Source organism: Catenulispora sp. GP43, from assembly GCF_041260665.1.
Taxonomy (GTDB): domain Bacteria; phylum Actinomycetota; class Actinomycetes; order Streptomycetales; family Catenulisporaceae; genus Catenulispora.
Genome location: NZ_JBGCCT010000033.1, coordinates 56471 through 113708 on the forward strand (window position 1 = coordinate 56471; position 57238 = coordinate 113708).

The window sequence follows — 57238 nt, forward strand, 5'->3', positions numbered from 1 at the left end:
CCTCCAGGGTTGGGACGTCGCCGGCGCAGGCCAGCACCACATCGGGTTCGGTGGCGAAGTCGTCCTCGGTGCCGGCCCAGTCCCAGATGCCCAGGCCGCGCTCGCAGTGCAGGACGGCCTCGTCCGGTGACAGCCAGTCCGGGCCCGGATTCTTCCCGGCGAAGATCACGTTGACCAGATTCCGGCTGCGCAGACAGTGCTCTGCGACGGAAAGCAGGGTATTGGCGTCAGGCGGTAGGTAGATGCGCACGACGTCGGCGGTCTTGTTCGCCACGTGTCCCAAGAATCCGGGGTCCTGGCGCCGCACACGGGAGGTCAGCAGGTAGTTCAGCGAAGGCACCGGAGCCCGCCACCGCGAGGCGGCCGCGGTCTTCAGCCACCTGACGTGTTCGTTCAGCATCGAGTCGATGACGTGGATGAACGCCTCGTCGCAGGTGAACATCCCGTGGCGTCCGGTGAGCAGGTAGCCCTCCAACCAGCCCTGGCACAGGTGCTCGCTCCGGACCTCCATGACCCGGCCGTCGGGGGCCAGGCGGTCCTCGCCGGGCTGGGTCGTCAGCGTCCAGACCCGGTCGGTGACCTCGAAGACGGCGTCCAGGTGGTTCGAGGCGGTCTGGTCGGGGCCGAACAGCCGAAAGGCGCGGCGGCCGGCATCGGCTTCGATCACGTCGCGCAGCCAGGTGCCGAGTATCCGGGTCGGCTCGTGCAGGGTGCCGCCGGGCTTGTCGACGTCGACCGCGTGGGCGCCGAGCGGCGGCAGGTCCAGGGACCGGGTCAGCAGGCCGCCGTCGGCGTGCCGGTTGGCGCCGACGCGCCGCTCGCCTTCCGGCAGACAGGACAGCACCTCCGGCTTGGGCCGGCCGAAGTGGTCGAACAGCTCCTTAGGCCGGTAGGAATTCATCCAGTCCGTCAGCACGCGGCGGTGCTTCGCGTCCTCGCGCACCCCGGCCGGCGGTGCATGGTGCCGACGCCATGTGCGTTCGTCGCCGACACCGTCGTCGATGTGCGGTCCGGTCCAGTCCTTCGGAGTGCGCAGGACGATCATCGGCCAGGGCGGGATCGCGGCGCTCGCGCTCTTGGGGAATCGCTTCGCGGTCTGGATGAGCCGGATGGTGGCCAGGGCGCCGTTGAGGGCTTCGGCCATCGCGTGGTGCATGCTGTGCGGGTCGTCGCCGACCACCCAGCGCGGGTCGTAGCCATAGGCCGCGAGGAGGTTGTCGAGCTGCTCGCGCGGGATGCGGTCCAGCACGGTCGGGTTGGCGGTCTTGTAGCCGTTCAGGTGCAGGATCGGCAGGACCGCGCCGTCGCGGGTCGGATTCAGGTACCTGATCGATTGCCAGGAGGTGGCCAGCGGGCCGGTCTCGGTCTCGCCGTCGCCGACGACGCAGGCCACGATCAAATCCGGGTTGTCGAAGGCGGCGCCGAAGGCGTGGGCCAGGCTGTAGCCGAGCTCGCCGCCCTCGTGGATGGAGCCGGGGACGTTGGCCGCGATGTGGCTGGGCACGCCGCCGGGCGTGGAGAACGCCGCGAACAGCTTGCGCATCCCGGCCACGTCGCGGGTGACGTCGGGGTAGTGGTCGGTGTAGGTGCCGTCCAGCCAGGAACAGGCCAGGGCCGCGGGGCCGCCGTGTCCGGGGCCCAGGACCGTGATCAGGTCCAGGTCGTGTTCTTTGATCAGGCGGTTGAGATGCGCGTGGACGAAGTTCAGCCCGGGGCTGGTACCCCAGTGGCCCAGCGGCCGCGACTTGATGTCGGAGGGCTTCAGCTCGTGGTGGAGCAGGGCGTTGTCCCGCAGGTAGAGCTGTCCGACGGACAGATAGTTCGCGGCACGCCAGTAGTGGTCCACGGCATGAAGGTCGGTGCGGTCGGTGCGGTGCGGGTGAAGGGCATGGACGGTCAAGGCAACAGGACCTTCTCTCCGGGACCCGGGTGGGGACGGACGTCGGCTGTCCATCGCAGAGTTCGGTGAAGCGCTCGCCTCAGCGGTCGGAGCCGCCGAGTACCGGGTCCAGGGAGGACAGGACGGCGACGACGTCGGCGAGCATGCCGCCCTCGACCATGGCCGGCACGGCTTGCAGGTTGGTGAAGGACGGGTCACGCATGTGTGCTCGATAGGGACGCGTGCCGCCGTCGCTGACGAGGTGGAGGCCGAGCTCTCCACGGGGTGATTCCACCGCCTGGTACACCGATCCGGCGGGGACCGAGAAGCCTTCGGTGACCAGTTTGAAGTGGATGATGAGGGCTTCCATGGATTCGGCCATGATCTCGCGGACGTAGCCGGCGGAGTTGCCCAGGCCGTCGCCGCCGAGTGCGAGCTGCGCAGGCCAGGCGATTTTGGGGTCGCCGACCATGACCGGCCCCGGGGGCATCCGGTCCATGCACTGTTCGATGATCGTCAGTGATTCCTTCATCTCTGCGACGCGGATCAGGTAGCGGCTGTAGACGTCGGCTCCGGCCCGGGTCGGTACTTCGAAGTCGTAGTCCTCATAGCCGCAGTAGGGCTCGGATTTGCGCAGGTCATGGGGAAGGCCGGCGGAGCGCAGCACGGGTCCGGTCACGCCCAGCGCCAGGCACCCGGCCAGGTCGAGATGGCCGACCGATGCGGTCCTGGCCAGGAACACCGGATTGTGGTCCAGCAGCCGCTGAAGATCCCGCAGGCGGCTGGGAAGGACGCGCAGCAGCTCGCGGATCGAGGCGGGGGCTTCGGGCGGCAGGTCCTGCGCGACGCCGCCGGGACGCACGAAGGCGTGGTTCATGCGCTGCCCGGTGACGGCTTCCATGACGTCCAGGACCAGCTCGCGTTCCCGGAAGCAGTTGGTCATCACGGTGAGCGCGCCGAGTTCCAGCCCTCCGGTGGCCAGGGCCACCAGGTGGGAGGATATCCGGTTCAGCTCCATCAGCAGGACCCTGATGGCCGTGGCGCGCGGCGGCAGCTGCTCGGTGACGCCCAGGAGCCGCTCGACGGCCAGGCAGTACGCCGCCTCGTTGAAGACCGGCGCCAGGTAGTCGGCGCGGGTGACGAAGGTGACGCCCTGGGTCCAGTTGCGGTACTCCAGATTCTTCTCGATACCGGTGTGCAGGTATCCGATGCCGCACCGGGCCTGCACGACGCTCTCACCGTCGAGCTCCAGGATGAGCCGCAGGACGCCATGGGTCGAGGGGTGCTGCGGCCCCATGTTCACGATGACGTGGTCGTCGGCGCCCTCGGCGACGCCGCGCAGCACCTCGTCCCAGTCGCCTCCGCCGACGGTGAAGCTCGCCGGCTCCTCGGTGTCGGGGCCCGGGCTCGACAATGCGCTTGGGTCGGATCTCAGTATCGTCATGCCGTCCCAGTCTTCAGGTGGGTCGCAGGGATCGAGGTCGCGCGTCGGGATCGTGTGGTCAGCGGTACATCCTCGATGTCCACCTGGTGCGCCAGCAGGGTCGGTGGTGCCGCAAGCTTCGGAGCCGGTTCTGCAACTGGTCGCTTCTCAACATCCGACCACTGGTCTCCGATGTCGAACAGGGCCGAAGGACCCACCGCATCCCGGCCGAACGACCGTGGCGCGCCCAGGGCGCCAATCGGGGCCGCAGCGAAGATCCGGACGTCTACCAGATGTGGACGTTTCGTACGGCGAAGGCGAGCTCAAAATGCGCCGCCACGGCGAACTCCTGCGCGCGATGTTCGCAGACCAAGTCGCGTAAATGCCATGACCGTGGCCACAAGCGCCGGGTCGCCGAGGAGAACGGTATCGAGTCGTTGCGGCCGCGAGCTGACAGGCGGCTATAAGGCTTTCTCCACCCAGACGCATGGGCTTCGACAGGGTCCTGCTGAAGAAGTGGTATTCCAGATTGGTCTCGGACAGAGAGCTGCGCTTTCCCTCGGTGGGCTGGGGCGGCGAGTAACTCGGCCGGGTGGTCCCGTTTACCAAAGCCGCTCGGTGGTTCGCTCCTGAGGGCTGGAGCTGCCGTGTCTTCGATTCGCCGGGTTGGGAAACAGCGACTACCGTCTCGTTACGGGGTTCGTCGTAATTCTGAGGAGGCCGAGTTGGATTCCGGTGCCGCTTCAGACACGGCCGCGCCGTCTTCAGACGTACCGGGGGTGTCAGGCGAGCACGAGCACCGGGACGTGTCCGGTGGTTGGCTGCGGGCCGCGGTTTTCGGCGCCACTGACGGGCTCGTCACCAACTCCAGCCTCATCGCGGGTGTGGGCGGTGGTGGCGGAGCCCACCACATCATTGTCTTGACCGGCATGGCCGGGCTGGTCGCAGGTGCGTTCTCCATGGCCACCGGCGAGTACATCTCCGTCACCACCCAGAATGAAGCGATCCACGCCGAGGTCGCCAACGAGAAAACCGCCCTCGCGCAGGACCCGGTGGGCGAGATCGCCGAACTCGCCGACGCCTACATCGCCCGAGGTGTCAGCCCGGCTACCGCGAAGGCCTTCGCCACTGAACTGGCCGCGTCCCCCAAGGACGCCCTGCATGTCCACGTCCAGGAGGAACTCGGTGTCGACGCCCAGAAGTTGCCCGGGGCCTGGACCGCGGCGATCAGCAGTTTCCTCAGCTTCTCGCTGGGGGCACTCCTGCCCCTGTTGCCGTATCTGTTCGGCCTGAGCTCCCTACCCGTGGCTCTGGCGGTCAGCGCGATCGCTCTCATGGCGGCTGGAGCTCTGGCCGCGCTCCTGACCGGCCGCTCGCCGGTCCGAAGCGGCCTGCGCCAGCTGCTCCTGGGTGCCCTGGCAGTGGGGGCGACCTATCTCATCGGCCATCTGCTGGGCGCCCACGTCTGACCGCCTCACCACCGCAGTGGCGCGAATGCCCCTGTGGCCAGGGGCTTCTGGGAGTATGCGGGGCCCTGCCCGGCGGTAGCTCCTCGTCGGCCCGGAGGGCTTCTTCCAGTTGGTCTACCAGGATGATGACGCGGCAGGCGGTGTCGATGGGGGTTCCGGCGTCGACGAGTTCAGCTCCTCAAGCCGCATGGAGCGGCGCCGACCTGAGATTGCGCTTCCTTGTTGATTGGCCTGGTCGGGCCTCCCGCCCGGATGCGATCGGGCGAGAGGATCCTTGGGCTTCAGGTGCAGTCCTGGCAGATCGACTCGCCACGCTTGCGCCTGGCCAGGCGGCTTCGGTGTTGGACGAGGAAGCAGCTCGAGCAGGTGAATTCGTCGGCTTGGCGCGGCAGCACGTTGACCGTCAACTCCTCACCGGACAGGTCCGCACCCGGCAGTTCGATCGGTCCATGGTCGCCCTCGTCCAGGTCGACCAGACCGCCGGTCGGCTCCCGGCGCCGGGTCTTCAGCTCCTCGATGTTGTCCAATCCGGGGTCGTCGTCGGTCTTGCGTGGGCTGTCGTAGTCCGTGGCCATCATTCCTCCTGGTCGTCCCGGCCCGTCGGGTCAACGGACGGGCGCCGGCGAGCCCTGTGCGCGAACGTGTCCTCGATGCCCGGTCGCCCTCAGGCCGCCGCGTCCGCGTACTGCGCTGCGACGGTGTGCTCGCAGGCCACGGCGCGACGGGAATCGACCCGGTCCGGTCTGTTCGGGACCGGCAGCGCAACGGAGGCCGGTGGGGTGGGTTCACGGATCGTGTTGACGAGCTCCAGGAAGCGGACCACGACCGGCGACATCCGGATCAGTCTGAAGCTGGCGCCGTTGGCGCTGACGCGGGTGTGGACGGCGGTCAGAGTACGAAGCCCGGCAGAGTTGATGTACGTGACACCGGACAGGTCCAAACCGAGGCGGAGATCATCGGCGCTGGCCAGATCGATGTCGCCGGTGACGGTGATGATGGAGCGGCCCTGGTCGTGCCCGCTGGGGAAGACGTCCATGGGTGAGTCCTGCGCTTTCGTCAGACGGGGAAAGGCACAAGGCGTGGACCGTGGCGGCGTTGACAATTCCGGGTCGCCTGGACCACATGGTGTGCGCCGGGGACTTCACGGCGCCAGGGACCAGAGCGTCACGAAACAGCACCACGATAGCGCGTTCCGGGAGGCATAGCTGATCTCGGGCGGCGCTCGTCGTGCGGCCGGCTTGCCTGCGTAGGCGCGACGGTCGGGAACAACCTTGCTTTCCGGGGGCCCACTCGGTTTACGACAACCGGCGAGCGGCGGCGCCGCCCGCTCCGGGCTGTGTCACGGAGCGGTTCGAGGTCGTTTCTCAGGCGCACCACCATCGGCACGCACGCGCCACCACCTGCACCCAGCACGACATCGACGATTGGCTTCCCAGCGACCAGTTCTCCCGCTCCCACGGATTCGTCACCTGGGCCGTCCAGCGGCGCCACGTGACCGACATCGAGATCCCGCGGTTCGCCTACTAGCCGGTCCGCGAAGTGCTGCCCGAGCACGACCAGCGCTGGGACCTGGCTCGTCGGCTCCTGAACGATGACTCGATCCCCGTTGCCGACCGCGTCGCAGGGCTGCTCCCGGCACTGGGGCCCGGGACCGTCATGCGGTGTGGCCGGGAGTGTGCAGGAGTTCGTCGGCGGTGGCCGCGCCGGTGGCGACATCGCGGGCGACGTCGGACAGGTGCAGGTTGTGGCGGCGGGCGTGGTCGCGCAGCAGTTTGAAGGCCTCATCGATGCTGATCCGGCGGCGCTCGGCCAGCACGCCCTTGGCTTGCTCGATGACGATGCGGCTGGTCAGCGCGTTCTGGAGCTGGGCGGCCAGCAGCTCAGCCTGGGCGATGGTGCGCTGGGACAGGATGCCCATCGTCGCGACGTCCGCCAGGGCCTGGCCGGTACGCACGTCGTCGTCGGTGAGGATCCGGCTGCCGGCGCAGAACAGGTTCAGCGCTCCGATGACCGTCTCGCGCAGCCGTAGCGGCAGGGCGTGGACCGCGACGAACCCGGAAGCCTGGGCGGCCTCGGCGAACCGCGGCCAGCGGACGGTATTCGAGGGGAGGTCGGCGTTCACCACCGGCAGGCCGGTTCGGCAGCAGTCCACGCAGGGGCCGGCGTCGGTCTGCATCTCGAACAGCTCCAGCAGCCGGGCGTTCTCCGTGGAGGACGCCGCGGCGTGCAGGTTGCCGCGCTGGTTGATGAGCATGATGCCGGCGGCGTCGACGTCCAGCAGCTGCACGCTGCGCTTGGCCAGGGTGTGCAGGAAGTCGATGACGTCGAAGTCCGCGACCAGGGTGTCCGCCAGATCGACGAACGTCTCCACGAGCTGTCGTTCACGGGTCACGCTCATACCTTTCAAAGAAGACCCGGCAGGCATCTCGCAGGCATAAAGCCGCGTAGTCCTGACGGTGTCTCGGATGTCACAGGTTCGTCTCGCCGAAGCGCAGACGCGGGCCACCACGTCGGCGGCGACGTCGGCGAGCAGCCGATCCCCGGCCCAAGCATGCGTGCGCGGCCGCACCAGCGCCTCGGCCAGGGGAACCCCGAGCTGGACGCTGATCACCCCGATCCGCAGCGGGAACGCGAACACCGCGCGGACCCCGAGGTTCATCGCGGCCGGAGCGAACGCGGGCCGACGGCGTTGCGCGGCGTGAAGGTCCGTGATCAGCACCGGCACCCCGGCCGCGACGGCGTCCAGGCCGGGGCCTTCAGCCGCGGCCAGGTTGGACAGGCCGTCCGTGCCGTTCGCCCCAGTCTCATCCAGCAGCGCCACCACTGCCGCCATCCGGTCACTGACCATTGTCCGCCTTCCTTGTGTTGCGTGCGGACAAACGGCCGTCTTCCGGCGAGCTCACGGCCCGGCGACTGCCGCCCGGCCTCGGACAGGCACATGACCGGGGTCAGTGCCGTGCGTTGCGGCGCGGGCTGGACCCGGCGCTGCCTCGGCCAGTGACCAGCTTGACGGCGCCCAGCAGGACGACGGCCCCCATGATCGCGGTGATCCAGGTGGAGATGTTGAAGAACCCCTGGATGTTGGTGACGTGGAAGACCTTGCTCGCCACCCACCCGCCCAGCAGGGCCCCGGCGATGCCGATGACGGTGGTGGCGATGATGCCGTCGGGTCCGGGACGGCAGGCTCAGAGTACCCGCCGCGACACATCCCAACCAGCACCGATCCCACGCCTGGGAAGACCATGCCGATGCCGAACATCGAGCCGAGACGACCGAATCTTAAGGAGCTGACTCATCGGTTGACGACACCTTCAAAGGCCAGCTCGACGTGGAGTTCCATGGCGGCCGGACTAGATGATTGAGTCCAAGGGCTCAGTGGTCGTGACCAGTCGGCGGTGGACCGGGGCGTCGGTGTGGTCGTTGTGCCAGATCGCGGCGGTGAGCGCGAGAATCCGCTGCAGGACCCGGACCGTGACGCCGGGCACGGTGCGTCCGCCGTGGCGTTCCAGGTCCAGCTGTCCCTTGAATGTCTGGTTGATCGACTCGATGACCTGGCGCAGCGGTTTGAACAGGGCTGCGCCAGGTCGCGGCTGTTCGCCCTTGCGGGCTTGGCGCAGCAGCACCGCTCCAGCGTCGGCCAGCCAGCAGCACGGGTTCCACCGCCAGGATGTCCAGCAGGGTCTGCTGCTCGTTGGCTTTGGCGCCGGTCAGCGCGAATGCGATCGGCAGTCCGCCAAGGGTGCACACCAGGTGCAGCCGCAGGCCCCAGAAGAAGCGGCTGTGGCTGGCGCAATAGCCGTACTCGGCCCATCCGGCCAGCTCCGAGCGCTTGGCGGTCTCCCGGGACCGGCCGCATTCCACCGGGGTCGAATCCACGACCCACACGTCGTCGGTCCACCCCGTGGTGTCGATCGCCAGCGCCCGGACGCAGCTGCGGATCAGGCCGGCGGCCCGGCGCAGCCGCTTGTTGTACCCAGACTGGCCGGGCAGGTGCGGGAACAGGTGCCGCAGCTGGGAGCCTGCGTACCGTAGCCACCGGGCCTCGGAGACGAACCCGAGCAGCGCCTGCATCACCGCCAATGGACTCCCTCGCCTCATGTCCGCAGGTATCCCTTGGACTCAATCATCTAGTGTCCGCTCCTGTCCGGTGTCGCGGGATGGGTGAGCTTGATCCGGTCCCGGACTCCATTGGTCGGCGGCACTGGTCGCCGGAAGGAGTCTGTGATGCCAAGCCTCATCCGGGTGTATCCAGGTACGCCCCGCCGAGTCGACCGGGCAGACCATGCTGTTGTGGGGCGGCTCCACGAGCGTGGGCAGCAATGCCGTCCACTTCGCCGCAGCCGCCGGGTACGAGGTCATCGCCAACTCCTCACCGCGCAACTGCCAATACGTCACGTCGCTGGGCGCCGTGCGCGTCGTCGACCACAACAGCCCGAGCGTCGTGGCCGACATCGGCACCGCCTTCGCCGGCCGGACGCTGGTCGGTGCGATCGCCTTCGGCGCCACCGGAGCCGCGGCGGGGGTGCGGATCGCCGGGGCGTGCATGGGCGCGAAGTTCGTTCGATCGCCACCCCGCCGGTTTCGTTCGCCTCGGCCGACAACCAGGACTGACCGGGGCGGATGAGCTGACCGGTGGATCCTCGCCGACTTCGAGGTGCCGGGAGGGCTTGCTATCGGCTCTCGTAGTCGCCCGGGGTGTGCTAGCGTCCTTTGCGGACGTACGAAAGTCACGGTCCGGTAGGTAGTCCGGATGGCGTGTCCGCGCTCGTACAGTGCCCTTGTCGGCACACCCTGTGCGTCCCTTTTCGTTCATCATCGAGAAGGGACACAGTCGTGTCGGATCTGCGTGTCGTCATCATCGGGGGCGGGCTGGGTGGTTTGGCCCTGGCCCAGGGCCTCCACCAGGGGGGCGTCAGGGTCGCCGTCTACGAGAAGGACCCCACCCCGGATTTCCGGAATCAGGGCTACCGCATCCGCATCAACCCAGACGGGATCATCGCGCTCCAGGCCGTGCTGACTCCGCAGGCGTTCGAGGTGTTCGCGGCCACCGCCGGAAACCCCGGTTCCCGGATGGATGTCTTCGACCATCACCTCAACCTGGTCCACGCGCAAGAGCTCCCGCAGGCCGCCGGCTTGCCCGGCGGCGGGAACCTGGCGGTCAACCGCAGGACGCTGCGACAGATCCTGCTGTCGGGGCTGGAGCGGTGCGTGTACTACGGTGCCGAGTTCACTGGTTACACCACCGAGGCGTCCGGCGCGGTGACCGCGCATTTCGCGGACGGCACCAGCGCCACCGGCGACATCCTGGTCGGCGCCGACGGCGTCAACTCCGCGACCCGCCGACAGTACCTGCCGCAGGCGCAGGTCGTGGACGCCCGACTGCGGCTGATCTACGGAAAGCTCCCGCTCGCCGGCGACGAGATCGGCGCCAGGATCCCCCCAGAGCTGCTTGGGCTGTGGACCACTGTCCTGGGCCCGGACAAGCGTTTCGTCGGACTGGCCCCCGTGCGGTTCCGCGCGCCGATGGCCCAGGCGACCGCCCGGCTGGCCCCCGACATGCAGCTCGGTGACGAATCCGACTACCTCGCGTGCGTCTTCGGCGCGCGGCGGGAGTTGTTCCCCTGCACGGACTCCGAGCTGTTCGCCATGAAAGGTGGAGACCTGCGGGCGCTGACGTTGTCGCTCGTTCAGGGTTGGGATCCGCGCCTGGTCGAGATGGTCGCCGACCAGGATCCTGCTTCCATCTTCCCGGTCTCGGTGCGAACCAGCGTGCCGATGCCGCGGTGGGAGACCACCGCGGTGACCCTGCTGGGCGACGCCATCCACGTGATGAGCCCGGCCATCGGCGTCGGCGCGAACACCGCGCTGCGCGACGCGCAGGTGCTGGCCGGCCGACTCACCGAGGCTGCCGGCGGCCGGCCGCTGGCCCAAGCACTGCACGCCTATGAGGAAGAGATGCTCGGCTACGGCTTCGACGCGGTTCGTGAATCAGCCGCCCGCGGCCACCGGCTGGTAGGCCAGGACCTGCTGCCCTCCATCAAGGGCTAGATGTACTGACCGGTGAGGTTGGTGGCAAAAGGCTGGCGTGGTGTGGTCAGTGGCCGTCGGCGATCAGTGATCGTTTCTGGTCTGCGCCGGCGGCCCAGTTGTGCCGGATCGCGGGGGCGGTCTCGTCGGGGTGGGTCGGGCGGATCAGGACCAGGTCGCGCCCACCCAGTTCGCGCTCGAAGGCCCGGCTGCGCAGGCCCTTGTCGGACACGATCGGGGTATCCGGCGGCGGGGTGTTGGCCGGCAGCTCCAGCAGCATCGTCGTCGCCGCCACCTCGCCGAACATCTTCGGATTGACCAGGATGAATCCGGTGACCTGGCGGCCAGGCAGACCAGTTCGGCGTCGGTGACCGCCGGCGGGCCTCCTGGCGAATCCGGGCGAACCTTTGCGCGAAGGGATGATGCGATCGGTGAGCGCGCCATACAGTGCAGTCAGGAGCGTGTCCAAAACGGTGTTTTGATGATTCCCGCCCAAAGGGTTCTTCTCAACACCGATTTGGACACGCCCCCAGCTGTCGTCAGCCAATCCGGCTACACGCCAGCCCCACGCCGCCAACCCGCATCAGTCATCTAGGGGCAGAGGCCGAAGAACCATCGCTGAACAGCAACAGACTGCTACAAAAGGGCCGTGACCTGGGTCGGCGCGCCGAATAGAGAGCGGGCGTATACCTCTCGGCTCAGGCCATAAGAGATCAACTGGTGGCGGGACGCGACCTCGATGTTGCGCCAAATCTGCTGGACGGGCTGGTCGAGGGTGAAGCTGCTCGAACCGCCCGCGTCGAGGAGCAGGCCGACCGCGTCGCGGACGTTCTTGGACACGGTACCCACGTCCATGCGGATGCGGGCTCGCTCTTCGGGTGGCATCGCGGATCCTTCCGCCACGTTGCGTGCGACGTCCTGCACTGCTCGTGCGGCGTGCAGCTTCGCCGTTTCGATGGAGGCGGCGGCGTCGCTCACGCTCAACTGGACGGTGGGTGAATCCTCTGCCCGGGTGTAGATCGTCCCACTCATGGGCTTGCCAGCCTTCAATCGGGCCAGCGTGCCGGCAAGTGCCGCCTCCGCCATTCCGATCAGAGGCCACGGCATCGTGACGGCAGTAAAGGGAATGGGCGGAGCGGTATAGATGCTGCGATGCGGATACCGAGCGGAGTATTCGCCTCCCAGGAGTTTGCTCAACGACAAAATGCGGTGGTCCGGGACGACAGCTGAGTCGATGACGACAGTGTTGCTGCCGGTGCCCTGCATGCCGGCCACCTGCCAGGTCCGCTCCACGGTCGCGACGGCCATCGGCACCAGCGCCATTCCCCGGTCCACGACGGTGCCCTCGGCGTCCACCACCGGCACGCCGACGAGAGCCCATTGAGCGTGGTCTGCCCCGGTCAGCGGCTGCCAGCGTCCGCTGATCTGTAGTCCTTCGGCGACTCGCACGGCCTTTTGCGCCATGCCGAATCCTCCGCAGACGACCGCGTGCGCGTCGCTCCCCCAGATCTCCTGCCGCGCGCGGTCGCCTAATAGCGCGGCGAGGTAGGAACCACCGGACAGCAGCATCGCGACCCACGCGCTCGATCCGCATCCGTGCGCTAGGTAACGGAATATCTCCGAAGCCGTCGTGATGTCGGCTTCGCGCCCTCCGAACTCGGCCGGCGCAAAGAGGGACAGGAACCCTGCCTCCCGCAACGCGCCAGCGCTGCGATCGGACAGTCTGCCTGCTGCCTCGGTCCGGACAGACTCTTCGGCCAGTAGTCCAACAAGATCCCGCGCATTCTGCACCAACTCACCGGCCGAGGGGCGCTCTCGTATCTGTCTCAGGGCTGGCTGCGTCGTGGCACTCATCATCGTCCCGTCTTGTCTGAATCGTCGCTGGAAAAGACAGGGCCGGCCGGGGTGCGGGCCGGGCCCTGTAGGTGGTACGGCGCGCCCTCAAGCTTTGGCTAGGGCCGCCTTTATCAGGGCGACAGCGCGTTCGGGCTGAGCGATGAAGGCGGTGTGGGAGCCGTCGACCTCTTCGACGGTGGCGTTCATGCGTGCGGCCATGAAGCGTTGGGCTTCGGGGTTGATGGCGTTGTCGCGCCGGGCGATCTGGTACCAGGCCGGGATTGTCTTCCAGCCGGCGGCGGTGGCGTTCTCGGTGAACGCGGCGGCGGCCAGGTGGCGCTGGGTGGCGGCCATGATCCGGGCGAGGTCTTCGGGGAGGTCGGCGCAGAAGGTCTGGTGGAAGCGGTCGGGGTCGATGTACAGGTCTGGGCCGCCGGCGGCGCCGACGGCGTCGTAGGGGGTGGGTCGGACGGTCTGGGCGAGCAGGGTCTCCGCGAACGGGTCCTGGACGCTCGCGCAGCTCTCCCCGGCGTCGGGGGCGAAGGCGGCCAGGTAGACCAGTGCGGTGACGTTGGCGAGGCCTGCGGAGGCCTGGGTGATGACGGCGCCGCCGTAGGAGTGGCCGACCAGGACGACGGGCCCGTCGATGGCGGCGACGGCGGCACGGACGGTGGCGGCGTCGACGGCCAGGCCGCGCAGCGGGTTCGATGGTGCGGCCACGCGGTGCCCGGCGGCCGCCAGGCCGGTGATGACGCCGGCGAAGCCCGAGGCATCGGCGAAGGCGCCGTGCACGAGAACGACGGTGGGTGCGTTCAGATCTGACATTCCTTGCTCCTCGTTTCCTTTTCGGCCGACCGCGACCGGTGTTACCGGACAGCGGGATGTCCGTACGCCGTCGGGTCTGCGGGTGGGGTCCGGCCCCCGGCCGGTGGTGCCGGTGCCGGGGGCCGAGATCGGTCCTTCGTAGGGCGTGGATCAGCCGGTGGTGGCCTTGGCTGCCTTCTCGATGAGGGTGGTGACCGCGCCGGGGTCGGTGACCATGATCAGGTGGGGGCCGTTGACCTCCACCGTGTGCGCGTGGGCGCGGGCGGCCATGAATCGCTCCAGGTTCGGGGCGATCGCGTCGTCCTGCTTGGCGACCATGTACCAGGACGGGGTCGTCTGCCACGCCGGCGTTCCGGAGGGTTGGGTGGCCGAGTCCAGGCTCAGTGGCCGCTGCTCGACCGCGAGGGCCTGTTCCTGTGCTCGGGGCAGCAGGTTGTTCAAGAAGACCGTCGGGTACTTCGCCGGGTCGATCGTCAGTTCGGTGCCGGTGGTGCCGTCCGGCTTGGGGAAGCTGGACGGGATGGCGGGCACCGGCTGGATCTGGGAGGCCTGTGGCATAGCGTTCAGGCTGGCCAGGGAGTCCCCCTGGGCAGGGGCGAAGGCCGCGATGTACACCAGGGCCTTGACGTTCGCGTCGCCCATGACGGCGTTGGTGATGACGGCGCCGCCGTAGGAGTGGCCGACCAGGATGATCGGGCCCTTGATCTGCTTGAGGACGCTGTTGATGTATGCGGCGTCCGTGCTCAGGCCGCGCAGCGGGTTCGGCGGGGCGATGACCGGGTACCCGGCGGCCTGCAGGCGCTCCACCACCGGCGTCCAGCCGGCCGCGTCCGCCCACGCACCGTGGACCAGGACCACTGTGGGCTTGACGCCCTCGGTGTGGTTGACGGCCTCGGCTGCCGCGGTCACCTTGTCCGCCCCGGCATGCGTGGGGCTGGCCTGCGCGCTGCCGGTCAGCGCGATCGCCGACAGCCCCGCGGCTGCCACCGCCCCGCCGACCACCATTGCGACGTGCTTTCGGTGTTGCATCATTGCTCTCCTCTTATGCGTGATGGTGATATTGCGAAACCACCGTCGATCGGGCGATGACCGACGGTCACGGCGCCGCGGGCGATAGGGACCTGCGACGCCACGTCTTGGGCCGGGCGGTGCGTTAGCGCGTGGCCGGTATCCGTGGGGGCGGTCAGAACTCGCAGAGCGCGCTCTTGATGAACTGGGTGGCGCGTGCGGGCTGAGCGATGAAGGCGGCGTGGGAGCCGTCGATCTCCTCGGTGGTCGCGCCCATACGCGAGGCCATGAATCGCTGGGCGTCCGGCGGGATGGCGTTGTCGCGCCGGGCGATCTGGTACCAGGACGGGATGGTCTTCCAGCCGGCGGCGGTGGCCTGCTCGGTGAACGCGGCGGCTGCGAGGGGCCTTTGGGTGACGCTCATGACGTAGGCCTGCTCGGCGGGAAGGTCGGCGCAGAACGTCTGCTGGAACCAGCCGGGATCGATGTACCCGTCTGGGCCGCCGGTGGCGGCGGGTGCCTCGTACGAGGTCGGCCGAATCGTGTCGGCCAGCATCGGGGGCGGGAAGGCGGCCTGGACCGTGGCGCAACTCTCGCCCTCGTCGAGGCTGAAGGCGGCCAGGTAGATCAGGGCCTTGACGTTGTCGAGTCCGCAGGACGCCTGCGTGATCACGGCCCCGCCGTAGGAGTGACCGACGAGTACGACCGGCCCGTCGATCGTGTCGGCCACCGAGCGGACCGCTGCCGCATCGCCAGCCAGGCCGCGAAGTGGGTTGGGGGGCGCGATCAGGTTGTATCCGCAGGTCGTCAATTCGCGGATCACACCGCTGAACCCGGAGGCGTCAGCGAACGCTCCGTGGACCAGGACGACGGTGAGTTTGGTCGGATCGGGCATTGGAAGTCTCCTTCCCGATGTGAAGGTTCGTTGATTCGTCGGGAAAAGTTCGCGGAAACCGAGAATGGAAACGCGATTGCCGTCGCAGAAATCTACGAAGCCCCTTTTCCAGGACCGCCGATGGAATGATCGTCGCAGCGGACGAGCCCGGGAAGTATCAGTCGGATGACTGGACTGGAGGGCCGGAGCGCGGTCAGCGATCACGGGTGCAGCCGTCGATCCGAGCGAGACGGAGATCGAGTTACTCTGCCTGGCATGTCGCTGTGGGAATCCGTGGGTGCCCGTCCCGTGAACCTGGTCGGCCGGGTTGCGGAGCGTCGGGTACTTCAGCAGCTTGTCGAGGCTGTGCAAGGCGGCGAGAGCCGGGTCTTGGTCATATCTGGTGCGCCCGGCACGGGAAAGTCGGTTCTGCTGGAGGACATGGCCGAGCGGGCGGCAGGCTGTCGTGTCGTGCGCGCTTCCGGTGTGCAGTCGGAGATGGAGTTGGCGTTCGCCGCGCTGCATCAGTTGTGCGCGCCGTTCTTGGGCCTGTTGGAGGCTGTGCCGGAGCCGCAGGCGGTTGCGTTGCGGACGACGTTCGGCTTGGCCTCGGGGCCGGTTCCGGACCGCTTGCTGGTGGGCTTGGGCGTGTTGAGTCTGCTGGCGGAGGCGGCGGCGGAGCAGCCGTTGCTATGTCTGGTGGATGACGAACAATGGCTCGATCGCGCCTCCGCGCAGGCCTTCGGGTTCGTCGGCCGCCGCTTGGGTGCGGAGTCGGTGGGGCTGGTGTTCGCCACCCGGATGCTGAGCGCCGAGCTCGGCGGACTGCCGCAGATGTCGGTCGCGGGCTTGGACAAGGCCGACGCGTGCGATCTGCTGGATTCAGTGCTGACCATAAGGGTGGACCAGCGGGTTCGGGATCAGATCGTCGCCGAGACCCACGGCAATCCACTGGCGCTGGTGGAGCTGCCGCGAGAACTGACGGCCGCACACCTGGCCGGCGGATTCGGGCTGCCCGACGCGGTGGAGGTTCCCACCAGCGCCGAGGAGATGTTCCGCCGCCGGGCCCAGGCCCTGCCGGGCACCAGCAGGAACCTGCTACTGCTGGCCGCTGCTGACCCGACCGGTGATCCGGTGCTGTTGTGGCGGGCTGCGGAACGGCTCGCCATACCGGTCTCGGCAGCGGCGGCGGCTGCCATGGCCGGGTTGATGGAGGTGGGCGCACGGGTGCGGTTCCGTCATCCGCTGGTGCGTTCCGCCGCCTACCAGTCGGCCTCAGCCCACGAGCGCCGGTTGGTGCACGGCGCGCTGGCGCAGGTCACGGACCCGGTATCGGATCCAGACCGGCGGGCCTGGCACCGGGCACACGCCGCTGATGAGCCTGACGAGGAGGTCGCAGCCGAGCTCGAACGTTCGGCCGGACGGGCTCAGGCGCGCGGCGGCCTCGCGGCCGCCGCTGCGTTCCTTGAACGGGCGGCGATCCTGACGCCCGATCCGGTGCAACGGGCCCGCCGGGCGCTGGCCGGAGCGCAGGCCAAGCTCCAGGCGGGCGAGTTCGACGCGGCGCACGACGTGCTGGCCCTGGCCCAGGCCGGTCCCCTCGGCGAGGCGGAGCAGGCGCGGGTCACGGTCGTACAGGCTCAACTCGCGTTCGCCGCGAGCAGGGGCAGCGAGGTGCCGTCGCTGCTGCTGGCGGCGGCTGCGCGGCTTGAGCCGGTCGATGCCGGCCTGGCCCGCATGACGTACATGGATGCGATCCGCGCGGCGGTGTACGTGGGCCGTTTCGCTGCCCCGGGCGCCGATCTTTCGGCCGTGGCCCGGGCCGTGGAGGCCGCCGACCTACCGCCGCGACCCTCCCGCCTGCTGGATGACCTCGCCGCCAACTTCCCCCGCGTCGGCCTGCCGGTGCCGGAGTTCATCACCGCCTTGCGTGGCGTCGGAGATCCAGGCGCCTCCCTGGAAGGCGAGATGCGCTGGCTGTCGATGACCGGATTCGCGGCTTCCGGCGTGTGGGACTACGAACGCTGGGAGATGCTGATCAACCGGTACGTCCAGCTGTGTCGGCAGCACGGCGCCCTCACCGAGCTCCGACTCGCACTCACTGCCCGGTCGATCCAGCTGCTGGTCGCCGGAGAACTGGCCGCCGCCGGCACCGCGGTCGAGGAACTGCAAGCAGCAGTCAGCGCCACCGGAAGCAAGCTGGCGCCCTACGGAGCGGTGGCACTTGCTGCGTTCCGCGGCCGCCACAGCGAGGCGTCGGCGCTGATCGAGGCCGCCGCCACGGACGCCGAGCAGCGCGGCGAGGGACTAGCGGTCACCTCCGTTGAATGGGCGAACGCGGTGCTCAACAACGGACTCGGCCACTACGGGAAGGCGCTGGCCGCCGCGCAACGGGCCAGCGAGTACCTGAAGGAGGATCTCGGGTTGCGGAACTGGGCACTGGCGGAAATGGTCGAAGCCGCCGTGCGTACCGGAGACACTGACGCGGCACACAGCGCCTACCGCCTGCTCGCCGAGACGACTCAAGGTGGTGGAGGCCACTGGGCGCTCGGCGTCCAAGCCCGCTCGCACGCGCTGCTCGCGGCCAACGGGCAGGCCGAGGACCTGTACCTGGAGTCGATTGAACGGCTCGGCCAGGTTCCGGTCCGCGCTGAACTCGCTCGCGCCCATCTGCTCTACGGGGAGTGGCTGCGCAGGGAACGGCGGCGCGCTGACGCCCGTACTCAACTACGCCAGGCCCATGCCCTGTTCGACGCGATGGGCATGGCGGCATTCGCGGAACGGGCCGGCCGTGAACTGTGGACCACCGGACAGCCCACCGGGCAGCGCACCGCCCGCAACACCGGTGAACTGACCGCCCAGGAAGCGCAGGTCGCGAAACTGGCCAGAGACGGGCTGACCAATCCTGAGATCGGCGCCCGGCTGTTCATCAGTGCTCGTACCGTCGAGTATCACCTCGGCAAGGTCTTCGCCAAGCTCGGCATCGCCTCCCGCAGCCGACTCGACCGGGTACTGCCGTAGTCCAGCACGGAAGCCCTGGCTCTCCCGGAAGCACATGGACCGGTCGATTGAAGTTCAGACCACACCTCGTGGCTCGTCCATTCGCCGGGCAGAGCCGAGATACTTCAGTCGAACGTGTGAGGCCTGCCTTCGCGGGCGGCCAGCGCGTCCCGCAGCGCCGCGCGGGTAGTGATCCCCAGCTTCGGGTAGAGCTGGTAAAGGTGGTGACCGACGGTGCGGTGGGACAGGCTCAGCCGTTCGGCGATCTGCTTGTTGGTCAGGCCGCGAGCGGCCAGGTCCGCGATCTCCAGCTCCTGAGGGGTGAGCAGTACGTCGGCGGCTTCGCCCGATTTCCGAGACGGGCTTTGACCGGCGGCGCGAAGTTCTACGGCAGCTCTGTCCGCCCAGAGGGCAGCACCGAGTCCCTGGAAGCCAGAGAGCGCGGACGACAGACGTGTCCGCGCCTCACTGATACGCCGAGTTCGGCGCAGGTGTTCGCCATAAAGCAGTTCTGCCCGGGCGGCCTCGAACGGCCAGCGGTGCGCTTGCGGCGCCGATAGCGCAGCCTCGTAGTGCTGGTCGCTCTTTTCCGGGTCGGGTTCGGTCAGGGCCTCGATCACGGACACGTTCACCCGCATGCGCGTGGAGAGCGCGGCCATATCCGAGTCTCGGACCGCGCGGGCATGCCTTCGTGCCTCATCGGTGCGCCCGGTATGCATGGCGGCTTCGACGAGGTCGATGGCGTTCCACAAGGCGACCGGGGTGAAGGGAGCCAACTCCCCAGGTGGAGAGACGAGGCATGACTGGCGGTACGCTTCCTCGAACTGCCCGCTTCCCAGCGCGCCCAGCGCACGGACGTGGGTGGCCCAGATGGCGGCCCCGTTGGCCCCACGCGGCGCGGCCCACCGCTTGAGCTGCTCGGTCAGCGCGCGGTTGGTGTCCGTCTCGCCGCGTAGGGCGGCGACGTAGGCCTGCAGATAGCGGAAGTACCAGACGAAGAAGCTGTATCCGTGCTCGTCGCAGATCTTCAGCCCTTCCGCGGTGAGAACGTCGACCTCGTCCCAACGGCCTGCGAACAGATCTCCGGCGCACAGGTGCATGAGGGCGGAAATGTGGCGGCGAGCGGGGCTCTGGCCACGGCGGCCCTGACGCACCACACGCCACGACTTCTCCCGCACTGTTTCCAACCGGTCGGCGAACACCGACGCGGTGGCCAGACGGATCACGCGAGTCGGGTCTGTCTCATCGGAGGCTGCTCGCAGCGCCCGCTCCAAGCGCTCCACCGCCTCACCCCCCGTGCGGGCCGCGTCGCCGAAGATCCGGGAGTTCAGCCACAGCAGTTCGCAGACCTCGTCGCCAAGGTGGTCCACGGCCCGGATCAGCGGCTTCCACAGCTCGGCGCGTCCGCCGTACCAGCACAGCAGGAGCAGGGTGTGTAATGCCTCGGCGAGTGCGAAGCCGTCCCTCGGTTCATCAGAGGCCAGGTGGGCGTCTATCGCGTCGGTCAGCAGGCTGTGCGCCGTCTCCACGTTGCTGTCACTGTTGATGAGCAGGTGGGCGGTGGCGGCCGCAGCCAGGAGCGAACGATGCAAAGCGGGGTCCGCCTCGCGGGCGCTGTCCAGTAAGACCGAGGCGTTGCGTAGGGCGCCGCCGGAGTCCGCGCCGATATACGCGGCTTCTGCGAGCCTTCGGCTCCTATCGGCGGCCAGTGGGCTGAGTCGTGCGGCATGGCAAAGCGCGGCGACGGCGCCGGCCGCGTCTCCACGCGCCAAGATGCGCTGGGCTACCGCTTCCAGTTGCTCGGCGACGGTCTCGTCAGGCGTAGCGGTGGCCTCGGCGAGATGCCAGGCGCGTCGCTCGGGGAACGCGTCCAGTGCTTCGGCCAGCGTAAGGTGCGCCACCCGGCGTTCACCGGAGCTCGCAGTCTCCACCACAGCGGATGCCAGTAGGGGATGACTGAAGGTGAGCCGATACGACGCCAGGTCCACGACCACCACGCGCGCTCGCTCCGCGGAACCGAGAACGTTCACGCATGATGCGCCCACGCACGCCTCGATTGCCGACAGGTCACCTGTGCCGTCGAGTGCGGCCAACAGCAGTGCCTGCCGACACTCCGGCGGGAGTTCCGCGACGCGCCCTGCGAATAGCGCCTTCAGTCGTTCGTTGAGCGGCAGGATCGAGGGCATGTCGATCTCCGCTCGTTGCTGCGGGCTGGACAGCGCTTCAGGCAGTTCGACCAGTGCTAGTGGGTTGCCGCGCGCGGCCTCGACGATACGGCGCCTGACGCTGAAGGCGAGTTGGGGGTGGGTGACCCTGAGCAACTCGTGGGAGGAGATCTCCGGCAGCGGCTTGAGGACGTACTCGGGCAGGCCGTTTCGTTCGAAGTAGCCGTCGGAATCCGAGCGGCCGGCGGCCAGGAACCCGATCTTGCTGCCGCTCAGGCGGCGCGCCACGAATCCGAAGACCACCGACGTTGCCCGGTCCAGCCAGGGTATGTCGTCCACTACCAGCAGGGCCGGAGCCTCCTCCGCGACCTGGCGGAGCAAGAGCAAAGTCGCCGTCGACACCAGCAACAGGTCGGGGGCTGGACCGGAACCGATGCCGGTCGCCACTCGCAGGGCGTCGCGGTGCAGCTCGCTGAGGCGTTCCAGGTACGGTAAGAGCGGGACGAGCAGTTGGTTGAGGCCCGAGTAGCTGATACAGGCTTCGAACTGGACACCCGTCACCCGCAGCACGGTGTAGCCGATGCCTTGGGCATCGTGGGCCGCCGTGTCCAGCAACATCGACTTGCCGATGCCCGGCTCGCCCGTCACCACCAGCGCACCGCCCGCGGCGGATAGGCCTTTGATGAAGTGGCCGACGACGGCCAAGCTCTCTTCCCTGCCGACCATCAGCCGTACGGGATGTACCGAAGAGGTTGCCATCAGAGCGCTCCTGGGTGGAGGTGTGGGTGTCGAAGTCCGTCCTGATGGGCATGCCGTCGTGACGCGAGGCGGCCATCGAGCTGGCAGAAGGCGAGAAAGCCCTTCCAGCCTGCGGCGATCGCGGGCGCTCGCGCATCAGGGAGTCCCCAGCCGAATTACGTGCCGCCAAGAGGAAACGACTAGGGAGGCAGGGCTGATCAACTGGATGCCACAGGTACTTCCGTGAGCAAAGAAGCCACGGCACCGCGGGCCACGACGGGCCCGCGGCACTACGCCCATGACGAGCGGCGGCCTATCTAGCGTGCGGCCAGGTATCCGCCGTCCACCGGCAACGTCGCGCCGTGGATATGGGCGGCCCGGTCGCCGGCCAGGAACACGACAGCATCCGCGACCTCGTCGGACGTACCCGGCCGGCCGTCGGGGGCGACGGACGCGATGTCGCGCAGCACGGCGTGGTACGGGGCGTTCTCCCGCGTCATCGTCGGACCCGGGACGACGGCGTTGACCCGGACGCCCTTCGGCGCCAGCTCCGCGGCCCACGAGGCCGTCAGCGAGTGCAGCGCGGCCTTGGTCGCGCCGTACAGGGCGGACACCGGCGACCCGATCGCGCCGCTGATCGAACCGATGTTGACGATCACGCCGCCACCGCTGTCGACCATGGCCGGCGCGAGCGCGGCGACCAGCAGCGCCGGGGCCTTCACGTTCACGCCGAAGGCCGCGTCGGCCATCTGCTCGCCGACCTCGGTGAGCGACTGCGCCGGAATGAGCACTGCGGCGTTGTTGACCAGCAGGTTGATCGGTCCGCCCACCCGCTCGGCGGCCTCGCGGGCCAGCCGGGCCACGGCCAGACCGCCCTCGGCCAGATCGGCGCGCACGAAGTGCGCGGTGCCGCCCGCGGCGTGGATCTCCTTGATCACCGCCTCGCCGGCAGCGTCGTCGCGGCCTGACACCACCACGGCCGCACCCTCGCGGGCCAGGGCCAGGGCGACCGACCGCCCGATGCCCGAGGTCGATCCGGTCACCAGGGCGCGGCGCCCCGACAACTGCGGGGAAGAAACAGGGGTGGTCATGAGGTGTGCCTTTCGAGGCTGTTGTGGACAGGGGATATCGGCGCCAGGCGCGGCGGGCGGACGAGGAGCGTCACGCCGACCAGCGCCTCGAACAGCAAGATCGTGTAGACCGAGACGCGCTCAGGGACGCCGCCGGCGGCGTGGTACAGGGGCCGGTCGACCTGGAGCAGCACGAAGGCCGCCAAACCGAGCATGCCGAGCGCCGAGCATGCCGACCGCAGCCACCGCGGCACGCCGAGCCGCTCGCCCTTCGCACCGATGACGAGCGCGATCACGTTGCCGCAGACGATCGCGGCGGCGGCGCCCACGCCGTGCACGATGATGACGCCGTTGTGCAGGGCGCGGGCCGACTCGTGGAAGAACCCGATGAGGATGACCCCGACGCCGTGCGCGATCACCAGACCCCGCAGTACCCGGCCCAGCCGTCCGTCGACCTCACGCAGCAGCAACACGCCGGCCACGATGAACAGCACGCCCTGGGCGATGAACGCGGCGTCCATCACCAGGTGCCGGGGCGAGTTGATGACCCGGCCGTCGTACACGTCACCGGCGACGGGGTTCCCCAGGTCGCTGATGAAGCCGACGGCATAGCTGTAGGAGGGGTGGTGCCACGCCGAGGCTGCGATGTACTCCAGCACGGCGTACTGCACACCGGCGAGCAGCAGCAGAGCGCCTGCCGTCAGTGAGCGGACTCTCGTTCTCCGACTTCGCATGGACGCCACGGTCGCATTCAAATTTTGGGGATTCAAGTCCAAAATATAAGGTGGGCTCATGCCCACCCCGAAGACCCCCAAGGGCGAAGCGACCAGGGCCCGGATCCTGGAGGCCGCAGCCGACCTGCTGATCGCCGGCAACGGCCTGAATATCGACGACCTCTTGGGAGCGACCAGCACCAGCAAGGGCCAGTTGTTCCACTACTTCCCCGGCGGCAAGGACGAGTTGCGACGCGCGGCAGCCGAGCGCCACATCGCGCGCATGGCCGAAGTCGACGCGCCCGCGACGCTGGCCACGTGGCCGGACTGGGAGAACTGGGTCGGCCAGATCCTGCGCCGGCACGAGCAACAGCAGCGCGACGACATCTGCGAGGTCGCCGCGCTGGCCGGACGGGCACTGGACACCGACCGGGTGACCCGCGACCTGGTCGGCGGAATGTACGAGCAGTGGGCCGGCCAACTGCGGAATCAACTCACTGATATGCAGCGCGACGGCTTGCTGCGGGCCGACGCGCCAGTCACGGAGCTCGCGTCCGCGCTCCTCGCGGCGCTTCAGGGCGGGGCGGTCATCGACAAGGCCACCGGATCACATCACCACTTGGAGCACGCCTTACGCCAGGCGCTCGTCTTGCTGCGCACATATGCGCTCTGAACGCCGCTGCCGAGCCTGATCGAGCAGCCCGAGCACCGTACAATCATGACCGCTGCGTAATCTGACGTCATCGCCAAATCCGAACCGCGGCCGTCATTGGATACGCCCGATTCCCTTACCTCACGCCCTCACCATCACGCCGACCTCGACTCCAGTACCGCCTCCCGCGCAGCGTCGGCGCCGAGCGCGGCCAAGGCGCGCCGTGCGGTGTCCGCCTCGGCCCGCACCTCGTCGATCCGCACCTCCAGCAGCGCGATACGCTCGCGGGCGCGCTCCAGCTCGTCCTTCGCGTAGCGGCCGTCGGCCTCCTGGCGGGCGGTGTCCTGGCGCAGTTGGTCGGCCAGTTCGGAGAAGTGCTTGCGTGCCGTGTCGAGATCCTGGATCGCCAGGTCGGCGGCGGCCTCGGCGATCAGTGCGCGCTGCTCGGCGGCGACCGACTGGCGCGCCGCGACGCGGGTCACCGCCGCGATGCGGCTCTCGGCGGTTTCCGAGTCGGTGATACTCGCCAGTTCCTCGATGTAGGACGGTAGTAGCGCGGACAGCTGGCCGATCAGCTCGACGATCTTTTCGCGCGACGCGTAGTGGGCCTCGCCCGGTGCATCGGTCGCCGCAGCCTTCGCGACCGCTACGGCCATGCTTATCTTGTCCTGGGCCTGCTCCACAGCTTCCGGCGCGATCGGCACGGCCAGCTCGAGTTCCTCGGGGGCGGGCGCAGAGGACAGCCAGGACGCCGAGGTCGAAGCTTGAGCCGCGACCGTGTTGTCGTCTCCGGCCACGACTGTCGTGTCCGCCGCGACTATCGCCTTGTCGACGCCGGCATTCTTCTGCTGACGCCGGGCACGGAAGCGCCGGAACAGGTTCAGCGGGTTGTGGTCGGGGTCGGCGCAGAAGCGTGGCGCGGCGGTCGAGGTTCCCGGGACTGTCGGCTCAGCCGGATTTTCGCATCCGGGATAGTCGCACACGTGCGGGGTGTTGAGGGTCTGCTGTGTCATAAAGAGCGGCCTCCTGAGTAGTTCGGGTCGGTAAATTCGAACGCTGGTAAGTCCGCGCACCGCCGAGAGCGTTACACCGCGAAGAGCGCCGATCTCTCAGTCGTCGGCACTACCGCAGCCGCCGGCTCAGATCGCGGGCCTCCGACGCTTCGCGCGCGCCGGCCCAGAAGAAGTCGAGCACGCCCTCGAAGCCGCTGAGCTCTCCGAAGGTCCGCGCCGCGCCGAACGGCTGGTTCCAGAACCGTCCCGGCAGGCTCTCGTGCGGCCCGACGTAGGGTAGGGCTCCGGGATCAGCTCGTCACCCGGCGAGACCCCGAAGTTGATTCGGGCCACGGTGATCCCGAGGTCGTACGCGCCGCCCGGCATGTTGCGCGGGGCCTACTACGAGGACGCGCCGCTGTTCTCCTCGGAGATCGCGCCCGCCTACGGCCAGGGCATGAACCAGGTCATCGGCCCGTGGTTCGAGCTTCACCCACCACTTCCACCACGTCGACGAGGAGACCGGCCGGCTCCAAGGCGCCATCTCGGACCTGCAACTCCGACGCGCACGCGAGCTCATCACCGCAGCGGGTCAGCGGTTCGACTACAAGTCGTTGCCGAAGGCGGGCCACGTCATGCACGGCAGCGATCCGCAGCTGTACAGCCAGATCCTGCGCGAGTGGATCCCCACACTCGACGCCTGATCGCACCCACGGTCGCTAGCCCATGCGTGATTCGGCGATGAGCGCGTTGGCGGTGTCGGTGATCGTCTCTTCGGTGGGGCGGGGCTGCCAACCGAGCTGGGTGCGTGCCTTGCTGCTGTCGACGAGCCTGGTGCGGCCTAGCTCGGAGCGCACCATCGCCATCTGCGGGTTGCGGCGCGCGAGCAGTTTGACGGCGATGTCGGGCATGGCGCGCACGGGCACCTTCGCGGCTTCGTTCGTGAGCTTCTCACGCAGAATGCGGGCGATCTGCCGGTACCAGAGGAAGGTGCCCGAGCCGAGGAAACGCTGGCCCGCGGCGGCCGGGCTGGTCATGGCGAGGATGTGGAGTTCGGCGATGTCGCGCACGTCGACGATGTTCCAGCCGATGTTCGGCACGGCGGGTATCTCGCGGGCGAGCAGGCGGCGGATGATCTGGACCGTTCCCGGTCTGCCTGTGCCCAGCATGGGGCCCTGCATGAACGTCGGGAGGACGGCGGTCAGTTCCAGCCCGGTCGCGGCGGCGAGTTCCCAGGCGTCGCGCTCGGCGAGGATCTTGGAATCGGGGTACGCGCGGAGCGGGGTGCCGGACGGCGCTGTGAACGCCGTCTCGGTTGCGGGGGTGTCCGGGTCGCCGGTGTCGGCCGTGACGCCGGAGGAGGTGAACACGGCGCGCCCGACGCCTGCGCGGGCCGCGGCGTGCAGGACGCGGCGGGTGCCCTCACGTGCGGTGGTGATGAGGTCCACGCCCGGGCCGAAGGGCATCGGCGAGGCGGTGTGCAGCACGTGATCGGCACCGGCGGTCGCCGCGTCCCAGCCGTCGTCGTGCAGGAGGTCGGCAGCCGCGAACTCGATGGTCCCGGCGGCTCGCGCCCCGGCCTGCGCACTCACCGCGTCGCGCACCTGTTGGGCTTTGTCGAGGCTGCGCACGGTGGTGCGCACTCGGTAGCCGCGCTGGAGCAGGCCCGCGATCACCCAGCCGGCCAGGTAGCCGGTTCCGCCGGTGACGAGTACCGTCTCGCCGACATGACTGTCCGTCATCTAGTCCTCCAAAGTCATTGAGTTTCTCATTGATATTTGGAGCGTACCATGGGTCCATGACCGTAAACCGTGACGCGAAGGCACCGCCGACCCGTCCCGCGGACGTCGAGCGGAAAGCCGAGATCGTCCGCGTTCTCATGGAGGTGGGAAACGCCGCGGACGCGGTCGTGGCCCAGGTGCTCAGCGAGTTCGGGGTTCCGACTTCCGTCGCCGGCACACTGTGGGCGCTCGCTCCGGGAACCGAGCCGCCGACGATGCGGGAGGTGGCGGCCCGCCTGCGGTGCGACCCTTCCACCGTGAGTCTGGCCGCCGACAAACTCCAGAGCATGGGACTCCTCGCCCGTCAGCCTCATCCGGCCGACGGTCGCAAACGCACCCTGGTCCTCACCGAACAAGGGCACGAACTGTGGGAGACGCTCAGGGCGCGCCTGCACGCCTCCGGGCTCTTCGTCGGTCTCGACGCGCAGGAACAGGACACCTTGCTCGAGCTACTGAGGAAGATGCGGAACCTGCAACGCCCGTAGCCGATCCCTGACCGACTACCAAGGCCGCAGCCGTGCCTGGTCGGCCTTGCTTCCTCGGCGGGGCCGAACGCGGATTGCGTTGTCCGGGCCCGCGCTCGGCGAAGGCCCGATGGCGTGGCCCCACGCGCCCAACGGCGTGCTCGACAGGCTTGCTGCCGTCAAAACCGGCTATCCGGTTGCGGATCGGTCCCACTGCACGAGGCGTTGACCGATCATGCGGCCAGCGGAGTCGGAGCACCGTCGCGGCCTTCGGCTGCCGGCCGGGCCAACTCGTCCAGGGACAGCCCGAGAACGGCCGCGACGGCGGCGATGGTGAAGAAGGAGGGCGTCGGCGCCCGGCCGGTCTCGATCTTGCGAAGAGTCTCGGCGGACACCCCGGCGGCCATCGCGACCTCCGTCATACTGCGGTCGCCCCGGGCCTGCCGCAGCAGGACACCGAGCTGCCGACCGCGTTCGAGCTCGGACCGGGTCAGTGGGTTGCGCACCATGACCGTGATACTAATACCGGTATAGTAATTGGGCCAACGCGGGCCGACCGGAAGGGTACGGATCATGGTGGAGTTGAAGACGGCGGCGGAGTTGGACGCCATGCGCGAGGCGGGGCGCGTGGTCGGCACGATCCTGGACACCGTGCGGCAGGTCGCGGACGTGCACGTCAGTCTGCGCGAGCTGGACGAGGCGGCGCGCGCCGTGCTGCGCGAGGCCGGGGCGGGCTCGCCGTTCCTGAACTACCGCCCGCACTTCGCCGCGACGCCGTTCCCGGCGGTGATCTGCACCTCGGTGAACGACGCCATCGTGCACGGCATCCCCGACGACTACCGGCTGCGCGACGGCGACCTGCTCGGCGTCGACTGCGGTGCGATCGTGGACGGCTGGGCCGGCGACGCCGCCATCAGCTTCATCGTCGGGACCCCGCAGCCCGCGGACTCCCGCCTGATCGACACCGCGGAGCAGGCCCTGGCCGCCGGCATCGCCGCGGCCGTGGTCGGCGCCCGCATCGGCGACATCTCCCACGCCATCGGTAGCATCGCCCGAGCCGCCGGCTACGGCATCATGGAGGACTTCGGCGGTCACGGCATCGGCCGCCACATGCACGAGGACCCCGGCGTCCCGAACGAGGGCCGGCCCGGCAGGGGTCTGCGACTGCGGCACGGCATGACCTTCGCCATCGAACCGATGCTCATCGCCGGCGGCCGCGACAAGTACCGCACCGCCGCCGACGGCTGGACCCTGCTCACCACCGACGGCAGCCGCGCCGCGCACGTCGAGCACACCATCGCCGTCACCGACGACGGCCCGCGCATCCTGACCGTGCCCTGACATCCGGAAGCACGCCGACCGTTCGGCTGCCGTTCCCGCCGCCCGGGATGGTTCGGTCCAGCGCTCCGTCACCCCGTGTGCGGCGTCGGCCAGGGTCTAAGCGTCTTGATGGTGCGTGCGCGCCGCTGATCGATTCGTCGACGGAAGTCTTCGGCCGGTGCCACGGTCCACAGGAAAGCGGAACCGACGCCTTCGACGACAATCCCGTGCGCGGTGGCCTCGGCGTCAAGATCGCCGCTGACGCTGCCGTCGCGCTGCCCATCCCGCAGGGCTTCGAAGATGTCAGCACGCAGCTGGCCGATCCAACCGGCGGCACGGGCGGCCATGCCGGATCCCTTGCCCGCGGCCTGAAACTCAAGCCGCCCGATGCGCGGCATCAACGAAGGGACGATCATGAGTGCCTCAGTAATCCAGTCCTTTTACGACGCGATGAAGTCGCAGGACCCGGCCGCACTAGCCGCGTCACTCGCCGACGACGTCGTCATCACCGAGCCCTCGGCGCTGCCGTACGGCGGGACGACCACCAGCCGCGACGAGTTCTTCCAGAAGGTTCCCGGTTGGCTGGATCAGTTTGCGACGTGGCAGTTCGTCGAGGGAGAGATTTTCGGGGACGGCGACCGCCTCGCGGGCCTCTGGAGCGCGGTCTTCACCGCGCACGCCAGCGGTGAGACCTTCGGCTATCAGCAATTCGAGCGGTACGAGGTGAGGGGCCGTGCGATCAGCAAGGTAGATGTCTACCAGTCCGACACGCAGGGGCTGGTCGACTTCTTCAAGAAGTACGGGCCGGCCTGGTAAGGAAGGACGTCGAGACTACGCGCAGTGGTTCGTTCCCGCCGAGAGGTTCCAACCGGACGCCTCGGCGCAGCAAACTCGGCGAGTCGGATGCTCATGGGCGTGAGCTGATGATGGCTTGTGCCGCGCGATAGAGGGACTGGGACACGGTCGTCGGGTCGCTGAGGTAGCCGCTGACCATGGCGCCGTCGCGGATGAGGATGAGCTGGTCGGCGATGCTGGCCGGCTCGGCGAGGCCGAGCGGGGTGATCATTTCTTCGAGAACGGTCTTGAACCAGTTGCGGTGTGCGGCGACGGTCTGGCGGACCGGGTGGTCCGAGTCGGCGTATTCGGCCGCCGCGTTGATGAACGGGCAACCGCGGAAACCGGGTGCGCAACTGGCCGCGCCGACACTCTCGGCGAACAGCCGGATCGCTTGGCCGGGGTCGCCGTCGGCCTGCGTCAGAATCGCCGCGACATCGAGGCGTTCCTGCTCGGACCGTTGTTCCAGGTAGGCCACGACCAGGTCGTCCTTGGTGCGGAAGTGCCGATAGAACGTCACTTTCGTGATACCGGTCCGCTCGATGATCTTGTCTGCGCTGATGGCGCGCAGGCCCTGCGCGTAGAAGAGCCCGGTCGCCGCTTCGATGATGCGGTCGCGGGTGGACATCTTCGCCGGACCCGGCGCGCTCATCTCGTCCTTTGCCACGATTGTGCAGTGTTTCACGGCCTTCGGCCCACTCAGAACCCCTGGCGGGCGAGCCAGTCCAGACTGTAGTCGGCGACGTCGCGCCAGCCGTGGTCGAGCACCATCGAGTGTCCACGGCGGGGGAACAGGTGATAGTCGGTCGTGGCGTGGCCGGCAGAGTACAGCTTGGCGGCGGCTTTGACGACGGCCGGGGGAACGATGTGGTCCGCACCGCCGGCGATGAACAGCAGTGGGCCCCGGTCGTCCAGGCGGGTGTCGACGGCGGCCGGGGAGGCTGAGGCTCGCCGGAGATTCGAGGTGGCGACTTCGAACGCGGGCCGTCCGGGGCCGGGGATGGTCCATCGGTCGAACAGGTCCTGCGATTCGGCGGCGGGCAGCGCATTCCCGAAACCGAAGCGGAACTGCTCGGCGGTCAGGGAGATCGCGCGGTGCCGGTTGCCGGGTCGGCGCAGTGCCGGGGATCCAGATCGGAGCTGGACCAGCGGGATCCGCAGCACGCCCTTGATCTGGCCGGGGTCTATCGCGATCGCGGCCGCGGCGGTTCCCTGGGCTAGGAGTTTCTGGGCTATCAGGCCTCCGAGGGAGTGCCCGATGACGATCGGCTTCGCCGACAGGTCGGCGATCGCGTTCCCGTAGGCGGTGGTGAGGTCGTTGATGCCGAGCCCTGCGAGCCGTTCCGGGTGTTCGCGGGTGTCCTGCACGCTCGCTCCATCGCCCGGGTAGCCCGGGGCGCTGGGGTCGTATCCGGCGGATTCGAACATCTCCAGCCAGTTGCTCCATGCCGTGGCGTGGAGCCACAGGCCGTGGATGAAAACGACGGGTGTCTTCGGCATCAGGCCTCCAGTCTCTATGTAGACGAACTAGTACGTCTACAAGGACCATACCTCGTTCGAAAGGGCGGCCGGAGGCAGGGTGCGGATACCCGCCGAAGCCGTCGTCCTGGTCCAGCCCGGAGCTGCGTGACGGTCGCGCACTGGGCGATGCCCGGCTCAATGCCGGATCCGGCGCATCTCCAGCAGGCCCGGAATGCTGAACTCGTCCGATTGCGACCATCCGACGACCTGCTGCTCGTCCTGGCGGATGAGGTCGGCCTTGTCGAGGACCGCGGGCAGGGCTGCGCGGGGGATGTTCAGCATGCCGTGTTCGTCACCGTGGAGGATGTCGCCGGGGTCGACGTGCATTCCGGCGACGGCCGCTGGACAGCCGACCTCGATGAGGCGCATGTGTGCGCGCGCGACGCACAGGCCGGTCGCGTAGACCGGATAGGGGTAGCAGCGCAGTTCTTCGATGTCGCGGACGCGGCCGTTGGTCACCAGCCCGCGGACGCCGAGCGCTGCGAGCAGGGCGCCGTTGACTTCGCCGAGGAAGGCGCCGGCCCCGGGCAGGGTGTCGCAGTCCTCGATGACGACCACGACCGGCCCGGACGTTTTGCTGATCGCTTCGTGGAGCACGGAGACGGGGACAGCATCGTTGCCGGGATCGCGGGCGACCATCCTGGCGGTGACGGCGAAACCCACTATGGGCTCGGCGCCGGTGAGGCGTTGGATCGAACCGTCGGTATAGCCGGCGTTGAAGGGGCGCAGTCGCAGGGCATCGAGCGCGTTGCTCAGTGCCGGGGTGTCCCAGGCGGCCAGCGCCTCGATCTCGGCGGAGGCGGAGGCGGAGGCGGGGGTGGGGGTGGAGGTGTTCATGCGTGCATGCCGCCTTCCGACGGTTCGATGTCGATGACGAGCGAATGATGGGTGTCGACGGTGACCAGGCAGTCGGGGCCGACGGCGCAGGAGGTCTCGCGGTCTTCGAAGACGGCGGGGCCGCGGATCACCGTTCCCGGGGCGAGGACGCCCCGGTCGTGCACCGCGGCCTCGACGTCGCCCAGGTCGGGGAACCGTATGGTGCGCCGGGAGCGCGGCCCGGGTCCGGCGGGCCCGGGGCCCGCGGGCTCGGGCCGGTGGTCGGGCAAGGTCGGCGGGCCGGGTCGGTTCCCGGACAAGCGCCAGCTGACGACCTCGGGCGCCCCGTCCTCGATCACGCGTCCGTAGAGGCTCGCGTAGGTACGGGCGAAAGCCTCTCGAATCCGGCCGCCGTCGTCGGACAGGTCGCCGTCGGGGAGCGGTACGGTGATCTGGAATCCCTGGCCGAGATAGCGCATGTCCGCAGCGCGTCGTAGAACGACCGGTTCGGCTTCGGCATCGGCTTCGGCGCCAAGCACGCCGCGTACCTGCGACTCCATGTCCTTGTAGAGCTCTGCCACCCGGCTCCAATCGACGCGGGTCAGGGCGCAGGGGTGAGCGCGCACCGCGTCGGCTGAGGGGACGGCGGCGAGGAACCCGAAAGCCGACATCACGCCGGCCCCGGCCGGAACGATGATCCGCCGCAGCTTGAGCAGCTTGGCCAGGCGGTAGGCGTGCACCGGCCCGGCGCCGCCGAACGCCACCAGCGTGAAGTCCCTCGGGTCGCGGCCCCGCTCGGCCAGATGGGTGCGGGCCGCGGCCGCCATCGTCGCGGTGACGATCTGCTCGACGCCGTCGGCGGCGTCGGCGGCCGACCGGCCGACCGGACGGCCGAGCTCGGCCAGTCCGGCGCGGACCGCCGCTGCGTCCAGCGCCATCTCACCGCCGAGGAAGCGCTCGGGATCCAGACGTCCGGCGAGCAGATCCGCGTCGGTGACCGTCGGACGGGTGCCGCCGCGGCCGTAGGCGATGGGGCCGGGGAGCGCCCCCGCACTGCGGGGACCGACCTTCAGCAGCCCGAGCCTGTCGACCTCGGCCAGGGAACCGCCGCCGGCGCCGATCTCGATCATGTCGACGACGGTGAGCTTGAGCGGCAGGCCGGATCCAGGCGCGAACTTGTCGAGCCGCCCGGCCTCGAAATCGTGCCGCAGCCGGGGCCGGCCGTCCTCGATCAGGCTCAGCTTGGCCGTGGTGCCGCCCATGTCGAACGCCACCACCCGCGGTTCGCCGCTCCGGACCGCGACCCGCGCGGCGGCGATCGCGCCCGCCGCGGGGCCGGATTCCAGCAAGGCCACCGGAAAGGCCGAGGCGTGGGCGACGGTGCACAGTCCGCCGCCGGACAGCATGATCGACAACCGGCCGGCGAAGCCGCTCGCGCGCAGGTCGGCTTCGAGCCGGCCCAGATATTCGCGGACGACCGGCTGGACGTAGGCGTTGACGCACGCGGTGTTGAAGCGTTCGTGTTCGCCGATCTCCGGAGCGGCCTCGCAGGACAGCGTGATCGCCAGGTCCGGGGCCAGGCGGCGGATCAGGTCGCGGGCCCGCCTCTCGTGCCCGGGATTGGCGTGACTGTGCAGGAAACCGACGGCCAACGCCTCGACTCCCTCGGTGTCCAGCAGGAGGCGCGCGGCGGTCAGGACCGCGTCCTCGTCCAGCGGCGTCAGCTCGGTGCCGGCGGCCGACATCCGCCCCGGGACGCCGAGCCGCAGGCGGCGCGGCACGATCGGCGGGGCCGGCCGGGCGAACAGGTCGGCCGAGTCGTGCCGGATCTCGCGGCCCATCTCCAGGATGTCCCGGAAGCCTTCGGTGGTGAGCAGCCCGACCTTTGCTCCGGTCCGCTCCAACACCGTGTTGGTGACCAGGGTGGTGCCGTGGACGACCTCGGCGACGTCCTCGACGCCGGTGGTGGTCTCGGCGAGCAGCCGCCGCAGTCCCTCGACGACCGCGCGGCCGGGAGCCTCGGGCGTCGTCGGCAGCTTGCCGGTGTGGGTCAGGCCGCGGACGGGGTCGTGCAGGACGAGGTCGGTGAAGGTGCCGCCGACGTCGACGCCGATCCGCGTGGTGCCGCGGGTTCCACCGCTGCCGGTCACCGGTCGTCCTCCGGGGCGTGCGTGATGTATCCGTGGCTCAGGTCGTGCTCGACGTCCCGGGGATCCCGCAGCTGTGGCGGGCCGTATCCGCCGCCGCCGGGGAAGGACACGGTGATGCTCTGGCCGGGCGCCAGCGCCGAGACCGACTTGAGTGCCGGTTCGGTGCCGTCGGAGTACTGCACGCGCGTGGCGGCCCCGTCGCCTCCGCCGGCGAAACCGGACGCGGGGTGCCGGGAGCGGTCGCCGAGCAGGGCCACGCGCACCGGCCGGTCGGTGGGGTTGCGGACCTCGATGTCCTGGCCGAGCCCGCCCCGGTGGGTACCGACGCCCCCGGAGTCTGCTCGGAACTCCTTGCGCCGGAACACCAGCGGCGCGTCGGCTTCCAGGGACTCGACGCTTCCGCTGCCGGAGTTGGTGGGGAAGGCGGTGGTCGAGCGTCCGTCGGCGTGGGCTGAGGCGCCCATGCCCGCGCTGGCGAACAGGATCTGGGCGAACGGCTCGCCGTCGTCGCGTCGCCCGGAGAACTGGACGCGCAGTGCCGGAGCCCCGCCGCTGTCGGCGATCACCCGGTCCGGCAGGACGCCGGCGAGCGCCTGGTAGACGGCGCAGGACAGCAGGTGTCCGGTGAGGTGGCGGGCCAGGACCGGGGCTGGGAAGGCCGGGTTCAGGATGGAACCCCGCGGCGCCGTGACGGTGATGGCGCGGTAGGAGCCGTCGTTCCCGCGCGTGGTCGGGTCCAGGAGCAGCTTGAGCGGATAGACGGTGTAGGCGGTGGTGTAGTTCAGGGTGCAGTTGGTGGCGTAGGGGACCTGCGGCGAGCTGCCCGTGTAGTCGATCTCGATTTCGTCGCCGCGAACGGTGACCGTGCACGCGATGTGCGTGGCCTGATCCGGGACGCCGTCAGCGTCGACGGCCGAGCGGTAGACCCCGTCGGGCACAGCGCGGATCGCTTCGCGCATGGCGCCGTCGGTGATGGAGTGGACTGCCTCGGCCAACGCGGCGAAGTCCGCCTCCCCGGTGTCGTCGAGCAACTCGGTGGCGCGGCGGCGGCACACCTCGTGCGCGGACAGCTGGGCTTCCAGATCGCCCCACACCTGTGCGGGCAGACGCACGTTGGCCCGCAGCAGCGCGACGACCTCCTCGTTGCGCATTCCGGCCCGATACAGCCGCAGCGGCGGGATCAGCAGGCCCTCGCCAATGAGGTCGTTGACCCCGAGCCCCGGGCTTCCGCCGATGTCCGGGACGTGCGCGGCGGTACCGGCGAAGCCGACCAGGACCCCGCGGTGGAAGATCGGGGAGACCAGGGCGATGTCCGGGAGGTGCCCGGTGGCCAGCCACGGGTCGTTGGTCGCGACCACGTCGCCCTCGGCCCAGTCCCGCACGGGGAACCGGCCGAGCAGGTGGCCGGTCAGGACGCTGATCAGCGCCGCGAACGCCGGAATCCCGGCCCGGCACTCGGCGATGGTGCGTCCCGCCGGATCCATGAGCACCACGGTGTAGTCGTTGGACTCGCGGACGATGGTGGAGAACGCCGTCCGCAGCAGTACGGCCGCGGCCTCGTCGGCGATCGCGGCGAGCCGGCTCCAGCGCAGTTCGAGGTCGACCGCATCGGTGATGCCGGGGTGCGTGTTCATGCCCGCGTCCCGGGGACCGGCAGTCCGGCCAGGGGCACGTGGTGCTGCCCGGCGTGCATGTCGCGGTCGTGCAGGCTGCCCTGGACCAGCGGACGCGGGAAGGAGACCTTCACGACCCGCAGTTCCGGGAGGCGGAAGATCCGGATCGTCGACGGTGCGACGCGGTAGAGCTCGGCGACGGCGTCCTCGGAGATCACCGCGTCGGCGGCCCGGTAACCGGCGTCGTCGGCCATGAAGGCCTCCAGCGTCATCCAGAACGGCCCGGCGTTCTTGGACCGTACTTCCAAGGCGATGTCGCCGAGGGTTTTCATGAGCGGGCCTCCGCGAACTCGATACGGAACATCTCGGTGGGGGAGTCGACGGCGACGATCGGCCTGATGCTGGCGGTGGCGCGCCGGATCACCGAATCCGACACGCTGATGCGCTCCGGCCGCTTCGACGGCTGGCGCCTGATGGACCCGCTGATGGGCGCCGACGTCTCCGGGGCGACGCTCGGGGTGGTCGGCATGGGACGGATCGGCCGAGCCGTCGCGCGCCGCGCGTATGCGGCTTTCGGCATGCGGATTCTGTACAGCGGCTCGACACCGAAGAGCGGTCTGCCCTTCGAGGCAGAGTATGTGGCGCTGCCGGAGTTGTTGGCGGCCTCTGACTTCGTGAGCTTGCACGCTCCGCTGACCGCCGGGACGCACCACCTGATCGACTCCGAAGCGCTGGCCCGCATGCGGCCCACGGCCTTCTTGATCAACACTTCGCGCGGCCCGCTGGTCGACGAGACGGCGCTGGCGCGCGCTCTGGCTGCCGGAACGATCGCCGGCGCCGCACTCGACGTGTTCGAGCACGAACCGCAGGTACATCCTGATCTGATGTCCCGGACCGAGCGTGTGGTCCTCACCGCACACGCCGGCAGTGCGACGGCTCGAACCCGGGAGCACATGTCGATGCTGGCGGTGGAGGGACTGCTCGCTGCGCTCGGAGTGGCGGGCTGACTTCCCGCAGGCGGGGGGCCGAGGCGAGCGGGAAGATGCCCACCCGCGCGATGCCGATCTGGCTGACCTGGGTCGCGAGCATGTTCGAGGCTCAGCTGCGCGACAACCGAGCCGCGGTAAGCAAGCTGCAAGCTTCGTTTTCCTAGCTTGGCAGTATGAGCCTCCACCTGATCAACCATCTCCTGGCCAGCTATGGCTACCTGGTGGTCTTCGCCTTCGTCGCGTTGGAGAGCGTCGGTCTGCCTTTGCCGGGCGAGACCGCCTTGATCGCGGCTGGCGTCTACGCCGGGACCACGCATCATCTCAACGTCGGCGTCGTCGCGCTGGTCGCGGCGGTCGCGGCCGTCCTCGGCGACAACGTCGGCTATCTGCTGGGGCGGCGTGGCGGCGCACGGCTCGTCGCGCGGTTCGGGCGGCGGGTCGGGTTGACGCCGGCGCGCCTGAAGGTGGGTCGCTACCTGTTTGCGCGACACGGCGGGAAGGTGGTGTTCTTCGGTCGCTTCGTCACCGTGCTGCGGACGTTTGCCGCGTTCTTCGCCGGGCTGAACGGGATGCGGCGGAGCCGCTTTGTTGTGGCTAACGCGGTCGGCGGTGTGCTGTGGGCCGGACTGTGTGCCTACGGCGCCTATGCGCTCGGAAACGCCGCGACGCAGGTCGGCACCTTCCTGCTGGTCGGCGGTATCGCGGTTACGGCGTCCGCCCTCGTCACGATGGCCGTCGCGGTGAAGCACTCGATGCGGCGGCTGGAGGAGCGGGCAGAGGCTGCGTTCCCCGGACCGGCACCGGCCCAGAGCCCGGTCGCGGTCAGGACGGAGCCCGTTTCATGACCACGCCGACGTCGAACGCAACCCGAACGCCAAACGGCGAAGCCCCCGGCACCGACCCCGGCACCGACCCCGGCGTAGCAGGCAACGCCCGCCTCAGCGCCGCGACCGGACTGATCCTGCTCGTCCTGTTCGCCGCCGAGATCGTCACCGATCTGCTCGGCGTCGCCAACGTCCTCACCGCACACGTCGTCATAGGCCTGATGCTCACCCCGCCGGTGCTGGTGAAGATGGGCTCGACCGGCTGGCGTATCGTCCGCTACTACCACGGCGACCACGCCTATGTCGAACGCGGCGCGCCGCGCCTGTTCCTGCGGATACTCGGCCCGATCCTGATCCTGCTGACCACGGTCCTGATCGGCAGCGGACTCCTCGCCTATCTCGCCCACGGCGGCCTTTACGATGTCGCGCTGAAGACCCACAAGGTCGTCTTCTACATCTGGCTGTTGGCTGTCATCGCGCACGTCGTCCCACACTTCGTGGAGGCCGTCAGCTGGGCGTTCGCCGACCTGTCCACCCGAGCGCGCGGCTCCGTCCCGGGGGCCGGAACCCGTCGCACGATACTGGTTGTGGCGCTCCTCGTCGGGGGCGTGGCCGGCGTGATCCTGTCCGGGCACGTCGGCGGGTACTTCCACACCCACCCGATTCGCCTGCATCTCTAGTGTCCGACCACCGTGAAAGCCTCCGGTAAGCAACCACCGGGCACAGTGCCGCGCATGACCACAATCACCCGAGCGTGTCTGCGGCACCGGCGCCTGGTGGTGCTGGCGTGGCTGGTCCTGACGGTCGCCGGCGCGATCACTGCCTCAAGCACCGTCGGCCGCCTCACCCACTCCTTCGCCACGCCCGGCACCGCCGGCTACGACACCAACGAGCAGCTGCTGAAGACGTTCGGCATCGACGGCGACGAGCAGCCGACCCTCGCGGTCCTGACCCTGCCGCCGGGCCAGAGCATGGACACCGCGGCCGGACAGGCGATCGCCGCCAAGACCTTCGCCGCCGCGACCAGCGCCGGGCATCTGGCCGTCGCCGACTACGCCGGCACCCACAACCCGAGCCTGATCGGCCCCGACCACCGCACCACCTGGGCCGTCTTCGACATGCCGAACCCTGACATCCCCTCCGGCCAAGGCGTGATGCAGGCCATCGAACCGGCCCTGCGCACCAGCGCCCCGCCCGGCGCGACCGTGCAGGTCACCGGATTCGAGCAGATCCAGAGCGTCGGCGGGTCCGCCGCCTCCGGCGGTCCCGGCGTCCTGGTCGAGACGCTGATCGGCGGTGTCGGGGCGCTGGCGGTGCTGCTTTTCGTCTACGGCTCCGCGATCGCGATCGTCCCGCTGCTGATCGCGGTGCCCGCGATCCTGACCGCCTTCCTGCTGATCCTCGGGCTGACCGGGCTGACCGATGTCAGCTTCCTGGTCCAATACCTGGTGGCGGTGATGGGGCTCGGAATCGTCGTCGACTATTCACTGCTGCTGGTCACCCGCTGGCGTGAGGAACGTGAGGCGGGCCGGGACAACGAGGACGCGATCCTCGCCGCCGCCCCGACTGCCGGACGCGCCGTGGTGCTGTCCGGGCTGACGGTCGCCGTCGGACTGTTGTCGCTGGTGTTGTTGCCGGTCCCGTTCCTGCGCAGCATCGGGCTTGGCGGCATGGTGATCCCGCTGGTGGCCATCTCCGCGGCGGTGACGCTGCTGCCAGCCATCCTGGCCGCCTGGGGTCCGGCACTGGACAAGCGCCGGCTGCGCAAGGGCTCGACGACCTTCTCGCGCGGCTGGGAACGCTGGTCCGCGCTCATCGTGCGGCGGCGCTGGATCGCCGGGTTCGCCGGGCTCGTGATCGTGATCGGGATGGCAGTCCCGGCGCTGTCCATGAACACCGGCCAGCCGCGAGCGGACTCCCTCGGCGGTACCGGCCAGCCGGCGCTGACGCTGCACGCGCTGGAAGCCACCGGGGTTCCGTCCGCGGTCACCTTCCCGATCCAGGTCCTGACACACGGCGGCCCGTCCGCGGCGAGTCAGGCTGCTGCGATAGCCGCACAGACGCCGGGCGTCTACACCGTCCTCGCGCCGGACACGCCCTCATTCCATCAGGGCTCCGACGCCTTCTTCAGCGTGATCCCGACCGACGAGGGCGGCACGTCCGCCGGCCAGGCCACCGTCACCCGGCTGCGCGCAGCGCTCGCGCACGTCCCCGGCGGGGTCCAGGTCGGCGGCAACACCGCACAGAACGCCGACTTCAACCACGCCGTCTACGGCAACTTCCCGCTGATGCTCGCAGCGATCGCGGTACTGACGTTTCTGTTGCTGGCCCGCGAGTTCCGCTCGGTGGTCCTCGCCGTGAAGGCGGTGCTGGTCAACCTGGTCTCGCTCGGCGCGTCCTTCGGCTTCCTGGTGCTGTTCTGGCAGCACGGCTGGGGATCCAGGGCCGTCTACGGCGTCGCGGCCACCGGCTCCATCCGCAACTGGGTCCCGATCATCGCCTTCGCGTTCCTGTTCGGCCTGTCGATGGACTACGAGGTCTTCATCCTGGCGCGCATGCGGGAGGAGTACGACCGGACCGGCTCCACGCGCGATGCCGTCGTGCAGGCCCTGGCCCGTACCGGACGCCTGGTCACCTGTGCCGCGGTCATCCTCGCCATCTCCTTCGCCTCGCTGTCCAGCGCCCCGGACGTGGTGGTCGAGATGATCGCCACGGGCCTCGGGTTCGGCATCCTCTTGGACGCGGTCGTGGTCCGCACGCTCCTGGTTCCGGCTCTCGTAGCGATCATGGGCCGGGCCAATTGGTGGATGCCGCACGGCCTCGCCCGGATCCTGCGCGTACCTGAAAACGATGACATCGGAGTAAGCGTTCTGAAAGCTCCGGCTTCCTACCGTTCGAGTGACCTGGAAGACACCTACCCGGACGCGTCCGGACGGAGGATCTGATGGAAAGACTCGCAGGCTGGGTGACCCGGCACCGACTCGTCGTCGGGCTGGCCTGGCTCGTCATCACCGTGGTCGGCGTGCTCGTCGCGCCGTCCCTGTCCGGTCGGCTGCAGTCCGGCTCCCACGTCAGCGGACCCGGCTACACCGCCAACACCGCCATCGCGGCGCACTACGGCGGCGCCGCGTCCGATCCCGGCGTGCTGATCCTGAACACCCCGTCCGGCCAGACCATTGACTCGCCGCGGGTCAAGCAGGACCTCGCGCGGATCGACAGCACCCTGGCACAGTCCGCGCCGGACCTCCGTGTGGTCTCCTACGCCGCAGACGGAGACAACGCACTGGTCGGCACCAACCGGACCAGCACGATCGTGCTGGCCTACCCGCCGAAGGCCGGCGACGACGTGGGCACGACGCAGATCGACCAGCTGACCGCCGCCGCCCGGCACGCCGCCCCCGACCTGTCCGTCAACGGCACCAGCTACCACGCGCTGGAGGCCGGCAACACGACCGGCGGCGGCAACTCCTCGGTTCTCAGCGAGCTGATCATCGGAGCCCTGGGCGCGCTGCTGGTCCTGGCCTGGGTGTTCGGCTCGTTCCTGGCGCTGCTGCCGCTGATGATGGCGTTCATCAGTGTCCTGACCATGCAGATCTTCATCTACGGCCTGACCTATGTGGTGCCGTCGTCCTCGCCGCTGAACCCGGCGGTGCAGTACATCGTCGCGCTCCTCGGTCTGGGCCTGTCGATCGACTACTCGCTGCTGGTGGTCACCCGCTGGCGGGAGGAGCGCACGCTGGGCAAAACGAACTCCGAGGCGGTGGCGGCCGCGGTCAAGCGCGCCGGACACAGCGTCTGGTTCAGCGGCGTGGTGGCCTCGCTCGGCCTGTTCGCGCTGATCGTCATCCCGAATTCGATGGTGCGCGGCATCGGCATCTCCGGGCTCTTCATCCCCTCGACCGCCGTGCTCGTCGCGCTGACCCTGCTGCCGGCCATCCTGTCCAAGATCGGGCCGGCGGTGGACTGGCCCAAGCGCGCCTCGCGCCGCAACCCGGCGAGCCGGTTCTGGACCGGTTGGTCGAAGTTCGTGATCAGGCACCGCGTGGCGTCCGCGGCCGTCGGCCTCGGCCTGCTCGGCACGCTGGCCGGGACCGCGGCCACGATCAACATCGCGCAGCCCACCACGCAGGCCATGGCCTCGGCCGGCACCTATACCGACGGGCTGCACACCCTGCAGGCCGACGGGTTCCCGTCCGGCACGCTGACCGCTGTCCCGGTCTACGTCCCGCACGCCGCCGACGCGCCGACCGTGGTCGATGCACTGAGCACGGTGTCCAGTCTGCACGGCGCGGCGCAGGCCACGGGACCCGCCTGGCGCGCCGCCGACGGCTCCGCGCTGGTCATCGCCATTCCGCAGACCGAGGTGGGCAGTTCCCACGGCGGCACGGCCCTGGCCGACATCCGCGCGGTGGCCGGGCACGGCGCGTTGGCCGGCGGCGACGGGGCGCAGAGCATCGACGAGACCAACGCCACCTACGGCTCGTTCCCGCTGCTGTTCGCGGTGGTCGCGACGGTGACGTTCCTGCTGCTGGCCCGGGGCATGCGCTCGATCGTGCTGCCGGCCAAGGCGGTGCTGCTGAACATGCTGTCGGTCGCCGCCACCTACGGCGTCCTGGTCCTGGTCTTCCAGCACGGCATCGGGATGCAGGCCCTGTGGGGGACCAGCAGCTACGGCGCCATCGACCAGCTGGCCCCGGTACTCATCTTCGGGTTCCTGTTCGGGGTGTCGATGGACTACGAGGTCTTCATCCTGGCAAGGGTCCGGGAGGGATATGACCGGACGAGGTCCACGCGCGAAGGCATCATCGAGGGCGTGTCCCGGACCGGGCGCCTGGTGACCTCGGCCGCGATCATCCTGTTCTTCGCGCTGGCCTCGCTGTCCACGGCCAACGACGTCACGGTCCGGGAGATCGCCGCCGGCCTGGCCGCCGGCGTGGTGCTGGACGCGGTCGTCGTCCGGATGCTGCTGCTGCCGGCCCTGGTCTCGCTGTTCGGGGACCTGAACTGGTGGCTGCCGGACCGGGCGCGCCGCGTCCTGCGGCTGGGGCCGCTGCCGGCCGCCGCGGTGCCCGGGCCGCGACAGCCCGCGCGCGAGGTGCTGACCGTGGGGGATGCTGAGTAGATGAGGGTGCTGGTGGTTGAGGATGAGCCGGATGTCGCCGAGGCCCTGACCTGGGGCTTGGAGGCGGAGGGCTACGTCGTGGACGTCGCGGACAACGGGATCGACGGGCTGTGGAAGGCCACGGAGCGCCCGCACGACGTGATCGTCCTGGACGTGATGCTGCCCGGGATGGACGGCTACCAGGTGTGCCGGACGCTGCGTGAGCGCGGCATCTGGACACCGGTGCTGATGCTCACCGCGCTGGACGAGGATCTCGACCACGCCGAGGGCCTGGACAGCGGCGCCGACGACTACCTGCCCAAGCCCTTCTCCTATCCGGTGCTGCTGGCCCACCTGCGCGCCCTGACCCGGCGCACGCTCGGCGCCAGGCCGGCGGTCCTCACGGCCGCCGGCCTGGCGCTGGATCCGGCGGCGCGGACGGTGACGCGGGACGGCGTGCCGCTGGAGCTGAGCGCTCGGGAGGTCGCTGTGCTGGAGTACCTGCTGCGGTCGGTCGGCCGGGTGGTATCCAAGACCGAGCTGCTGGAGCACTGCTGGGACGTGCACTACGACGGGGACCCGGCGGTGGTCGAGGTGTTGATGCACCGGCTGCGGCGCAAGATCGACACCGCGGGGGCGGCTTCCGGGGCGGTCGTCGAGACGGTCCGGGGCCAGGGGTACGTCATCCGGGAGCGGCCGTGACGGCGCCGCGCCTGGCCCGCCGCCTGCGTCCCGGCACCGTCCGCGCCCGCGTCACCATCGTGGCCGGACTGGCGCTGACCGCGGCGGTGACGCTCGGCATCGTGGTGATGTACCTGCTCCAGGTCGACTCCGCGCGCCGTACCGTCGACAGCCAACTGCACACCTACGCCACGCAGATCGAACAGTCGGCGTCCACCGCCGGCACCTTTCCGAACCCGCTGCCGGCTTCGTCCCTCGACGCGTCCGCCGAGGCCCAAGTGCTGGCCGATGACGGCAGCGTCCTCGCGGCGACCCGGACCCTCACCGGGCTGCCCGCCGTCTACAGCCTGCCGCCGGGATCCGACACGCCGGTGCGGCAGAAGGCCGCCGATGGTGTCGTCGCCGGCGAGGTCGCCACCTACGGCGAACATCTCACGGTCGGCGGCCGGCCGGTCTCGATCGTCACCACCTCGCCGACCACGACCCGCAGTCAGATCAACGAGACCTTCGCCCGGCTGCTGCTGATCGGGCTGCCGGCGCTGCTGGTCCTCGCCGGCGGCACGATTTGGCTGGTGGTCGGCCGGGCGCTGCGCCCGGTCGAGCAGATCCGGCGCACCGTCACCGACATCACCGACATCTCCGCGGCCGACCTGACCCGGCGCGTTCCGGAACCCGGTACCGACGACGAGGTGGGCCGCCTGGCCGAGACCATGAACGCGATGCTGGCCCGGCTGGACGACGCCGCGGCCCGGCAGCGTCGCTTCGTCGCCGACGCCAGCCACGAACTGCGCAGCCCGCTGACGGCCATCCGTACCGGCCTGGAGGTCGGCCTGGCGCACCCGGAACAGGCGCCGTGGCCGACGATCGCCGAACGCGCCGTCAGGCAGGCGGCGCGACTCGAGGAGCTGATCAGCGAACTGCTTCAGCTGGCGCGCGTGGACGCCGGCAAGGCCGCCGCCCGGCGCCGGCGGGTGTCGCTCGCCGAGCTGCTGACCGAGGTCGAAGCGGGCACCACGTCGAGCGGACCGGTCCGCATGGAACTCGACATCCCCGCGGACCTCGCCGTCGCCGGCGACGCGGCCGAGCTGTCACGGGTGTTCCGCAACGTCATCGACAACGCGCTGCGCCATGCGCGGACAACGGTCCGCGTCACCGCCCGCGGGCACGGCGACACGGTACGCGTGACCGTCGGCGACGACGGCCCCGGTATCCCCGCCGAGGAGCGGGAGCGGGTCTTCGACCGCTTCGTCCGCCTCGACGCCGGCCGTACCCACGGCGCTGGCTCGACTGGCTTGGGCCTGGCCATCGCCAAGGCGATCGTCGTCGCGCACGAGGGGTCGATCGGCATCGACACCGCGCCGGAAGGCGGGGCGCTGGTCTTCATCACGCTCCGGGGCTTCGGCGAGACGGCGATTCTTCGCTGAACCCCCGGACGAGATTCTCGGCACACACCCCTGCGGGCCGCCGACGTCTGTCTCACTGGCCGTCCCGCCATTGCTCCAGCTGCTCGTCGATTTCTGCGACCTGCGCAGCGGCGTCCACCGCCAGGAACCGCGCCCGGGCTGTGTGAAGCATCGACGTGGCTTCGTCGGGGCGGCCCCGTCGGTGCAGCACGCCCGCGAGTCGCACCTCGGTGCCGGCCTGCTGGAACGGGAGGTCGAGGCGGTCGACGTCGGCAAGTGCGTTCCGGTAGAAGTCCTCGGCCAGGGCGTCGTCGCCGACTGCCGTGTATGACCAGGCCAGGTGCCTTGCACCGGAGAACAGTGCGATGTCGGCGACCAGTTGTCGTGCCGCGGTGGTCTGCGGGACGCGGGCCATTTCCAGGGCCTCGTGAAGCTTTTCGATGGCCTCGTGCGGCCGTTCCAGCTGTGTCAGGGCAAAGGCCACCGTCTGGAGCGCCTGTAAATGGGCCACGAAGTCCCCCGCTTGCGCGAACAACCGTTCCGCGTCCTGAGCGTGGGGCAGCGCCGCGGCGGGGTCCGAGTAGAGCAACGCAGCAGCCGCATAGTTGAACCCCCAGGCCTTCTGCTGGATATCTCCGGCCTGTTCGGCGATCCGGACCGCGCGCAGAGCGGTCTCGTGCGCCTGCTTGTTCTCGCCACGCGCCGCCAGAGCCCAGGACACGTAGTTCAGCTGCGTCGCCTGCGCCACGGCGTCGCCCATCCGCTCCGCCGCCGAGGCAGCCAGGCTGAACAGCTCGAACCAGTGCGCCCAGGCGAGCCAGTGGTCTGAGAACCAGTGCAGGGCTTCGGCGGTGTCGACGACCTGACGATCCCAGCCGTGCGCCGCGGCGATCCGCACCGCGCCGAGCCAGTTGTCAGCCTCGGCCTGTAGCCACGCTGTGGCGGCCTCGGACGTCGACAGGTCGACCGGCAGCCCCCAGTCCTGGGGCGCGGCGCCGTAGTCGGGCTCGAACCAGCGGCCGGCCGTCACGGTCACCTCCACCAGCCACTCGACCATCGCCTTGGTCGAAGCCTCCCGCTGCGCCTCATCCTCCTCGGCTGCCAGGCGATCGCCGGCGAACAGCCGGATCAGGTCGTGGAAGCCGTAGCGGATGTCGCCGACCTGGGATAGCAGACCCAGCTCGTGGAGCTCGTCCAACAACTCCTCGGTCTCCTCCACGGAGGCACCGATCAGCACCGAGGCCAAAGGAGGGGCGAAGTCGGGACCGGGCACCAATGCCAGCCGGCGGCACAGCCGCTGCGCGGCCGGGCTCAAGTGGTCGTACGACATGCCGAACGCCGCCGTGATCTGCAGATCTCCGGCGTGGATCCGCTCCAGCCGCCGCTCGGAATCGGCCAGCCGGTCGGCCAGTTGCCGAGCGGTCCAGCCCGGCCTGGTGGCCAGCCGGTTGCCGATGATGCGCAGGGCCAGCGGCAGCCCGCCGCACAACGCGGCCAGCTCGGCGAGCCCCTCACTGCGGTTCCCATCGGCGCCGCCGATGATCGAACGCAGCAACCCGACGGCCGACCCGGAGTCCAGAACCGGAACCGGCAGCCGCGCAACCCCTTCCAGCCCGGTCAGCAGCCTGCGACTGGCTACCAGTGCCAGCCCCGGTCCGGCACCGGGCAGCAGCGGCCGCACCTGCTCCTCGTCCCGGGCGTTGTCCAGGACGACGACCGCGGGCCGTTCTTCCAACAGCGCACGGAACTGCCCCGACCGGCCGTCCACGTCATCAGGCATGTCGCGGTTCCCGACGCCAAGGGCCTTCAGCAGGCGGAACAACGCGGTCACCGGGTCCAGCGGCTCGTCGTCCAACCCGCGCAGGTCCAGGTAGAACAAAGCGAACCCTTTGTCGTCCGCCAGCCGCCGCCCGGCCTCGACCGCGAGCGTCGTCTTGCCGATGCCGCCTGGACCGGACAGCACAACGACCGAGGCCGCGTGCCCCTGACCTGCGGCCAGCGCCGCGAGCCGGACCAGTTCGTCCTCGCGTCCCGCGAAGTCGGCGACCGGCCGGGGCGGCGCGCACCATCCGGCCGGCGCCGTGACCGGGCGCGGGCGCCCGACTTCCGCCAGCCGTTCCAGCGCTTCCCGATCGGCCTCGTCCAGGTTCAGGCCGTCGGCGAGCGCCATCACCGTCCGCCGCTGCGGTCCCAGGCTGTGCCCGCGCTCCAGCCCGCCGATCGTCCGCGCGCTGACCCCTGACGCGTCCGCCAACGCCTCCAACGTCAGACGCGCACGCTGGCGGAGACGGCGCAGCTCAGCGGCGAACGTAGTCTGCGATGCCTGTCCGCTAGCGTCCATCGGTGACCAACTCTGCTCTCGAGGCCATGATCGATGGGCTCACCGTAGCGGAGGTGGCGCGATCAATGAGCGCCGATTCAGTGCGGGCTGGGCGGTCGGTCCCGCGACGCCGACCGCGCGTATGCGTTCCCAGCCAACAGCCTGTGCTCTCTCAAGCATCATCGATGTCTCTTCCGCCCCTACGTTCGAAGCCGGCCCGACAAGCGGGCTGCTCAACACCCCTTTTGCTGAAGGAGACTTCCGATGCCCACGCGTCGATTCCGGCGGACCGCCATCACCGCTACCGCCGTGCTGGCTCTCGGCTCTGCTGTGACGGCCAGCGCCGTCGCGGCGAGTCCGAGCGGTCAGAACAAGGTGGTCCTGGAGCCTGCTGCTCAGGCTTTCGCCGATACCGCGGCCAAGAATCCGCCGATCTACACCCTGTCCTATGCGGATGCCCGCAAGGCACTGGACAGCGCCCAGGCCGGCCCGGTCTCCGTGCTCCCGGCCGATGTCTCGCATCGCACGCTGCCGGTGGGCCCCACGGGGTCGGTGACGGTTGAGATCGTTCGTCCCGCCGGTGCGACCGGCAAGCTGCCGGTCGTCATGTACGTCCACGGCGGCGGGTGGGTACTCGGAGACGAGTCGACGCACGACCGCCTGGTCCGCCAGATCGCCAACGGCGCGCACTCCGAGGTGGTCTTCGTCGACTACACCCCGTCGCCCGAGGCCCGCTTCCCGATCGCGATCGAGCAGATCTACGCGGCGACCCAGTGGGTCGCCCAGCACGGCAGCGAGATCAACGCCGACAGCTCCCGGATCGCCATAGCCGGTGACAGCGTCGGCGGCGACATGTCGGCGGCTATCACCCTCATGGCCAAGGAGCGCGGTGGTCCCCACTTGGCCGGGCAGGCGCTGTTCTATCCCGTGGTGGATGCGAACTTCAACACCGCGTCCTACAAGGAGTTCGCCCAGGGCCCTTGGCTGACCCGCAAGTCGATGGAGTGGTTCTGGAACGCCTACGAGCCGAACGTGGCCGCCCGCGACAACATCCTCGCCTCGCCGTTGCTCGCCAGCACCGACCAGCTCTCCGGTCTGCCGAAGGCACTGGTCATCACCGATGAGGCGGACGTTCTGCGCGACGGGGGCGAGGCCTACGCCGCCAAGCTCCGCGCGGCCGGCGACAACGTTACCGCCGTGCGCTACGAGGGCGTCTTCCACGACTTCATGATGCTGAACGCCCTGTCCACCACCAACGCGGACCAGGCCGCGGTAGCCCAGGCGGACAGCTTCCTGTCCGGCGTCCTGCACACCGGATCCTGATCCGTCCCACCATCGACACCCCCCCGCCGCTGCGTCGTGCGAACCGCCAGACTCGCCGCGGTGGCGGAGTGATTGTCCCCGGCGTGACTTCATGCGGAACGCACTGAGCAGTCGAGCGACTGATGCGTCGGGGCCTGCGCAAAGGGATCCTGGAACCCCGCCGATGTTCGGCCGGAGCCGGCGGATCATCGACCAGGGGAGCGTGCAGTGTCCGAGACCGAGTCGGTGCTGGAGCCGGCTGCGCAGGCCTTCGTCGACGCGGCCGGCGAACCGCCGCTCATCCATCAGTTGGGCCCGGAGAAGGGGCGCCTGGTCCTCGACTTCCTCCAGGACGGAGACCTTCCCGTCCCGGCCGCCGACGTCGAGGACCTGGTCGTACCCGGCGGTCCTTCCGGTGCCGTCACTCTCCGGATCTTCAGGCCGGTGGGAAGTGGCGGTCCGCTTCCCGTCGTCCTGTACATCCACGGCGCGGGCTGGGTGTTCGGCAACGCCCGCACCCACAACCGGCTGGTCCGCGAGCTGGCCGTCCGAGCCCGGGCCGCGACGGTGTTCGTCGACTACAGCCTGTCGCCGGAGGCGAAATATCCCGTCGCGATCGAGGAGATCTACGCGGCACTCCTGTGGCTGGCCGAGCACGGCGCCGCGCACGGCCTGGACGGCCGGCGCATCGCGGTGGCCGGGGACTGCGTCGGCGGCACCATGGCCGCGGCGATCACGATGCTCGCCAAGCGGCGCGGCGGTCCGGTCCTGGCCGGGCAGTCGCTGTTCTACCCGGTGACCGACGCCGCCTTCGACACCGACTCCTACGACAGGTTCGCGGAGGGCTACTTCCTTACCCGCGAACGCATGCGCTGGTTCTGGGATCAGTACACCACCGACCCCGCCGAGCGGGTCAACGTCACCGCCGCACCGTTGCGCGCGACCCCGGAGGAACTGGCCGGATTGCCACCGGCTCTCGTCATCGTGGCCGAGGCCGACGTCGTCCGCGACGAAGGCGAGGCCTATGCTGCCGCACTGCGCGCCGCAGGAGTGCCCACGACGGCGGTGCGCTACGACGGCGTCATCCACGACTTCATGGTTCTGGACGCGATGCGCGGCACCCAGGCCGCCATGGCGGCCACTCGCCAGGCCGCGGACTTCCTCCGCGAGGTGCTTCACCCATGAAGATGCCGATGATCGGTCGCGAAGCGGAGGCAGATCGGATCCTGAAGGTGGTCGACGCCGGCCGGGACGCCTCGCGGACTCTCCTGGTGCTCGGTGAGGCCGGCGCGGGCAAGACGACATTGTTGACCGTCGCCGCCGAGCGTGCGTCGGGGATCGGAACGAAGGTCCTGACATCCCAGGGCTGTGAAGGCGAGACGGAGCTGTCCTTCGCTTCCTTGCGCCAACTGCTGCGTCCGCTCCTGCCCGGCATCGTCGAGTTGCCCGGGCACCTGCGTAAAGCGCTGGAGACGGCGTTCGGCTCGGTCGCCGCCACAGAGCCGGCCGACCCGATGCATCTGCGGGTCGCCGTCCTGACGGTGCTCGCCGAGGTGTCACGGCGTCGGCCGCTGCTGCTGATCGTGGACGATGTGCAGCTGTTCGACCGCGATTCCCGCGACGTCCTGGGCTTCGCAGTGCGGCGGCTCACCGTCGAGCCGGTGACGATGCTGTTCGCCGCGCGTGGTCTGACGCCGCCGGAGGGCTTCGTGCCGGGGCTTCCGATCCTGGCCATGGGGCCGCTGACCGGCCAGGCATCGGTTCGGCTGATGGACGCCCAGCCCCAGGCCCCGGCTGGCCGCGCCCGGATGGATGTGCTCGAGCAGGCGGAAGGCAATCCTCTGGCCATCATCGAGCTGTGCCGCTCGGCGTTCGGGGACGCCTCACAGGGGACGCCGGTAAGCGGGCCGCCCCGAAGCCTGCGTATCCAGGAGATGTTCGCCTCCCGGCTCCGCGCCCTGCCGGAGGCCACCCAACGGCTGGTCCTGTACGCGGCTGCGTCCTCGGGCTACACGGATCTGGCGACCGTCATGGCGGCTGCGGCGGCGGGCTGCGATCTGGCGGGATGGGAGCCCGCGGAGGAAGCCGCACTGATAGCCATCGTCGACGGCCAGGTCGGGTTTCAGCACCCCCTGGTCCGCGCCGCCTCCTACCAGGGGTCCACCGCCCGTGCCCGGCGCCAGGCGCACGCCGATCTGGCCGCGGTGCTCGCCGACGATCCCGCGCGCCGGGCCTGGCACCTGGCGGCAGCGTGCGTCGACCCCGACGAGACGGTGGCCGCGGCTCTGGAGGAGACGGCAGAACTGGCCGGGACACGCGGCGGCCTGTTCGCGGCTGCGCGCGCCTGGGAACGGGCCGCCGAGTGCAGTCCCGATCCGGAAGACAAGGCGCGCCGGTATGCCGAGGCGGTCCGGGCCGCGATCAACGCGGGGGACCCCTCTTGGGTCGTCGAGCTGTACGCCAAGGTCACGGCCTTGACGCGGGATCGGGATGTACTGAGCGCGGCGGCCTGTGGCGCGGCCCGGGCGTTGTCCTTCTTCGGCCGTCAGCGGGAGGCCTTCCAGATCGTGATGGACGCGGCCGACCCGCCGCCCAACGACGGCAGGACCCTGCTCACCCTGACCGCCGTGCTGAACACCCTCGGCGTCCATTCGGGGCTGCCCGAGATCCGTCGTCCAGTCGCATCCCTCCTCGATCGGGTGGTGATCGAGGATGTCGAGACGTCCCATACGCCGCTGGTGCCCGTCGAGGCTGTCGACGCCATCCGGGCGGGTGTGCTGGCCGGGATCGATCCGGTCGCCAACGCCCCCGCGATGCTCAGCCGGACCCGGCAGCCCTCCCTGCTGGACCCGCTGCCCGGCCCGGGTGAGGCGGAGCGGCTCCAAGTCCTCGGAGCCGTCGCGTTCTGGGCCGACGAGTCAGACCTTTGCCTCGATGCCTTCCGGAAGATGTCGGTGCTGCTGCGCGGGCAGGGGGCCATGGGAAACGGGGCGAACTCGTTTCCCGCGATGGCCGCGACGCTGATCGATACCGGCCGGTGGGCCGAGGCCGACGAGTTGCTGGCCGAGGCGTGGGAACTCGCTGTCGTCCACAAGCTGGTGCGCGTCGAGGTCGCTGTCGACGCTTTGCGGGTGACCCTGCGTGGGCTGCGCGGCTCCAGCACCGAGTCCGTTCGCTCCGGTGCCGGGGTTCCCCCGCCGGAATTGTCGTGGACGGCCGTCGATCTGGAGGAGAACCGGGCCGCGCATGTCTGGCTGTTGCGGGCGGCCGCCACCGCCGCGACGGCCGCCGGTGATTTCGAGGGCGCTTACCGGCATCTCCGGCGGCTGTTCGGCGACGACGGGGCACCGCTGCACTACTTCCACTCGCCGAGGTTGGTCGCCGATCTCGCAGCCGCCGCCTTCCGCGCTGGCCGCCGGCAGGAGGCTGCGACAGTCGTGGCGGCGGTTCGCGAGGCGGCGGGGCCGGAGCCGACGACCCGGATGACGCTGCTGCTGCACCATGCTGAAGCTCTGGTCGGTGCGGACAAGGATGCCGAGCAGCACTTCCGCCTGGCCGTGGTGAATCCCGCTGCTGAGCAGTGGCCTTTCGCGCGTGCCCTGGCCCGGTTCCACTATGCGCAGTGGTTGCGCCGGCATCGTCATCCTTCGGAATCCCGAGCTCTGTTGACGGCGGCGTGGGAGTCGTTCAGCCGGCTCGGTGCGGAGGGCATGGCCGGGCAGGCGCGTGCTGAACTGCGGGCCAGTGGTGTCGCCATGACGGCGACTACGCTTGATCCACTCTCCACGCTGACCGCCCACGAGGAGAAGATCGTCAGGATGGCGGCCCGCGGGCTGAGCAATCGGGAGATCGCCGAGCGATTCGTGGTGTCGCCCCGGACGATCGGCGCGCACCTCTATCGCGTGTACCCGAAACTCGGGGTCAGCAGCCGGCACCAGCTGCGCGACTTCTTCAACGATCTGTGAGACGAGGGACATGAAAGACGAAACGGCTGCGACTGGCGGCGGTCGCGACCGCGGAACCGCCGTCGTCCTCGATCCGGCGATCCAGCGGTTCGTCGATGCTTCGGCTGCGCCGCCGTACCTGCATCAGCTCGGCCCGCTCGACGGTCGGCAGGCGCTGTCGGAGGCTCAGGGCCGAACCCTGGAGGACTACGGCCTGGATGTGGAATTCCTGGTGGCGCCCGTGGGACCGTCGGGGCTCGTGGGCTTCTGGACGTTTCGCCCCTCCGGCCAGTCCGGCCCGCTCCCGGTGGTCGTCTACGTCCACGGCGGCCGGTGGATGCTGGGCGACGCCCAGACCCATGAGCGCATGATCAGTGAGCTGACGGTAGCCAGCGGCGCGGTGTTCGTCGTCCCCGAATACAGCCGCACGCCCGAGGCGCGCTATCCGGTCGCCTTGGAAGAGTGCTACTCGCTGCTGACCTGGGTCGTCCAGAACGCCACCGCGCTGCGTCTGAACGGCCGGCGCCTCGCGGTGGCCGGCGATTGCGCCGGAGCGACCTTGGCCACGGCCGTGACCATGGCGGCCAGACAACGGGGCGGTCCTCGTATACGCGCGCAACTGCTGTACTACCCGATGACCGACCCGAGCGCGCAGACCGCTTCACGCGCTGAGTTCGCCTCCGGCTACTTGCTCACTCGCGAAGCCCTGGAGGGGTACTGGCAGCAGTACACCGACGACGAGCGGGAACTCGCCGAACCCACTGCCGCACCGCTGCGGGCGACATCGGCGGATCTGGCAGGACTGCCGACGGCCATGGTCGTCTCGGCGGAGGCGGACGTCGTCCGCGACGAGGCTGAGCAGTACGCGCGCCGGCTCCGGAAGGCTGGTGTCGCCGTCACAGCCATCCGGTACCTGGGGACCGTCCACGATTTCGTCTCGCTCAACGCGATCCGCGACAGCCCGCCCGCGCGGGCCGCGATCCGCCAGGGCGGCAGCTTCCTCGAACACGCTCTGGCGGATCTGCGCTGATGTGGGGAGCGGTGAGCGGATCAGGACCCGCCGGTCAGCCGGTGAAGGCGAACGGTGACCGGGCTCGCGATCACGTCTCCTTCCCCGACGGGCCGGACGATCCCGTCCATCAGGAGGCTTCCTCTACTTGCTTCTGAAGGGGTGTCGTTCGTTCAGCCCTATTCACAGGGCCCTGCCAGCCGCTATCGGCTGGCAGGGCCCTGTCGGTGCGGCACGCCGAGCGCGGGGACCGCCTCAGCGGGCCGTCTCCTAGCCCTTGATGAAGGCGAGCAGGTCGGCCTCGAACGCCTTGCGGTACTCACCCTGCAGGCCGTGCGAACCGCCCGCGTAGATCTTGAGGGTGGCGTCCTTGACGATCTCTGCGGTCTTCAACGCGGCGTCGGTGTAGGGCACGATCTGGTCGTCCTCGCCGTGCGCCACCAGCGTGGGCACGTCGATGCGCTCCAGGTCGGCGGTGAAGTCGGTCTCCGAGAACTGCTTGATGCAGTCGTAGGCGCCCTTCAGTCCGCACTGCATGCCCCAGGCCTGGAACGAGTCCACCATGCCCTGCGAACGCGCCGCGTCCGGACGGTTGAAGCCGTAGAAGGGCTCCGCGAGGTCCTTGAAGAACTGCGACCGGTCGGCCAGCACGCCGGCCCGGATGCCGTCGAACACGTCGATCGGCAGGCCATCGGGGTTGGCGTCGGTCTTGACCATGATCGGCGGCACGGCGCCGAGCAGGACGGCCTTGGCCACCCGCGAGGAGCCGTGGCGGCCGATGTACCGGGCGACTTCGCCGCCGCCGGTGGAGTGCCCGACGTGGATGGCGTCGGTCAGGTCCAGGGTCTGGACCAGCTGTGCCAGGTCGTCGGCGTAGGTGTCCATGTCGTTGCCGGTCCACGGCTGGTCCGAGCGGCCGTGGCCGCGCCGGTCGTGGGCGATGGCGCGGAAACCGGCGTCGGCGACCAGCTTCATCTGCTCGTCCCAGACATCGGCGTTCAGCGGCCAGCCGTGGCTGAAGACCACCGGCTGCCCGCTGCCCCAGTCCTTGTAGAAGATCTTCGTGCCGTCGGTGGTGGTGATGAAACTCATCGTGTGCTTCCTTAGAACGTGGGTGATCGGCGTCGATTTCGATCATGTCGGTCCGGGCCCGGCCGGCGAATCTGCCAAACTGCTGCAGTCAGGCTCGGGAGCAGCTAAGTCATGCTTTTCAGAGTGCTTAAGCTCAGGCCGCCGGTGTCAGGACGTCGAGGGCGTCACGGAGCGCGGAGCGCGATGTGATGCCGAGCTTGGGGAAGATCCGGTACAGATGCGCGCTGACCGTCCGCGGCGACAAGAACAGCCGCTCGGCGATCGCCTTGTTGCTCAGGCCGCGAGCGGCCAGACGTGCCACCTCCAGCTGCTGCGCGGTCAGCTCGACGGGGGGCAGCAGGTCGTGTGGGGACGAGAACGGGGTCTGGATGGCGACGCCCGCCAAGCGCAGTTCCTGCTCTGCGCGCTGCTGCCACGGCGTCGCACCGATGCGGGCGAAGACCTCGGCGGCCCGGCGGAGCTCCGGGCGCGCGTCGCCGGGGCGGTGCCGGCGACGGTACAGCTCGCCCAGGGCCAGGCTGACCCGGGCGGTCTCGAACGGCCACCGGTCGACGTTCCGCAGGGCCAGCGTCGCCTGGAACAGCGGCACCGCCTCGTCGTCGGGCGCCGTCAGTGCGCGGGCGGCCAGGATGTGCATCTGCAACCGCGATGAGATGTCGGCCAGGCCGGCTGCGGACGCCACCGCGATCAATTCCGTCGCCTCGTCGCGGCGGCCGGTCCGGACCGCCGCCTCGACCCGGTCGAACAAGGTCCAGGACGCGATGCCCGTGAAGGCCGGGCCGATGGTCGAGACGCCGATCCGCGTGGACTGGGCGTACGCGGTCTCGTAGTCGCCTTGCGACAGGGCGGCGAGTGCGAGATTGCGGGCGGAGTACGCCAGGTGGAGTCCGCTGCCGCGCGGCGTGGCCCATTGCTCGATGGCCTGGCTGAGCTCGCGAACTGTGTCCGGGTCGCCCTGGCCGGCGGCGATCAAGCCGAGCAGACAGCGGAAGTCGTGCGCGGCCACTGTGAGACCGTGCTCGATGCTCAGGTCGAGGCCGTGGCCGACGGCGGACTCCGCCGCCTCCCAATCTCCGGACAGGTAGCGGTCCTGCGCCGAGAACAGATAGCCGTTGACCGCGTGCACGACGGCGCCGGACTCGGACTCGCGGTCGGTGAGCATCCGCAGGAAGGGACGGACCTCGCTCAGCGAATCAGCCCTCGAAGCTGCGAGGGACAGCGCTACCAGGCGTCTGGCGGTCAGGTCCTCCGGCAGCAGATTGGCCGTGTTCGCGAGGTGCTCCGGAACCGTCCCCGGGCCTGCGGCCAGTTCCGTCGCACCGGCGATCGACTGGTACAGGAGCCTGACGTCGTCGTCCAACGCGTCATGGTGCAGCGCGACGAGCCGGGTGACCTCGCTCCAGTCCTCGGGGCTCTGACCGTAATGGACGGCCATGATCAGCAGCCAGAGGGCTTCGCTCCGCTCCGGGAACGCCTCGCCGTTGTTCAACAGGCGGAACAAGGTCTTGCGGACGCCGGGGAGGTCTCCCTCGAAGCGGAACGCCAGCGCGGCTCGGGTGATCTGGTCCCTGGCGCCCGGTCGGTGGCTGCCGAGCGCGATCCGGGCCCGGGCCAGCAGGGCCGCGGCTGATTCGGCCTGACCGCCGTCCACCGCCAAACCGGCCGCGCTCTGGAGACGGCGTACGGCATCGCTCGTGGCGGGGCTCAGATCGGCGGCGCGGCGCAGCGCCGCCACCGCGCGGGCTGCTCCGCCGCGCCCTCCGATCTGCTCGGCCGCGCGCTCGATTTCGGCCGCGGCCTCTTCGTCCGGCTCGGTGGCCGATGCCATGAGGTGCCACATCCGCCGTTCGGGTCGGCCGTGGTACGCCGCAGCCAGTTCCGCGTGCGCGGCGCGAACTTCATCCGGCAAGGCCGTTCCGATGATCGCTGATCGGACCAGGGGATGTCGGAAACGCGGCGCGGTCGGCGTGGAGCCGTCGGTGATCAGCCGCAGTTGTTCGAGGTCGAGGAGTTCCTGCTGCGACAGCTTGGGCGGATGCGGGGCCGGACCGGCCTGTGGGGTGTCCCGATCGCGGCCTTCGGCATCCAACGCTATCCGCAGCAAGGCGAGCCTGGTGACGTCCGGCAAGGCCCTCACCACGGCCGCATAGTCGGTTTCCAGCCGGGTCCGCAGCGGGTGCCGGCCGGGAACCAGGCCGGGCGCGCTGGCAGCGCTGGTGAGCACCGCGGGCAACTCGGTGAGCGCGAGGGGGTTCCCGGCGGCTTCGAGAAGCACGCGCTGCCGTAGTCCCGCAGGCAGATCCGGGCACCGGTCGAGCAGAAGGCCTTCGGAGTCGGCGTCGGACAGCGGACCCACCTCCAGGGTGGTCAAACCGCGGGTTCTCCGCTCGGCGGCCGTGAGAAGCGGCTGCGCGAGAATCGCGCTGACAGCTCCTTCCGGCCGGAGGCGCAGCATGGTGAACAGCAGTACCTCGCGTGTCTCCTGGTCCATCCAGTGCGCGTCCTCGACCGCCACCAGCACCGGGCCGTCGGTGGCGACCGCCTGCACCAGGGCCAGCGATGCGGCGGAGACGGCGAAGCGCTCTGGCCGCGGGCCCGGCTCGTAGCGCAGGACGCGGCGCAGCACGTCCCGATGGAACGGCTCAGTGCGGTCCAGATACGACATGACCGGTGCGAACAGCTGATGCAGTCCGGCGAAGGCGAGCTGGGACTCGTCCTCATAGCCCGTGGCGCAGAGGATCCGGTTGCCGTGCTGCTGCGCGTAGGCGACCCCGGCCTGGAGGAGGGCGGATTTGCCGATGCCCAGGTCTCCGTGCAGGACGATGCTGGGCACGCTCCCAGGGGAACGGTCGATGGCGGCTTCCAGGGTGGCCAGCTCCAGGACGCGCCCATGGATCTTCATGGGGCCACCTCCACAGCGGACTCGGCGAGACGGGACTCCTACAGGCGACACGGCCGGTCAGAGCAGAATCGGCCTTCGTCTCAGCGACGCTATGCCGTCCGCTTGCGTCGGGCATCAGTCACGCGACTTAACCGCGCAGCGGTGGCCGCCGGGGGCCGTCAAGCCGCGAGCGAAGCCGCCGGCTGCCGACCGCTGCGCCACTCCCGGGGCGTGACCCCGTAGGCCGCTTTGAACGTCCGGCTGAAGTGCGCGGCGTTCACAAAGCCCCAGCGTTGCGCGACCGCGGAGACAGTGGGTTTCGCACGGTTCGGACGAGCCAGCTCTCTGCAGCACTCCTCCAGCCGCCGCCGTCGGATCAGACGGCTGACCGTGATGCCTTCGCTTTCGAAGATCCGGTGGAGGTACCGCACGGAAATGCCGTGGGCCTTGGCGATGCTCTCAGGAGACAGCTCAGTGTCCGCCAGCTGGTGGTTGATGTACCTCCGGATGCGCAGCGCCAGG

The 57238-nt window shown here is 69.6% G+C and carries 47 protein-coding genes and 2 pseudogenes (2 of these 49 cut by a window edge); 19 read left to right on the plus strand and 30 right to left on the minus strand.

Annotation, left to right across the window (positions count from 1 at the left end; genetic code table 11):
- Both ABH926_RS43355 and ABH926_RS43360 read right to left on the minus strand, forming a co-directional pair.
- On the minus strand, positions 1–1954 hold the 5' portion of the coding sequence (locus ABH926_RS43355) for a phosphoketolase (RefSeq protein WP_370372485.1). 467 nt of this gene lie to the left of the window's left edge; the window shows 1954 of its 2421 coding nt (coding positions 1–1954); the start codon lies at positions 1952–1954; its stop codon lies beyond the left edge, outside the window.
- Positions 1955–1979: 25 nt separating this feature from the next.
- Positions 1980–3323: an NADH-quinone oxidoreductase subunit D gene (locus ABH926_RS43360; protein WP_370372487.1), complete on the minus strand. Its 1344-nt coding sequence runs from the start codon at positions 3321–3323 to the stop codon at positions 1980–1982.
- A 758-nt stretch (positions 3324–4081) separates the two neighbouring features.
- Between ABH926_RS43360 and ABH926_RS43365 the strand changes: the two genes are divergently transcribed.
- Complete coding sequence (locus tag ABH926_RS43365) at positions 4082–4771, plus strand: VIT1/CCC1 transporter family protein (RefSeq protein WP_370372489.1); 690 nt, start codon at positions 4082–4084, stop codon at positions 4769–4771.
- On the opposite strand, the pseudogene ABH926_RS43370 reads toward ABH926_RS43365, so the two are convergent.
- From ABH926_RS43370 to ABH926_RS43395, 6 genes and pseudogenes are all read right to left on the minus strand, one after another.
- Positions 4740–4943, minus strand: a pseudogene (locus ABH926_RS43370) (hypothetical protein); the annotation flags it as partial. The gene ABH926_RS43365 and the pseudogene ABH926_RS43370 overlap by 32 nt on opposite strands.
- Positions 4944–5052: 109 nt before the next feature.
- Positions 5053–5346 (minus strand): DUF4193 domain-containing protein, encoded by a 294-nt coding sequence (locus ABH926_RS43375; RefSeq protein WP_370372604.1) that lies wholly within the window; start codon positions 5344–5346, stop codon positions 5053–5055.
- Between the two features lie 89 nt (positions 5347–5435).
- Positions 5436–5807 carry an STAS domain-containing protein gene (locus tag ABH926_RS43380; RefSeq protein WP_370372490.1) on the minus strand — a complete coding sequence of 124 codons (372 nt, stop codon included), beginning with the start codon at positions 5805–5807 and terminating at the stop codon, positions 5436–5438.
- Between the two features lie 618 nt (positions 5808–6425).
- The gene (locus ABH926_RS43385; RefSeq protein ID WP_370372492.1) at positions 6426–7619 is read right to left on the minus strand and encodes an ANTAR domain-containing protein; all 1194 of its coding nucleotides are present in this window, start codon (positions 7617–7619) and stop codon (positions 6426–6428) included.
- 100 nt (positions 7620–7719) lie between these two features.
- A complete protein-coding gene (locus tag ABH926_RS43390) occupies positions 7720–7932 on the minus strand; it encodes a GlsB/YeaQ/YmgE family stress response membrane protein (RefSeq protein WP_370372606.1) in 213 nt (70 codons plus the stop codon).
- 189 nt (positions 7933–8121) lie between these two features.
- Positions 8122–8851: pseudogene (locus ABH926_RS43395) on the minus strand (transposase); the annotation flags it as partial.
- 202 nt (positions 8852–9053) lie between these two features.
- Here ABH926_RS43395 and ABH926_RS43400 point away from each other — a divergent pair.
- Positions 9054–9395 (plus strand): hypothetical protein, encoded by a 342-nt coding sequence (locus ABH926_RS43400; RefSeq protein ID WP_370372493.1) that lies wholly within the window; start codon positions 9054–9056, stop codon positions 9393–9395.
- Between the two features lie 209 nt (positions 9396–9604).
- Complete coding sequence (locus tag ABH926_RS43405) at positions 9605–10819, plus strand: FAD-dependent oxidoreductase (RefSeq protein WP_370372494.1); 1215 nt, start codon at positions 9605–9607, stop codon at positions 10817–10819.
- 46 nt (positions 10820–10865) lie between these two features.
- Here the strand turns inward: ABH926_RS43405 and ABH926_RS43410 are convergent, their stop codons facing one another.
- The 5 genes from ABH926_RS43410 to ABH926_RS43430 all read right to left on the minus strand — a co-directional run bounded on the left by ABH926_RS43410 (position 10866) and on the right by ABH926_RS43430 (position 15362).
- The gene (locus ABH926_RS43410; RefSeq protein ID WP_370372496.1) at positions 10866–11267 is read right to left on the minus strand and encodes a hypothetical protein; all 402 of its coding nucleotides are present in this window, start codon (positions 11265–11267) and stop codon (positions 10866–10868) included.
- A gap of 167 nt (positions 11268–11434) precedes the next feature.
- The gene (locus ABH926_RS43415) at positions 11435–12655 is read right to left on the minus strand and encodes an oxidoreductase (protein ID WP_370372498.1); all 1221 of its coding nucleotides are present in this window, start codon (positions 12653–12655) and stop codon (positions 11435–11437) included.
- An 84-nt stretch (positions 12656–12739) separates the two neighbouring features.
- The gene (locus ABH926_RS43420; RefSeq protein ID WP_370372499.1) at positions 12740–13459 is read right to left on the minus strand and encodes an alpha/beta hydrolase; all 720 of its coding nucleotides are present in this window, start codon (positions 13457–13459) and stop codon (positions 12740–12742) included.
- A 150-nt stretch (positions 13460–13609) separates the two neighbouring features.
- Positions 13610–14491, minus strand: a complete 882-nt coding sequence (locus ABH926_RS43425; RefSeq protein ID WP_370372501.1) for an alpha/beta fold hydrolase — start codon at positions 14489–14491, stop codon at positions 13610–13612.
- A 151-nt stretch (positions 14492–14642) separates the two neighbouring features.
- The gene (locus ABH926_RS43430; RefSeq protein ID WP_370372503.1) at positions 14643–15362 is read right to left on the minus strand and encodes an alpha/beta hydrolase; all 720 of its coding nucleotides are present in this window, start codon (positions 15360–15362) and stop codon (positions 14643–14645) included.
- Between the two features lie 255 nt (positions 15363–15617).
- Between ABH926_RS43430 and ABH926_RS43435 the strand changes: the two genes are divergently transcribed.
- Positions 15618–18362, plus strand: a complete 2745-nt coding sequence (locus tag ABH926_RS43435) for an AAA family ATPase (RefSeq protein ID WP_370372505.1) — start codon at positions 15618–15620, stop codon at positions 18360–18362.
- Between the two features lie 104 nt (positions 18363–18466).
- Here ABH926_RS43435 and ABH926_RS43440 read toward each other — a convergent pair whose 3' ends face one another.
- The 3 genes from ABH926_RS43440 to ABH926_RS43450 all read right to left on the minus strand — a co-directional run bounded on the left by ABH926_RS43440 (position 18467) and on the right by ABH926_RS43450 (position 23048).
- A complete protein-coding gene (locus tag ABH926_RS43440; protein ID WP_370372507.1) occupies positions 18467–21265 on the minus strand; it encodes an AAA family ATPase in 2799 nt (932 codons plus the stop codon).
- A 296-nt stretch (positions 21266–21561) separates the two neighbouring features.
- Positions 21562–22335, minus strand: a complete 774-nt coding sequence (locus ABH926_RS43445; protein ID WP_370372509.1) for an SDR family NAD(P)-dependent oxidoreductase — start codon at positions 22333–22335, stop codon at positions 21562–21564.
- Complete coding sequence (locus ABH926_RS43450; RefSeq protein ID WP_370372511.1) at positions 22332–23048, minus strand: DUF998 domain-containing protein; 717 nt, start codon at positions 23046–23048, stop codon at positions 22332–22334. Before ABH926_RS43450 ends, ABH926_RS43445 begins: the two co-directional genes overlap by 4 nt.
- Before the next feature lie 58 nt (positions 23049–23106).
- Between ABH926_RS43450 and ABH926_RS43455 the strand changes: the two genes are divergently transcribed.
- Positions 23107–23700, plus strand: coding sequence for a TetR/AcrR family transcriptional regulator (locus ABH926_RS43455; protein ID WP_370372513.1), 594 nt, complete (start codon positions 23107–23109; stop codon positions 23698–23700).
- Positions 23701–23834: 134 nt separating this feature from the next.
- On the opposite strand, the gene ABH926_RS43460 is transcribed toward ABH926_RS43455, so the two are convergent.
- Both ABH926_RS43460 and ABH926_RS43465 read right to left on the minus strand, forming a co-directional pair.
- On the minus strand, positions 23835–24692 hold the full coding sequence (locus tag ABH926_RS43460) for a hypothetical protein (RefSeq protein ID WP_370372515.1): 858 nt from the start codon (positions 24690–24692) through the stop codon (positions 23835–23837).
- 698 nt (positions 24693–25390) lie between these two features.
- Positions 25391–26413: an NAD-dependent epimerase/dehydratase family protein gene (locus ABH926_RS43465; RefSeq protein ID WP_370372517.1), complete on the minus strand. Its 1023-nt coding sequence runs from the start codon at positions 26411–26413 to the stop codon at positions 25391–25393.
- A 56-nt stretch (positions 26414–26469) separates the two neighbouring features.
- On the opposite strand from ABH926_RS43465, the gene ABH926_RS43470 reads away from it, so the two are divergent.
- Entirely contained in the window at positions 26470–26937 is a 468-nt protein-coding gene (locus tag ABH926_RS43470; RefSeq protein ID WP_370372520.1) for a MarR family winged helix-turn-helix transcriptional regulator, read from the plus strand.
- Between the two features lie 212 nt (positions 26938–27149).
- Here ABH926_RS43470 and ABH926_RS43475 read toward each other — a convergent pair whose 3' ends face one another.
- Positions 27150–27425: a helix-turn-helix domain-containing protein gene (locus tag ABH926_RS43475; protein ID WP_370372522.1), complete on the minus strand. Its 276-nt coding sequence runs from the start codon at positions 27423–27425 to the stop codon at positions 27150–27152.
- Between the two features lie 64 nt (positions 27426–27489).
- Between ABH926_RS43475 and map the strand changes: the two genes are divergently transcribed.
- Positions 27490–28257, plus strand: coding sequence for a type I methionyl aminopeptidase (gene map, locus ABH926_RS43480; RefSeq protein WP_370372524.1), 768 nt, complete (start codon positions 27490–27492; stop codon positions 28255–28257).
- Between the two features lie 68 nt (positions 28258–28325).
- On the opposite strand, the gene ABH926_RS43485 is transcribed toward map, so the two are convergent.
- On the minus strand, positions 28326–28652 hold the full coding sequence (locus tag ABH926_RS43485; RefSeq protein WP_370372526.1) for a hypothetical protein: 327 nt from the start codon (positions 28650–28652) through the stop codon (positions 28326–28328).
- Between ABH926_RS43485 and ABH926_RS43490 the strand changes: the two genes are divergently transcribed.
- Positions 28651–29052: a nuclear transport factor 2 family protein gene (locus ABH926_RS43490; protein WP_370372528.1), complete on the plus strand. Its 402-nt coding sequence runs from the start codon at positions 28651–28653 to the stop codon at positions 29050–29052. The genes ABH926_RS43485 and ABH926_RS43490 overlap by 2 nt on opposite strands.
- A gap of 91 nt (positions 29053–29143) precedes the next feature.
- Here the strand turns inward: ABH926_RS43490 and ABH926_RS43495 are convergent, their stop codons facing one another.
- The 6 genes from ABH926_RS43495 to ABH926_RS43520 form a co-directional block, all read right to left on the minus strand.
- A complete protein-coding gene (locus ABH926_RS43495) occupies positions 29144–29737 on the minus strand; it encodes a TetR/AcrR family transcriptional regulator (RefSeq protein ID WP_370372530.1) in 594 nt (197 codons plus the stop codon).
- A gap of 32 nt (positions 29738–29769) precedes the next feature.
- Complete coding sequence (locus ABH926_RS43500) at positions 29770–30570, minus strand: alpha/beta hydrolase (protein ID WP_370372532.1); 801 nt, start codon at positions 30568–30570, stop codon at positions 29770–29772.
- Positions 30571–30726: 156 nt separating this feature from the next.
- A complete protein-coding gene (locus ABH926_RS43505) occupies positions 30727–31428 on the minus strand; it encodes an RraA family protein (RefSeq protein ID WP_370372534.1) in 702 nt (233 codons plus the stop codon).
- Positions 31425–33557, minus strand: a complete 2133-nt coding sequence (locus tag ABH926_RS43510; RefSeq protein ID WP_370372536.1) for a hydantoinase/oxoprolinase family protein — start codon at positions 33555–33557, stop codon at positions 31425–31427. The genes ABH926_RS43505 and ABH926_RS43510 overlap by 4 nt, the downstream gene beginning before the upstream one ends.
- Complete coding sequence (locus ABH926_RS43515; RefSeq protein ID WP_370372538.1) at positions 33554–35191, minus strand: hydantoinase B/oxoprolinase family protein; 1638 nt, start codon at positions 35189–35191, stop codon at positions 33554–33556. The genes ABH926_RS43510 and ABH926_RS43515 overlap by 4 nt, the downstream gene beginning before the upstream one ends.
- Positions 35188–35502, minus strand: a complete 315-nt coding sequence (locus tag ABH926_RS43520) for a DUF4387 domain-containing protein (RefSeq protein WP_370372540.1) — start codon at positions 35500–35502, stop codon at positions 35188–35190. Before ABH926_RS43520 ends, ABH926_RS43515 begins: the two co-directional genes overlap by 4 nt.
- Positions 35503–35538: 36 nt before the next feature.
- On the opposite strand from ABH926_RS43520, the gene ABH926_RS43525 reads away from it, so the two are divergent.
- From ABH926_RS43525 to ABH926_RS43555, 7 genes are all read left to right on the plus strand, one after another.
- Complete coding sequence (locus tag ABH926_RS43525; RefSeq protein WP_370372542.1) at positions 35539–36177, plus strand: NAD(P)-dependent oxidoreductase; 639 nt, start codon at positions 35539–35541, stop codon at positions 36175–36177.
- Positions 36178–36332: 155 nt separating this feature from the next.
- On the plus strand, positions 36333–37004 hold the full coding sequence (locus tag ABH926_RS43530; protein WP_370372545.1) for a DedA family protein: 672 nt from the start codon (positions 36333–36335) through the stop codon (positions 37002–37004).
- Positions 37001–37663, plus strand: a complete 663-nt coding sequence (locus ABH926_RS43535) for a hypothetical protein (RefSeq protein ID WP_370372547.1) — start codon at positions 37001–37003, stop codon at positions 37661–37663. The genes ABH926_RS43530 and ABH926_RS43535 overlap by 4 nt, the downstream gene beginning before the upstream one ends.
- A gap of 54 nt (positions 37664–37717) precedes the next feature.
- Positions 37718–39928, plus strand: coding sequence for an MMPL family transporter (locus ABH926_RS43540; protein ID WP_370372549.1), 2211 nt, complete (start codon positions 37718–37720; stop codon positions 39926–39928).
- Positions 39928–42105: an MMPL family transporter gene (locus ABH926_RS43545; protein WP_370372551.1), complete on the plus strand. Its 2178-nt coding sequence runs from the start codon at positions 39928–39930 to the stop codon at positions 42103–42105. The genes ABH926_RS43540 and ABH926_RS43545 overlap by 1 nt, the downstream gene beginning before the upstream one ends.
- Complete coding sequence (locus ABH926_RS43550; protein ID WP_370372553.1) at positions 42106–42786, plus strand: response regulator transcription factor; 681 nt, start codon at positions 42106–42108, stop codon at positions 42784–42786.
- Positions 42783–44189 carry a sensor histidine kinase gene (locus ABH926_RS43555; RefSeq protein ID WP_370372555.1) on the plus strand — a complete coding sequence of 469 codons (1407 nt, stop codon included), beginning with the start codon at positions 42783–42785 and terminating at the stop codon, positions 44187–44189. The genes ABH926_RS43550 and ABH926_RS43555 overlap by 4 nt, the downstream gene beginning before the upstream one ends.
- Positions 44190–44241: 52 nt before the next feature.
- Here ABH926_RS43555 and ABH926_RS43560 read toward each other — a convergent pair whose 3' ends face one another.
- Positions 44242–46509, minus strand: coding sequence for a helix-turn-helix domain-containing protein (locus ABH926_RS43560; RefSeq protein ID WP_370372557.1), 2268 nt, complete (start codon positions 46507–46509; stop codon positions 44242–44244).
- A gap of 243 nt (positions 46510–46752) precedes the next feature.
- On the opposite strand from ABH926_RS43560, the gene ABH926_RS43565 reads away from it, so the two are divergent.
- The 4 genes from ABH926_RS43565 to ABH926_RS43580 all read left to right on the plus strand — a co-directional run bounded on the left by ABH926_RS43565 (position 46753) and on the right by ABH926_RS43580 (position 52764).
- Positions 46753–47811 carry an alpha/beta hydrolase gene (locus ABH926_RS43565; protein ID WP_370372559.1) on the plus strand — a complete coding sequence of 353 codons (1059 nt, stop codon included), beginning with the start codon at positions 46753–46755 and terminating at the stop codon, positions 47809–47811.
- 207 nt (positions 47812–48018) lie between these two features.
- On the plus strand, positions 48019–48975 hold the full coding sequence (locus tag ABH926_RS43570; RefSeq protein ID WP_370372561.1) for an alpha/beta hydrolase: 957 nt from the start codon (positions 48019–48021) through the stop codon (positions 48973–48975).
- A complete protein-coding gene (locus tag ABH926_RS43575) occupies positions 48972–51755 on the plus strand; it encodes an AAA family ATPase (protein ID WP_370372563.1) in 2784 nt (927 codons plus the stop codon). The genes ABH926_RS43570 and ABH926_RS43575 overlap by 4 nt, the downstream gene beginning before the upstream one ends.
- A gap of 10 nt (positions 51756–51765) precedes the next feature.
- Positions 51766–52764 (plus strand): alpha/beta hydrolase, encoded by a 999-nt coding sequence (locus ABH926_RS43580; RefSeq protein ID WP_370372565.1) that lies wholly within the window; start codon positions 51766–51768, stop codon positions 52762–52764.
- A gap of 249 nt (positions 52765–53013) precedes the next feature.
- On the opposite strand, the gene ABH926_RS43585 is transcribed toward ABH926_RS43580, so the two are convergent.
- The 3 genes from ABH926_RS43585 to ABH926_RS43595 all read right to left on the minus strand — a co-directional run.
- Positions 53014–53835 (minus strand): alpha/beta fold hydrolase, encoded by an 822-nt coding sequence (locus ABH926_RS43585; protein ID WP_370372567.1) that lies wholly within the window; start codon positions 53833–53835, stop codon positions 53014–53016.
- A 133-nt stretch (positions 53836–53968) separates the two neighbouring features.
- Positions 53969–56737 (minus strand): LuxR C-terminal-related transcriptional regulator, encoded by a 2769-nt coding sequence (locus ABH926_RS43590; RefSeq protein ID WP_370372569.1) that lies wholly within the window; start codon positions 56735–56737, stop codon positions 53969–53971.
- A 158-nt stretch (positions 56738–56895) separates the two neighbouring features.
- Positions 56896–57238, minus strand: partial view of a helix-turn-helix domain-containing protein gene (locus tag ABH926_RS43595; protein WP_370372571.1) — the 3' portion only. The gene runs 635 nt beyond the window's last position; 343 of the gene's 978 nt are visible here — the last part of the coding sequence; its start codon lies off the right edge, out of view; its stop codon occupies positions 56896–56898.

Bases quoted from the DNA above. Each gene is read 5' to 3' on its own strand.
- ABH926_RS43380 (WP_370372490.1), bottom strand. From the start codon at position 5,807: ATGGACGTCTTCCCCAGCGGGCACGACCAGGGCCGCTCCATCATCACC.
- ABH926_RS43450 (WP_370372511.1), bottom strand. From the start codon at position 23,048: ATGCGAAGTCGGAGAACGAGAGTCCGCTCACTGACGGCAGGCGCTCTG.
- ABH926_RS43435 (WP_370372505.1), top strand. From the start codon at position 15,618: ATGTCGCTGTGGGAATCCGTGGGTGCCCGTCCCGTGAACCTGGTCGGC.
- ABH926_RS43415 (WP_370372498.1), bottom strand. From the start codon at position 12,655: ATGATGAGTGCCACGACGCAGCCAGCCCTGAGACAGATACGAGAGCGC.
- ABH926_RS43465 (WP_370372517.1), bottom strand. From the start codon at position 26,413: ATGACGGACAGTCATGTCGGCGAGACGGTACTCGTCACCGGCGGAACC.
- ABH926_RS43470 (WP_370372520.1), top strand. From the start codon at position 26,470: ATGACCGTAAACCGTGACGCGAAGGCACCGCCGACCCGTCCCGCGGAC.
- ABH926_RS43540 (WP_370372549.1), top strand. From the start codon at position 37,718: ATGACCACAATCACCCGAGCGTGTCTGCGGCACCGGCGCCTGGTGGTG.
- ABH926_RS43375 (WP_370372604.1), bottom strand. From the start codon at position 5,346: ATGGCCACGGACTACGACAGCCCACGCAAGACCGACGACGACCCCGGA.
- ABH926_RS43460 (WP_370372515.1), bottom strand. From the start codon at position 24,692: ATGACACAGCAGACCCTCAACACCCCGCACGTGTGCGACTATCCCGGA.
- ABH926_RS43545 (WP_370372551.1), top strand. From the start codon at position 39,928: ATGGAAAGACTCGCAGGCTGGGTGACCCGGCACCGACTCGTCGTCGGG.
- ABH926_RS43520 (WP_370372540.1), bottom strand. From the start codon at position 35,502: ATGAAAACCCTCGGCGACATCGCCTTGGAAGTACGGTCCAAGAACGCC.
- ABH926_RS43475 (WP_370372522.1), bottom strand. From the start codon at position 27,425: ATGGTGCGCAACCCACTGACCCGGTCCGAGCTCGAACGCGGTCGGCAG.
- ABH926_RS43445 (WP_370372509.1), bottom strand. From the start codon at position 22,335: ATGACCACCCCTGTTTCTTCCCCGCAGTTGTCGGGGCGCCGCGCCCTG.
- ABH926_RS43425 (WP_370372501.1), bottom strand. From the start codon at position 14,491: ATGATGCAACACCGAAAGCACGTCGCAATGGTGGTCGGCGGGGCGGTG.
- ABH926_RS43430 (WP_370372503.1), bottom strand. From the start codon at position 15,362: ATGCCCGATCCGACCAAACTCACCGTCGTCCTGGTCCACGGAGCGTTC.
- ABH926_RS43515 (WP_370372538.1), bottom strand. From the start codon at position 35,191: ATGAACACGCACCCCGGCATCACCGATGCGGTCGACCTCGAACTGCGC.
- ABH926_RS43420 (WP_370372499.1), bottom strand. From the start codon at position 13,459: ATGTCAGATCTGAACGCACCCACCGTCGTTCTCGTGCACGGCGCCTTC.
- ABH926_RS43360 (WP_370372487.1), bottom strand. From the start codon at position 3,323: ATGACGATACTGAGATCCGACCCAAGCGCATTGTCGAGCCCGGGCCCC.
- ABH926_RS43550 (WP_370372553.1), top strand. From the start codon at position 42,106: ATGAGGGTGCTGGTGGTTGAGGATGAGCCGGATGTCGCCGAGGCCCTG.
- ABH926_RS43385 (WP_370372492.1), bottom strand. From the start codon at position 7,619: ATGGTCAGTGACCGGATGGCGGCAGTGGTGGCGCTGCTGGATGAGACT.
- ABH926_RS43400 (WP_370372493.1), top strand. From the start codon at position 9,054: ATGCTGTTGTGGGGCGGCTCCACGAGCGTGGGCAGCAATGCCGTCCAC.
- ABH926_RS43580 (WP_370372565.1), top strand. From the start codon at position 51,766: ATGAAAGACGAAACGGCTGCGACTGGCGGCGGTCGCGACCGCGGAACC.
- ABH926_RS43505 (WP_370372534.1), bottom strand. From the start codon at position 31,428: ATGAACACCTCCACCCCCACCCCCGCCTCCGCCTCCGCCTCCGCCGAG.
- ABH926_RS43455 (WP_370372513.1), top strand. From the start codon at position 23,107: ATGCCCACCCCGAAGACCCCCAAGGGCGAAGCGACCAGGGCCCGGATC.
- ABH926_RS43560 (WP_370372557.1), bottom strand. From the start codon at position 46,509: ATGGACGCTAGCGGACAGGCATCGCAGACTACGTTCGCCGCTGAGCTG.
- ABH926_RS43575 (WP_370372563.1), top strand. From the start codon at position 48,972: ATGAAGATGCCGATGATCGGTCGCGAAGCGGAGGCAGATCGGATCCTG.
- ABH926_RS43485 (WP_370372526.1), bottom strand. From the start codon at position 28,652: ATGATCGTCCCTTCGTTGATGCCGCGCATCGGGCGGCTTGAGTTTCAG.
- ABH926_RS43490 (WP_370372528.1), top strand. From the start codon at position 28,651: ATGAGTGCCTCAGTAATCCAGTCCTTTTACGACGCGATGAAGTCGCAG.
- ABH926_RS43585 (WP_370372567.1), bottom strand. From the start codon at position 53,835: ATGAGTTTCATCACCACCACCGACGGCACGAAGATCTTCTACAAGGAC.
- ABH926_RS43535 (WP_370372547.1), top strand. From the start codon at position 37,001: ATGACCACGCCGACGTCGAACGCAACCCGAACGCCAAACGGCGAAGCC.
- ABH926_RS43440 (WP_370372507.1), bottom strand. From the start codon at position 21,265: ATGGCAACCTCTTCGGTACATCCCGTACGGCTGATGGTCGGCAGGGAA.
- ABH926_RS43500 (WP_370372532.1), bottom strand. From the start codon at position 30,570: ATGCCGAAGACACCCGTCGTTTTCATCCACGGCCTGTGGCTCCACGCC.
- ABH926_RS43590 (WP_370372569.1), bottom strand. From the start codon at position 56,737: ATGAAGATCCATGGGCGCGTCCTGGAGCTGGCCACCCTGGAAGCCGCC.
- map (WP_370372524.1), top strand. From the start codon at position 27,490: ATGGTGGAGTTGAAGACGGCGGCGGAGTTGGACGCCATGCGCGAGGCG.
- ABH926_RS43565 (WP_370372559.1), top strand. From the start codon at position 46,753: ATGCCCACGCGTCGATTCCGGCGGACCGCCATCACCGCTACCGCCGTG.
- ABH926_RS43530 (WP_370372545.1), top strand. From the start codon at position 36,333: ATGAGCCTCCACCTGATCAACCATCTCCTGGCCAGCTATGGCTACCTG.